This window comes from Bifidobacterium sp. LH_417 (assembly GCF_056357035.1).
Window position 1 is genome coordinate 114986 of sequence record NZ_JBKEVI010000004.1, and the last position, 57671, is coordinate 172656.

The 57671-nt window shown below is 64.7% G+C and carries 42 protein-coding genes and 6 tRNA genes (2 of these 48 running past the window's edge); 35 read left to right on the top strand and 13 right to left on the bottom strand.

All coding sequences use genetic code 11. The features are described from left to right. Positions 1–1311: the 5' portion of a 1,4-alpha-glucan branching protein GlgB gene (gene glgB, locus AC1AYR_RS04340; protein WP_476511532.1), read on the bottom strand. 921 nt of this gene lie to the left of the window's left edge; only the first 1311 of its 2232 coding nucleotides appear in the window; its start codon is at positions 1309–1311; the stop codon falls past the left edge of the window. Positions 1312–1452: 141 nt separating this feature from the next. On the opposite strand from glgB, the gene AC1AYR_RS04345 reads away from it, so the two are divergent. Then, on the top strand, positions 1453–2049 hold the full coding sequence (locus AC1AYR_RS04345; RefSeq protein WP_476511531.1) for a CarD family transcriptional regulator: 597 nt from the start codon (positions 1453–1455) through the stop codon (positions 2047–2049). Between the two features lie 110 nt (positions 2050–2159). Further along, entirely contained in the window at positions 2160–2645 is a 486-nt protein-coding gene (gene ispF, locus AC1AYR_RS04350) for a 2-C-methyl-D-erythritol 2,4-cyclodiphosphate synthase (protein ID WP_476511530.1), read from the top strand. A gap of 29 nt (positions 2646–2674) precedes the next feature. On the opposite strand, the gene AC1AYR_RS04355 is transcribed toward ispF, so the two are convergent. From AC1AYR_RS04355 to AC1AYR_RS04365, 3 genes are all read right to left on the bottom strand, one after another. Further along, positions 2675–3511, bottom strand: coding sequence for a metal ABC transporter permease (locus AC1AYR_RS04355; RefSeq protein WP_476511529.1), 837 nt, complete (start codon positions 3509–3511; stop codon positions 2675–2677). Further along, positions 3508–4422 (bottom strand): ABC transporter ATP-binding protein, encoded by a 915-nt coding sequence (locus AC1AYR_RS04360; RefSeq protein WP_476511528.1) that lies wholly within the window; start codon positions 4420–4422, stop codon positions 3508–3510. Before AC1AYR_RS04360 ends, AC1AYR_RS04355 begins: the two co-directional genes overlap by 4 nt. A gap of 181 nt (positions 4423–4603) precedes the next feature. Then, the gene (locus AC1AYR_RS04365) at positions 4604–5791 is read right to left on the bottom strand and encodes a metal ABC transporter solute-binding protein, Zn/Mn family (protein ID WP_476511609.1); all 1188 of its coding nucleotides are present in this window, start codon (positions 5789–5791) and stop codon (positions 4604–4606) included. A 121-nt stretch (positions 5792–5912) separates the two neighbouring features. Between AC1AYR_RS04365 and AC1AYR_RS04370 the strand changes: the two genes are divergently transcribed. The 6 genes from AC1AYR_RS04370 to pyk all read left to right on the top strand — a co-directional run bounded on the left by AC1AYR_RS04370 (position 5913) and on the right by pyk (position 14255). Next, complete coding sequence (locus tag AC1AYR_RS04370) at positions 5913–6800, top strand: bifunctional methylenetetrahydrofolate dehydrogenase/methenyltetrahydrofolate cyclohydrolase (protein ID WP_476511527.1); 888 nt, start codon at positions 5913–5915, stop codon at positions 6798–6800. Between the two features lie 209 nt (positions 6801–7009). Continuing rightward, positions 7010–8482 (top strand): 30S ribosomal protein S1, encoded by a 1473-nt coding sequence (gene rpsA, locus AC1AYR_RS04375; RefSeq protein ID WP_476502164.1) that lies wholly within the window; start codon positions 7010–7012, stop codon positions 8480–8482. A gap of 189 nt (positions 8483–8671) precedes the next feature. Further along, positions 8672–9349, top strand: coding sequence for a dephospho-CoA kinase (gene coaE / locus AC1AYR_RS04380; RefSeq protein ID WP_476511608.1), 678 nt, complete (start codon positions 8672–8674; stop codon positions 9347–9349). Next, on the top strand, positions 9349–11460 hold the full coding sequence (gene uvrB, locus AC1AYR_RS04385) for an excinuclease ABC subunit UvrB (protein WP_476511526.1): 2112 nt from the start codon (positions 9349–9351) through the stop codon (positions 11458–11460). Before coaE ends, uvrB begins: the two co-directional genes overlap by 1 nt. Before the next feature lie 48 nt (positions 11461–11508). Next, the gene (locus tag AC1AYR_RS04390) at positions 11509–12537 is read left to right on the top strand and encodes a TerC family protein (RefSeq protein WP_476511525.1); all 1029 of its coding nucleotides are present in this window, start codon (positions 11509–11511) and stop codon (positions 12535–12537) included. A 275-nt stretch (positions 12538–12812) separates the two neighbouring features. Further along, entirely contained in the window at positions 12813–14255 is a 1443-nt protein-coding gene (pyk, locus tag AC1AYR_RS04395) for a pyruvate kinase (RefSeq protein WP_476511524.1), read from the top strand. Between the two features lie 250 nt (positions 14256–14505). Here the strand turns inward: pyk and AC1AYR_RS04400 are convergent. Beyond that, positions 14506–14579: transfer RNA gene (locus AC1AYR_RS04400), tRNA-Leu, on the bottom strand. A 190-nt stretch (positions 14580–14769) separates the two neighbouring features. Between AC1AYR_RS04400 and AC1AYR_RS04405 the strand changes: the two genes are divergently transcribed. The 6 genes from AC1AYR_RS04405 to AC1AYR_RS04430 all read left to right on the top strand — a co-directional run bounded on the left by AC1AYR_RS04405 (position 14770) and on the right by AC1AYR_RS04430 (position 22540). Beyond that, positions 14770–15561 carry an ANTAR domain-containing response regulator gene (locus AC1AYR_RS04405; protein ID WP_476511523.1) on the top strand — a complete coding sequence of 264 codons (792 nt, stop codon included), beginning with the start codon at positions 14770–14772 and terminating at the stop codon, positions 15559–15561. Between the two features lie 33 nt (positions 15562–15594). Continuing rightward, positions 15595–18444: a DNA polymerase I gene (gene polA / locus AC1AYR_RS04410; protein WP_476511522.1), complete on the top strand. Its 2850-nt coding sequence runs from the start codon at positions 15595–15597 to the stop codon at positions 18442–18444. A gap of 50 nt (positions 18445–18494) precedes the next feature. Continuing rightward, positions 18495–19415 carry a Nif3-like dinuclear metal center hexameric protein gene (locus AC1AYR_RS04415; RefSeq protein ID WP_476511521.1) on the top strand — a complete coding sequence of 307 codons (921 nt, stop codon included), beginning with the start codon at positions 18495–18497 and terminating at the stop codon, positions 19413–19415. 4 nt (positions 19416–19419) lie between these two features. Next, entirely contained in the window at positions 19420–20037 is a 618-nt protein-coding gene (locus tag AC1AYR_RS04420; RefSeq protein ID WP_476511520.1) for an NUDIX hydrolase, read from the top strand. A 142-nt stretch (positions 20038–20179) separates the two neighbouring features. Next, positions 20180–22321, top strand: a complete 2142-nt coding sequence (glgX, locus tag AC1AYR_RS04425; protein ID WP_476511519.1) for a glycogen debranching protein GlgX — start codon at positions 20180–20182, stop codon at positions 22319–22321. 131 nt (positions 22322–22452) lie between these two features. Further along, positions 22453–22540 (top strand) — tRNA-Leu (locus tag AC1AYR_RS04430). A 1430-nt stretch (positions 22541–23970) separates the two neighbouring features. Here AC1AYR_RS04430 and AC1AYR_RS04435 read toward each other — a convergent pair. Next, a tRNA-Pro gene (locus AC1AYR_RS04435) sits at positions 23971–24044 on the bottom strand. Positions 24045–24215: 171 nt separating this feature from the next. Between AC1AYR_RS04435 and AC1AYR_RS04440 the strand changes: the two genes are divergently transcribed. The 3 genes from AC1AYR_RS04440 to aroA all read left to right on the top strand — a co-directional run bounded on the left by AC1AYR_RS04440 (position 24216) and on the right by aroA (position 28299). After that, positions 24216–25382: an ABC transporter permease gene (locus tag AC1AYR_RS04440; protein WP_476511518.1), complete on the top strand. Its 1167-nt coding sequence runs from the start codon at positions 24216–24218 to the stop codon at positions 25380–25382. Positions 25383–25609: 227 nt separating this feature from the next. Continuing rightward, complete coding sequence (locus AC1AYR_RS04445; RefSeq protein WP_476511517.1) at positions 25610–26818, top strand: hypothetical protein; 1209 nt, start codon at positions 25610–25612, stop codon at positions 26816–26818. Between the two features lie 131 nt (positions 26819–26949). Further along, positions 26950–28299 (top strand): 3-phosphoshikimate 1-carboxyvinyltransferase, encoded by a 1350-nt coding sequence (gene aroA / locus AC1AYR_RS04450; RefSeq protein ID WP_476511516.1) that lies wholly within the window; start codon positions 26950–26952, stop codon positions 28297–28299. A 142-nt stretch (positions 28300–28441) separates the two neighbouring features. On the opposite strand, the gene AC1AYR_RS04455 is transcribed toward aroA, so the two are convergent. The 3 genes from AC1AYR_RS04455 to AC1AYR_RS04465 form a co-directional block, all read right to left on the bottom strand. Beyond that, positions 28442–29671, bottom strand: a complete 1230-nt coding sequence (locus AC1AYR_RS04455) for an acetate/propionate family kinase (protein ID WP_476511515.1) — start codon at positions 29669–29671, stop codon at positions 28442–28444. A gap of 122 nt (positions 29672–29793) precedes the next feature. After that, complete coding sequence (gene pta / locus AC1AYR_RS04460; RefSeq protein WP_476511514.1) at positions 29794–31464, bottom strand: phosphate acetyltransferase; 1671 nt, start codon at positions 31462–31464, stop codon at positions 29794–29796. A 230-nt stretch (positions 31465–31694) separates the two neighbouring features. Continuing rightward, positions 31695–34172 carry a phosphoketolase gene (locus AC1AYR_RS04465; RefSeq protein ID WP_476511513.1) on the bottom strand — a complete coding sequence of 826 codons (2478 nt, stop codon included), beginning with the start codon at positions 34170–34172 and terminating at the stop codon, positions 31695–31697. A gap of 458 nt (positions 34173–34630) precedes the next feature. Here AC1AYR_RS04465 and guaA point away from each other — a divergent pair, with 458 nt between their 5' ends. The 9 genes from guaA (at position 34631) to AC1AYR_RS04510 (ending at position 42510) form a co-directional block, all read left to right on the top strand. Next, complete coding sequence (guaA, locus tag AC1AYR_RS04470) at positions 34631–36193, top strand: glutamine-hydrolyzing GMP synthase (protein ID WP_476511512.1); 1563 nt, start codon at positions 34631–34633, stop codon at positions 36191–36193. A 221-nt stretch (positions 36194–36414) separates the two neighbouring features. Continuing rightward, on the top strand, positions 36415–38211 hold the full coding sequence (locus AC1AYR_RS04475) for an acyltransferase family protein (RefSeq protein ID WP_476511511.1): 1797 nt from the start codon (positions 36415–36417) through the stop codon (positions 38209–38211). Between the two features lie 125 nt (positions 38212–38336). After that, on the top strand, positions 38337–39356 hold the full coding sequence (locus tag AC1AYR_RS04480) for a ribose-phosphate diphosphokinase (RefSeq protein WP_476511510.1): 1020 nt from the start codon (positions 38337–38339) through the stop codon (positions 39354–39356). Positions 39357–39397: 41 nt separating this feature from the next. Then, positions 39398–39468 (top strand) — tRNA-Gln (locus tag AC1AYR_RS04485). 100 nt (positions 39469–39568) lie between these two features. After that, complete coding sequence (gene glmU, locus AC1AYR_RS04490; RefSeq protein ID WP_476511509.1) at positions 39569–40960, top strand: bifunctional UDP-N-acetylglucosamine diphosphorylase/glucosamine-1-phosphate N-acetyltransferase GlmU; 1392 nt, start codon at positions 39569–39571, stop codon at positions 40958–40960. A 62-nt stretch (positions 40961–41022) separates the two neighbouring features. Next, positions 41023–41406 (top strand): ribosome silencing factor, encoded by a 384-nt coding sequence (gene rsfS, locus AC1AYR_RS04495; protein WP_476511508.1) that lies wholly within the window; start codon positions 41023–41025, stop codon positions 41404–41406. Next, a complete protein-coding gene (locus AC1AYR_RS04500; protein WP_476511507.1) occupies positions 41406–42116 on the top strand; it encodes a histidine phosphatase family protein in 711 nt (236 codons plus the stop codon). Before rsfS ends, AC1AYR_RS04500 begins: the two co-directional genes overlap by 1 nt. Before the next feature lie 183 nt (positions 42117–42299). Then, positions 42300–42372: transfer RNA gene (locus AC1AYR_RS04505), tRNA-Ala, on the top strand. Positions 42373–42437: 65 nt separating this feature from the next. Then, positions 42438–42510: transfer RNA gene (locus AC1AYR_RS04510), tRNA-Ala, on the top strand. Between the two features lie 128 nt (positions 42511–42638). On the opposite strand, the gene AC1AYR_RS04515 is transcribed toward AC1AYR_RS04510, so the two are convergent. Further along, positions 42639–43748, bottom strand: a complete 1110-nt coding sequence (locus AC1AYR_RS04515) for a hypothetical protein (protein WP_476511506.1) — start codon at positions 43746–43748, stop codon at positions 42639–42641. Positions 43749–43914: 166 nt separating this feature from the next. Continuing rightward, positions 43915–44844, bottom strand: a complete 930-nt coding sequence (locus tag AC1AYR_RS04520) for a DMT family transporter (RefSeq protein ID WP_476511505.1) — start codon at positions 44842–44844, stop codon at positions 43915–43917. Positions 44845–45059: 215 nt separating this feature from the next. Here AC1AYR_RS04520 and AC1AYR_RS04525 point away from each other — a divergent pair, with 215 nt between their 5' ends. After that, positions 45060–45464, top strand: a complete 405-nt coding sequence (locus tag AC1AYR_RS04525; protein ID WP_476511504.1) for a pyridoxamine 5'-phosphate oxidase family protein — start codon at positions 45060–45062, stop codon at positions 45462–45464. Between the two features lie 181 nt (positions 45465–45645). Here AC1AYR_RS04525 and AC1AYR_RS04530 read toward each other — a convergent pair whose 3' ends face one another. Continuing rightward, a complete protein-coding gene (locus AC1AYR_RS04530; RefSeq protein ID WP_476511503.1) occupies positions 45646–46932 on the bottom strand; it encodes a THUMP-like domain-containing protein in 1287 nt (428 codons plus the stop codon). A gap of 135 nt (positions 46933–47067) precedes the next feature. Here AC1AYR_RS04530 and AC1AYR_RS04535 point away from each other — a divergent pair, with 135 nt between their 5' ends. From AC1AYR_RS04535 to metF, 7 genes are all read left to right on the top strand, one after another. Further along, a complete protein-coding gene (locus AC1AYR_RS04535) occupies positions 47068–47913 on the top strand; it encodes a histidine phosphatase family protein (RefSeq protein WP_476511607.1) in 846 nt (281 codons plus the stop codon). Between the two features lie 174 nt (positions 47914–48087). Next, entirely contained in the window at positions 48088–49038 is a 951-nt protein-coding gene (locus AC1AYR_RS04540; protein WP_476511502.1) for a magnesium transporter CorA family protein, read from the top strand. 10 nt (positions 49039–49048) lie between these two features. Next, positions 49049–49978: a transporter substrate-binding domain-containing protein gene (locus AC1AYR_RS04545; RefSeq protein ID WP_476511501.1), complete on the top strand. Its 930-nt coding sequence runs from the start codon at positions 49049–49051 to the stop codon at positions 49976–49978. Positions 49979–50101: 123 nt separating this feature from the next. Then, positions 50102–51157 carry a tRNA (adenine-N1)-methyltransferase gene (locus AC1AYR_RS04550; protein ID WP_476511500.1) on the top strand — a complete coding sequence of 352 codons (1056 nt, stop codon included), beginning with the start codon at positions 50102–50104 and terminating at the stop codon, positions 51155–51157. A 139-nt stretch (positions 51158–51296) separates the two neighbouring features. Beyond that, on the top strand, positions 51297–51854 hold the full coding sequence (locus AC1AYR_RS04555) for a SixA phosphatase family protein (RefSeq protein ID WP_476511499.1): 558 nt from the start codon (positions 51297–51299) through the stop codon (positions 51852–51854). 247 nt (positions 51855–52101) lie between these two features. Beyond that, the gene (gene metE / locus AC1AYR_RS04560) at positions 52102–54408 is read left to right on the top strand and encodes a 5-methyltetrahydropteroyltriglutamate--homocysteine S-methyltransferase (protein ID WP_476511498.1); all 2307 of its coding nucleotides are present in this window, start codon (positions 52102–52104) and stop codon (positions 54406–54408) included. Positions 54409–54491: 83 nt separating this feature from the next. Then, positions 54492–55346: a methylenetetrahydrofolate reductase [NAD(P)H] gene (gene metF / locus AC1AYR_RS04565; RefSeq protein WP_476511497.1), complete on the top strand. Its 855-nt coding sequence runs from the start codon at positions 54492–54494 to the stop codon at positions 55344–55346. 97 nt (positions 55347–55443) lie between these two features. On the opposite strand, the gene AC1AYR_RS04570 is transcribed toward metF, so the two are convergent. Beyond that, positions 55444–55806, bottom strand: coding sequence for a hypothetical protein (locus AC1AYR_RS04570; protein WP_476511496.1), 363 nt, complete (start codon positions 55804–55806; stop codon positions 55444–55446). Positions 55807–55951: 145 nt separating this feature from the next. Between AC1AYR_RS04570 and AC1AYR_RS04575 the strand changes: the two genes are divergently transcribed. Next, positions 55952–57671 carry the 5' portion of a bifunctional [glutamine synthetase] adenylyltransferase/[glutamine synthetase]-adenylyl-L-tyrosine phosphorylase gene (locus AC1AYR_RS04575; protein ID WP_476511495.1) on the top strand. 1406 nt of this gene lie beyond the right edge of the window, so 1720 of the gene's 3126 nt are visible here — the first part of the coding sequence; its start codon is at positions 55952–55954; the stop codon falls past the right edge of the window.

Below are 57671 nucleotides of genomic sequence, written 5' to 3' on the forward strand. Positions count from 1 at the left end.
TTCGCGGCTGTAGTCGAGGTACAGCATCGAGCTGACCGCGTCGACGCGCAGGCCGTCGATGTGGTATTCACCGAGCCAGAAGCAGGCGTTGGCGACGAGGAAGTTGCGCACCTCGTGACGACCGAAGTTGAAGATGTAGGTGCCCCAGTCCGGATGCTCGCCGCGCGTCGGATCCGGATCCTCGTACAGCGGCGTGCCGTCGAAGCGGCCCAAGGCGAACGCGTCCTTCGGGAAGTGCGCGGGCACCCAGTCCATGATCACGCCGATGCCGGCCTCGTGCAGACGGTCGACGAGGTATTTGAAGTCATCCGGGCCGCCCAGACGGGAGTCGACCGCGTAGTAGCCGGTGACCTGATAGCCCCAGGAGCCGGTGAACGGGTATTCGGCGAGCGGCATGAACTCGACGTGCGTGAAGCCCATCTTCTCGATGTACGGCACGAGCTTGTCGGCGAGCTCGCGGTAGTTGTTCACGTCCTTGCGCCAGCTGAGCGCGTTCATCTCGTAGATGGCGACCGGCTTGTTCATCGGATCGGTCTTGGCGCGGTTCTCCATCCACGCGTCGTCCTGCCACTCGTGCGTCGAATCGACGACGATCGAGCCGGTGGCCGGCGGCACCTCATGGGAGCGCTCCATCGGATCGGCCTTGTCGACCCACTCGTAGTTGGCGTTGAGGATCTGGTACTTGTACACCTCACCGGCGCCGATGCCCGGGATGAAGATCTCCCACACGCCGGAGGAGCCGAGCGCGCGCATCGCGTGGCGGCGGCCGTCCCACGAGTTGAAGTTGCCGATCACGCGCACGGCGTGGGCGTTCGGCGCCCACACGGCGAAGGACACGCCGGACACGTCGCCCATCGGGTCGGAGTAGTGGCGCACGTGCGCGCCGAGCGCCTCCCACAGACGCTCGTGGCGGCCCTCGCCGAACAGGTAGGTGTCCATCTCGCCGACGGTGGGCAGGTAGCGGTACGGGTCGTCTTCGACGAACGGCTCGCCGCCCTCGTAGGAGACCTTCACGCGGTAGTCGGGCACGCTGTAGCCGTGCTCGGTCGTCGCGGAGGGCACCACGGCGATGAACACGCCGTTGTACTCGTGACGGGCCGGGTATTCGCCGTCCTGCGTGACGACGGCGACGGTCTTCGCCATCGGGCGCAGCACGCGAATCGTGGTCTGGTCGGCATGCGGGTAGTTCGCCATATGCGCGCCGAGGATGGCGTGTGGATTGTAGAACTCGGCGTTGCTGACCTTGTCGAGGTCGCCCTGGTTGACGGGCACGGCGACGGTATCGTCATTGATGTTCGTGTTTGTAGCCATGTGCATAGTGTACGGCTACAAACGTTCTCATCGGCGCTTTTGGCGCGTCGCGCGAGCCGCGTTCGGTGACGTGCCGGCGCGTCCATGGGTGGTGGCATACTTGTTCAGGTTTTTTGTGGGTCTGCTTTCAGCGGAGGTTTCATGGGTTACAAGGTCGGCGATATGGTCGTCTATCCGCGTCATGGCGCGGCGAGGGTCGAGGCGGTCACCGAGCGGACCGTGAGGGGGGTCACCCGCGAGTACCTGCAGCTGTCGGTGCTGTCTTCCGACGGCCTGGTGATCAACGTCCCGGTCGACAATGCGAAGAAGGTCGGCGTGCGTGACATCGTCGACGCGAACGAGGTGGCGAAGGTGTTCGAGATCCTGCGCACCCCGATCGTCGAGAAGGAGATGAACTGGTCGCGGCGCTACAAGCTGAACGTCGAGAAGATCGCGACCGGCGACGTCAACAAGATCGCCGAGGTCGTGCGAGACCTCGCGCAGCGCGACGTCGACGAGCACGGCCTGTCCGCCGGCGAGAAGCGCATGCTCACCAAGGCGCGTTCCATCCTCACTTCCGAAATCGCTCTGTCCGAGAAGATCGACGAGGAGGAGGCGCAGCGCCTGCTCGATGTGAACCTCGGTTACAGCGAGCCGAAGCCCGGCGACGAGAAGCATCACACCGAGGCTCCCGAAGAGGCCGCCTCCGACACGATGGCGCGTCTCGACGCCGCGAAGAAGAAGAGCCGCAAGCGCTGAAACGGCGTGTGTCGATTGCCTGATTGGTCGGTGATCGCGCGGCGTTCAATTGTGTGTATGAGACCCCCGTCAACGGGGGTCTTTCTTGTTCTTGTATCGGAAGGAACACCATGCGTGTAGGTCAGGGATTCGACGCCCATCGTTTCGCATCCGAGGAGTCGCCGCGGGAGCTGTGGCTCGCCGGACTGCGATGGGACGATGAAGGCAACGGCATCGAGGGCGACTCCGACGGCGATGTGGCGGCGCACGCGCTGATCGACGCACTGCTTTCCGCCGCCGGGCTCGGGGACATCGGTTCGCTGTTCGGCGTCGGAGCCGATGCGCACGGCGCCGGCATGCATGGGACGGACATGCTGCGCGAGACCGTCGCATATGTGAAGCGGCACGGCTGCACACCGGTCTCCGCCTCGGTCGTCATCGTCGGCAACCGTCCGAAGATCGGCAGGCGGCGCGACGAAGCCGCCGCCGTCCTCTCCGCTGCCGTGGGATGCCCGGTATCCGTCACGGCCACGACCACCGACCATATGGGATTCACCGGTCGTGGGGAAGGGCTCGCGGCCATCGCCTCCGCCTTGATCGAAGACGATGGCCGCTGACCAGTGCGGAGATGATGGCCGCCGGAGACTCAGCGGCGCCGCAGGGTCTCCACGATCTTGGCGACGGCCCAGAACAGGGTGGAGATCGTCACGATGATGAAGCTCGGGGGAGCGGGGAACATCGCGGAGAGCACGAGTCCGCCCCAGATCGACATGAGGCAGATCGCGCCGGCTGCGGCCATCGCCTTCAACGGTGAGGAGGCGAGGATGTTCGCCGCGGCGGCGGGCGTGATGACCAGCGCGAAGATGAGCAGCGTGCCCACCGCGGGCACGGCGATCGTGATCACGCCGGCCATGATCGCCATGAACGCGACGTTCATCCATCCGATCGGCACGCCCTTGGCCTGAGCCACCTGCTCGTCGAGCGAACTGAACAGCAGCGGCCGGTAGATGACGGCGAGCACGCCGAGCAACGCCACGTCGAAGATCGCGAATCCGATGATCTGTGCGGTGGTGATCGTCAGGATCGAGCCGAACAGGATCGACTGCATCTGCTGTGAGGCGGAGCTGGACAGGCGCGCGAAGAACAGGCCGAGACCGGTCGCGAAGGCGAGCACGGTGCCGGTGGCGATCTCCCGTTCGGAGACGCGCTTGCCGAGCGCGCCGATCACGAGCGCGCCGCCGAGCGCGAAGGCGCCAAGGCCCAGTGAGACGGGCAAGCCGAGCAGCACCGCGCCGGTCGCGCCGGGCAGGCCGATGTGGGCGAGTGCGTGCGCGGCGAACGTGGAGTGGCGTGCGATGGTGAAGTAGCCCATCACGCCGGCCGCGAATGCGATGCACAGTCCGGCGAGGAACGCGTTCGCCATGAACGGCGCGGTCAGTGTGTCCATCCAGTTGGGGTCGAAGCTGAAGTCGATGTGGCTCATTTCGTCGCTCCTTGGGTGTCGTCCGGGCCGGTCGCGTCGGTGTCGTGCGTGTGCATGTCGTCGGTGTGCGCATGATGGTGGAGTTCCGCCACTTCGGCGGCCGTGTGCATGTCCATCGGCTGGTCCTTCGGCTCGTCGGATGAGGGGGTGACGAACATGTCGCCCTGCGGCGTGGTCACGACCTGCACGTTCGTGCCGTACAGGTGGGTGAGGAGCTTCGAGTCGAGCACCTTGCGCATGTCGGCGTAGTGCGGGTGTCCGTCGAGCAGGTAGACGGCGCCGGTGAGGATCGGCAGCAGCATGTTGAGGTCGTGCGCGACGATCTGGATCGTCATGCCGAGTTCCTGGTTGAGACGCGCGAGCAGATGCGCGACGGCGCGCTGGGATGCGAGGTCGAGGTTGGCGAGAGGCTCGTCGAGCATGAGCAGCTTCGGATCGGAGACGATCGCCTGCGCGATGGCGACGCGTTGGCGCAGACCTCCGGACAGTTCGGACAGGCGGTAGCGCGCCTTGTCGTCGATGCCGACGAACGCCATCGCTTCTCGCGCTTTGGCTCGTTGCGCGCGCGTCACCGGATGGATGCCGAAGCGCGTGCCGGTCAGTCCGAGCAGCACGGATTGCTCGGCGGTGAGGTTCGAATCGATGTCCGACGTGTAGCTTTGCGGTACGTAACCGATGATTCCGTTCGCCTCGCCCGCCGGTTTGCCGAAGACGGTGACCGAGCCTTGCGAGAGCGGCAGCAATCCCAATTCGGCCTTCATCATCGTGGTTTTGCCGGCGCCGTTGGTGCCAACGATCGCGGTGACCGAGCCGGCGGGGACGGTGAAGTCGCCATGCTGCCAGATGACGCGGTCGCCGCGTCTGATCGCCGCGTCGTGGAACACGATCGCGTCCTGAAGCCGTTCGGCCATATCGAGCCTTCCTTCTGCCACATCGTTACGTCGTGCCGGGGCAGGGAATGCTCTCCGTTCCGGCACGACGTATTATCGCAAATGATGCTGACAACCGTTCTCAATTACATATGATGCCGAACCGATGGGGCGACTGCAGGCGTCACAGCATCGATATGTGGTCTCGACGCCTCGGTGTCGTCTACTTTCCGGGGTCGGGCTGGCTGCCTCCGGCATCGGAACCGGTGGTATCCGAACCATCGGTTCCTTCCGTGTTGTCGGAGGCGGAGCCTCCGTCCGCGCCGTTGGAGGAGTCGCATGCCGTTCCGTCCGCGTCGGTGCCGTTGCCGCCATCGGAGGTATCGTCGTTGTCGTCCGGCGAATCGCCGTCGGACGAGGTGTCGGCGGCGCATCCGTTGCCCGCATCGTCCTTGCCGTAGTCGGGATCGACCGCGGTGAAGATCTCGTCGGCCAACGCGCCGATCCAATCGACGAGCGTGTCGTACTTCTTCGGCATCTGCTCGCTCACGTCCACGACGGGCACGTCGGATCGCCCGGCGGTGCCGATGAGCATGTTCGTCGCGTCGGACGACTCCTGCGTGTTGTTGACCAGTATGTCGACGTTCTTCTTCTCGATGATGTCCTGGAAGGTCTGCAGGTCGGCCGGCGCGACCTCGCCGCCGTTGGCGACCGCCTGTGCGTAGCCTTTCGGCGTGGCGTCGTCGAACGACATATCGCTCATCAGGTAGTAGACCACCGCCTCGGTCGCACCATAGGTGAGGTCCTTGTGCGTGTCGGCGAAGTCGTCCATGCGTTTGTCGAGCGCCTGCTCGCGCGACTGCCATGCCTTGAGGTTCGCGGCGAAGCGCTTGCGTTGCTTCGGCCTCGCCTTCGAGAACGCGTCGGCCAGTTCCTTGGCCATGCCGGCGCGGGCGTCCTTCGAGAACCACAGATGCGGGTTGTCGCCGTCCATGGCGCCGACGATCTGCGCGGCGGAGACGAGCGTCGAGTCGGCTCCGCGCGACTTCGTGGCCCACGTGTCGTATCCGGCGCCGTTCGCGACGACGATCTCCGCACGGCTCAGCTTCGCCAGGTCGGACGTCTTCGGCTCGAAGTCATGCGCGTCCACACCCGTGGAAGAGAGGATCGACGTGACGTCGACCGCGTCACCGCCGATCTCCTTGGCGAGCGATCCCCACTGGTTCACCGAGGAGACCACCGTGATGATGCCGGTCTTCGTCTGTTCCGACGACTGCGCGTCTTCGGACGTTCCGCCGTCGCCTGTCGCCGTGCCGCAGGCGGCGCAGGCGAGGACGATCGCGGCGGTGACGGCCGCCACGGCCGCACGCCGCATGTTCCCGAACCGTTGCCCCAGCTGTCCCGTCATCATCATGCGACCCCTTCCGCTTCTCGCCGTGTCCAAATCCGTCTTCGGTGAAACCGACATGTTACCTAATCGTAGTAGCGTCCACCGCATCCCACGACACGTGAATGAACGAGAAGGAGTCGACATGCCCACGAAACTCGATGGCAAGGCCGTGGCCGCGCAGATCAAGCAGGATTTGAAGGAGCGCGTGGAGCGGCTCAAGGCCGCCGGCATCGAACCCGGTCTTGGCACGCTGCTGGTCGGCAGCGACCCGGGTTCGGTCAAATACGTGGCCGGCAAGCATGCGGACTGCGCCGAGGTCGGCATCCGCTCCATCAAACACGAACTGCCCGCCGACGCGACTTTCGACGACATCGCCGCCGTGGTGCGCGACATGAACGAGGATCCGGCGTGCACCGGCTACATCGTGCAGCTGCCGTTGCCGAAGGGCATCGATCAGAACGCGATCATCGACCTCATCGACCCCGCCAAGGACGCCGACGGCATGCACCCGTACAACCTCGGCGAGCTCGTGCTGCATGTGAAGGGCGATATCGACACGCCGCTGCCGTGCACGCCGCGCGGCTGCATCGAACTGCTCGACGCCTACGACATCGATCTGGACGGCAAGGAGGTGTGCGTGCTCGGTCGCGGCATCACGATCGGCCGCACCATCGGCCTCATGCTCACCCGCCGCGCCGTCAACGCGACCGTTACGTTGTGCCACACCGGCACGCGCGACGTCGTCGACCACATCCGCCGCGCCGACGTGGTCGTCGCCGCGATGGGGTCCGCCGGATTCGTCAAGCCCGATATGGTCAAGGACGGCGCCGTACTGCTCGACGTGGGCGTCTCGCGCGTCTACGACGAGGAGGCTGGGCGCTGGCGCGTCAAGGGCGACGTCGACAAGGCCGCCCACGAGAAGACGTTGGCATATTCGCCGAACCCGGGCGGCGTCGGCCCGATGACCCGCGCCATGCTCCTCGCCAACGTCGTGGAGATGGCGGAACGTCAGGCGAAGGCCAAGGGCTGAGGATCGGCCTGATCGTCGTGTCAATCGACATGAGAGGGGAATCCGGGAATCTGCGGCGCCATGCGTGGTCCCCGGATTCCCCTCGCTGCGACACGCCCGGGATTTTGGGCATGGCTGACTGTATTGTGGAAAGTCGCGTGCCCGATGGGCACATCCATAACTGAATATCGAGTAATTATCCATCCAACTATTGAGAAACCATTACCTACATGGCAGAGAACAACACTGAGGTCACCAAGGTCGCCATCAACGACATCGGCACCGAAGAGGACTTCATCAAGGCAGTCGATTCCACCATCAAGAACTTCGACGATGGTGATCTGGTCGAGGGTACCGTCGTCAAGATCGATCACGACGAGGTCCTCCTGGATATCGGCTACAAGACCGAGGGTGTGATCCCCTCCCGCGAGCTTTCCATCAAGAAGGACGTCGATCCGGACGAGGTCGTCGAGGTCGGCGACACCGTCGAGGCCCTTGTCGTCACCAAGGAAGACAAGGAAGGCCGTCTGATTCTGTCCAAGAAGCGCGCCCAGTACGAGCGCGCCTGGGGCGACATCGAGAAGATCAAGGAAGCGGACGGCGTCGTCGAGGGCACCGTCATCGAAGCCGTCAAGGGCGGCCTCATCGTGGACATCGGCCTGCGTGGCTTCCTGCCGGCCTCCCTGGTCGAGATGCGTCGCGTCCGCGACCTCACCCCGTACATCGGCCAGAAGATTCAGGCCAAGATCCTCGAGCTCGACAAGAACCGCAACAACGTGGTCCTGTCCCGTCGCCAGTACCTCGAGGAGACCCAGTCCGAAGTGCGCGAGACCTTCCTCTCGCAGCTCAAGAAGGGCCAGATCCGCGAGGGCGTCGTCTCCTCCATCGTCAACTTCGGCGCGTTCGTCGACCTCGGCGGTGTGGACGGCCTCATCCACGTCTCCGAGCTGTCCTGGAAGCACATCGACCACCCGTCCGAGGTCGTCAAGGTCGGCGACAAGGTCACCGTCGAGGTGCTGGACGTCGATCTGGACCGCGAGCGCATCTCCCTGTCGCTCAAGGCCACTCAGGAGGATCCGTGGCAGCGCTTCGCCCGCACCCACGTCCCCGGCCAGATCGTCAAGGGCAAGGTCACCAAGATCGTGCAGTTCGGCGTGTTCATCTCCGTCGAGGACGGCATCGAGGGCCTGGTGCACATCTCCGAGCTCGCCAACCGTCACGTCGAGAACCCGGAGACCGTGGTCAAGCCGGGCGAGACCGTGTTCGTCAAGGTGATCGACGTCGACCTCGATCGTCGCCGCATCTCCCTGTCCCTCAAGCAGGCCAACGACTCCGTCGACCCGGCCTCCGAGGACTTCGATCCGGCCATCTACGGCATGCCGGCCGAGTACGACGAGCAGGGCAACTACAAGTACCCCGAAGGCTTCGACCCGAACACCAACGAGTGGATCGCCGGTTACGAGAAGCAGCGCGAGGAGTGGGAGTCCCAGTACGCGGCCGCCCACCAGCTGTGGGAGGAGCACAAGGAGTTCGTGGCCAAGGAGCTCGAGCACGCGGAGGAGTCCGCTGCCGCCGACGGCCAGGGCCCGAAGGAGGAGAAGGTCGAAGAGGTGTCCAACTACTCTTCCGACAACACCTCCACCGGCACGCTCGCCGATTCCGATCAGCTCGCCGCACTGCGCGACCAGCTGCTCGGCAAGTGAGTTCCGCCTCACGGCATGAGCCCACGGCGTAACGCCTGAAACGAAACCCGGTCCATCAGGGCCGGGTTTCGTCGTATATACACGTAATATATGTCGGACGATTCCCGCGGTATGGCAACGCATATCCTCCTCCATAACCGCGGAATCAAGCCGTTTCCGCATACTGCACCATGTGGATTCTATTGCACCATGGGAGAGGCGAGGAAAGGGGAAGGAATCGTGATTCGTATCGGGTTAACCGGGGGTATTGCGGCGGGCAAGAGCACGGTGGCAGCGCGGATGCGCGCGGATGGCGCGCTGCACATCAACTATGACGCGTTGGCCCGCGAAGTCGTGTCGCCAGGCGGCGCGGCGTTGCCGGCCATCGTGCGTGAGTTCGGCGAGGCGGCCGTCGCGGCCGATGGCACGTTGAACCGCGCGTGGGTCGCCGAGCACGTGTTCGGGCGCAACGCCGGGCCCGGTGCACGCGAGCGGCTGGACGCGATCGAGCATCCGCTGATCTACGCCGCCGCCGAACGTATGGAACGGGAGTATGCGGCCGTTGCGGCAATGCGGGATGGCGGGGACGGAGTGGGGGAGCACGGTCCGATCGTCGTGCATGACGTGCCGCTGCTCGCCGAGGTAATCGACGACATCCCGTTCCGTTTCGATTACATCGTGACGGTCGAGGCTCCCGTCGAGACGCGCATCGCGCGCATGATCGCGACACGCGGCATGACGCGCGAACAGGCCGAGGCGCGCATACGTCACCAATCGACGCGCGGGCAGCGCGAGGCGATCGCCGACATCGTCATCGACTCGACGCAACCACTCGAACGCATGTTCGAGCAGGTTGATAGACTGGTCGACGGATGGAAGGAGCAGTGATGGGATTCAACATCCAACGCGAGAACAGGCCGTTCGTCGTCAAATCGCCGTACAAGCCGAGCGGCGACCAGCCGCAGGCCATCGAGGAGCTCGCCGCGCGCATCGAGGACGGCGAGAACGACGTCGTGCTCATGGGCGCGACCGGTACCGGCAAGACGGCCACCACCGCCTGGCTCATCGAACGGCTGCAACGTCCGACGCTCATCATCGAGCCGAACAAGACGCTCGCCGCGCAGCTGTGCGCCGAATTCCGCGAGCTCATGCCCGACAACGCGGTGAGCTACTTCGTCTCCTACTACGACTACTACCAGCCGGAGGCGTACATCCCGCAGACCGACACGTACATCGAGAAGGACTCCAACATCAACGACGATGTGGAGCGTCTGCGCCACCAGGCCACCGCCAACCTGCTCACCCGACGCGACTGCGTGGTCGTCGCCACTGTGTCATGCATCTACGGCCTCGGCACCCCCGAAGAATACGCGGGGCGCATGCTGCTGCTCAAGGTCGGCCAGCAGATCGACCGTGACCAGCTGCTGCGGCAATTCGTCGCCATGCAGTACAAGCGCAACGACATCGCGTTCACGCGAGGCACGTTCCGCGTGCGCGGCGATACGGTGGAGATCATCCCCGTATACGAGGAGCTCGCCGTGCGCATCGAGTTCTTCGGCGACGAGATCGACCGCATCTCCACCCTCCATCCGTTGACCGGCGACGAGATCGCCGAGGAGAACGAGGTGCACATCTTCCCCGCCTCGCACTACGTGGCCGGTCCGGAACGCATGGAGCGCGCGCTGAAGACCATCCGCGAGGAACTCGACGAGCGTGTCGCGGAACTGAAGAAGCAAGGCAAGGAACTCGAGGCGCAGCGTCTCACCATGCGCACCACCTACGATCTGGAGATGCTCACCCAGGTGGGCGTGTGCTCCGGCGTCGAGAACTATTCGCGGCACTTCGACGGGCGTGCGCCCGGCACGCCGCCGCACACGCTGCTCGACTTCTTCCCCGACGACTTCCTGCTCGTCATCGACGAGTCGCATGTGACCGTCCCGCAGATCGGCGCCATGTACGAGGGTGACGCATCGCGCAAGCGCACGCTCGTCGAACACGGCTTCCGTCTGCCTTCCGCGATGGACAACCGGCCGCTCAAATGGCCGGAATTCCTCCAGCGCGTCGGCCAGACCGTCTACCTGTCCGCCACGCCGGGCGACTACGAGCTGGGATTGTCGGACGGGGTGGTCGAGCAGATCATCCGCCCGACCGGGCTGCTCGACCCGAAGGTCGAGGTGCGTCCCACCGAAGGACAGATCGACGACCTGCTCGCCGAGATCAAGGACCGTGTGGCGAAGGGGGAGCGGGCCCTCGTCACCACGCTCACCAAGAAGATGGCCGAGGACCTGACCGATTATCTGCTCGAACGGGGCATCAAGGTCGAATACCTGCATTCCGACGTGGACACGCTGCGCCGTGTCGAGCTGCTGCGCATGCTGCGCGAAGGCAAGATCGACGTGATCGTCGGCATCAACCTGCTCAGGGAGGGCCTCGACCTGCCCGAAGTGTCGCTCGTCGCGATCCTCGACGCCGACAAGGAGGGCTTCCTGCGCTCCTACCGTTCGCTCATCCAGACGATCGGCCGCGCGGCGCGCAACGTGTCCGGCACGGTCATCATGTACGCGGACGAGGTCACCGAGGCGATGCATCAGGCCATCGACGAGACCGAACGCCGTCGTGCCCGGCAGATCGCGTACAACGAGGAGCACGGCATCGACCCCAAGCCGCTCATCAAGAAGATCAGCGACGTCAACGACATGCTGGCCAAGGAGGATGTGGACACAGCCACACTGCTCGAAGGCGGCTACCGCAACGCCGGCAAGGCGGGAAACACGCATCTGGGCGTGCCCGCATTCGACGCCGCGGAGGCGGACAGGCGACACGAGGAGATCCTCAAGGCCGGGCTGCTCGCGCAGGACCTCGCCGGTCTCATCCGCCAGCTGAGCGAGCAGATGCACACCGCCGCCGAGCAGCTCCAGTTCGAACTCGCCGCCCGTCTGCGCGACGAGATCCGTGACCTCAAGAAGGAACTGCGCCAAATGACGGAGGCGAACAAGTGAGCAGAAGTGAGCGGAAGCGGTCATAGAGATGCGTTAGGGTAGGGAATCATGGCCGAAACCCCTCTTGCATTTGAAATCGCCACGTTCGTGGTGCTTGCGTTGTTCTTCATCGTCGACCTGTTCGTCATCGGACGCAGGCCGCACGTGCCCTCCACGAAGGAATGCGTCCAGCACATCGCGTTCTTTGTGGTCATGGCGCTGATCTTCGGCGGCTGCATCTGGTATTTCGCCGGTTCCAAGCCCGCCATCGAGTTCTATTCCGGATGGCTCACCGAGTATTCGCTGTCCATCGACAACCTGTTCGTGTTCGTCATCATCATGTCGAACTTCGCCGTGCCGAAGCAGATTCAGAAATACGTGCTGTCCGTCGGCATCACGATCGCGCTGATCTTCCGCGGCGTGTTCATCCTCATCGGCGCCGCGCTCATCAGCCGGTTCACGTGGGTGTTCTTCATCTTCGGTGCGTTCCTCATCTACACCGCCGTCAAGCTGGTCCTCGGCGGGGATGACGACGAGGAGTATCAGGAGAACGGACTCATCCGCACGCTGCGCAAGGTGATCCGCATCACCGACGAATACGACGGCGAGAAGCTCAGGACCACCCGCAACGGCGTGCGCTACTGGACGCCGATGCTCATCGTGTTCCTCACGATCGGCACCACCGACGTGATGTTCGCATTCGATTCGATTCCGGCCATTTTCGGCCTGACGAAGGATCCGTTCCTCGTGTTCACGTCGAACGTGTTCGCGCTGCTGGGCCTCCAGCAGCTCTACTTCCTGTTGGGCGCCCTGCTCGACAAGCTCGTCTACCTGCCGGTGGGACTGTCGATCGTGCTGGGCTTCATCGGCGTGAAACTGGTGATGGAGGCCCTGCATGGCAACACGCTGCCGTTCATCAACGGCGGCGAGGGTGTCCACTGGGTGCCTGAAGTGCCGACGTGGTTGTCTCTCGCCGTGATCGTCGTGGCGATCGGCGGCGCCGCGATCGCCTCCGTCGTCAAGATGAAGGCGATGGATGCCGGCAAGGGCGCGCAGCCTGCCGTCGGATCCAAGGCGGATACCGAGGTCTCCGAGTGACCGGGAAATGATCGATAAGGGCCTTTCTCGGTTTTCGTCGCGTAAGGTGCCTGTCCGACCCCGTGCATCGGGTCGGTGAATTCCATGAGAACGCTCACGGAATTCCCTGAGAGGGGAACTTCCGTGGGCGCTTCTTATATTGTGGCCATTATGTTGTGAGCGTTAACAACACACCGGGCGAAAAATTGGAAGGAATGGGTGAAAGCTAGTAGACTGTTCCGTGGAAAACGTAGGCCATCCGGCCTGCGTCCCTTGCAATAGTTAGGAATAGGCACATGCGCAAAGCCAAGATCGTCGACACCATCGGCCCCGCCACCGAATCCCTCGAAGGCATCACCAGCCTCGTCGAGGCCGGCATGGACGTGGCCCGTCTGAACCGCTCCCACGGCACTCCGGAGGACCACCTCAAGGTCTACAACAACGTGCGTCAGGCCTCGAAGGCCGCCGGCCGCAACGTGGCCGTGCTGGTCGACCTCCAGGGCCCGAAGATTCGCTGCGGCTGGTTCAAGAAGAACGCCGAGGGCGAAGACAAGGTCGAGCTCAAGGAAGGCCAGGAGTTCGTCATCACCACCGACGACGTCGAGGGTGACGAGCACATCACCTCCACCACCTTCAAGGGCCTGCCGGGCGACTGCCACCCGGGTGACCCGATTCTCATCGACGACGGCAAGGTCCGTCTTGAGGTCACCAAGGTCGAGGGCAACAACGTGCACACCAAGGTCGTCGTGGCCGGTCCGGTGTCCTCCCACAAGGGCATCAACCTGCCGGGCGTCGCCGTCTCCCTGCCGGCCCTGACCGAGAAGGACGAAGAGGATCTGCGTTGGGCCATCCGCACCGGCGCCGACATCATCGCCATGTCCTTCGTTCGTTTCGCCACCGACATCGACCGCGCCCACGAGATCATGGACGAGGAAGGCCGCCGCATCCCGATCGTCGCCAAGATTGAGAAGCCGCAGGCTCTTGAGAACCTCGAGGACATCGTCAAGGCCTTCGACGGCATCATGGCCGCCCGTGGCGACATGGCCGTCGAGTGCCCGCTTGAGGAGGTCCCGCTGGCCACCAAGCGCATCATCGAGCTGTCCCGTCACTACGCCAAGCCGGTCATCGTGGCCACCGAGGTCCTGGGCTCCATGGTCCACTCCCCGGTTCCGTCCCGCGCCGAGGCCTCCGACTGCGCCAACGCCGTGCTCGACGGCGCCGACGCCACCATGACCTCCAACGAGACCGCCGTCGGCGAGTACCCGGCTGTCACCGTCTCCACCATGTCCCGCATCTCCGGCTTCGCCACCGAGCACGGCTTCGACCGCATCCCGGCCCTGAAGAACCTGGACATGTCCTCCACCGGCGCCGTCTCCTCCGCCGCCGTCGACCTGGCCGACAAGCTTAACGCCAAGGCCATCGTCGCCTACACCCAGACCGGCAACACCGTGCACCGCGTCTCCCGCGAGCGTCCGGCCGCCCCGATCTACGGCATCACCAACAACGAGCACACCTACCACTGGCTGGCCCTCTCCTGGGGCACCGAGGCCTTCCTGCTCGACGAGGACTACCACGACAAGTCCCGCAAGGACCTCATGATCTTCACCGACAAGCTGCTGCGCGACGCCGGCAAGGTCGTCGATGGCGACAAGATCGTCATCCTGAGCTCCGCCCAGGGCGAACACCAGCCGGGCAGCACCGACTCCATCTACGTCCACACCGTGGGCGCCTGCGACTGATTCCGTCAGCGCACGATGAGCTGGTAGACCGATCGGGAATCCAGCGGATGCCCGATTCGGCATGAGAAACCCCCTATCCATGATTTCCATGGGTAGGGGGTTTCTCATGCATGCGCATCGTCCGACATGCGACGGTTCGATGAGGGGGATCGGGATATGGGCGAATGCCGGCAGCCGGCACGTTCGGCTGATCACGGTAACGAAAAATCCCCGCAATCGGGACGATCGCGGGGATTACCATTCGCAACAGTGCCCCCGGTGGGACTCGAACCCACACTGCGCAGATTTTGAGGCTGCTTCCTCTACCAATTGGGATACAGGGGCTTTTCATATATACGACCCGAAGGCACTCGTGACAAGATACCACACGTTCGCGACCCATGCACGTCGTCGGTGTCGCGCGCGTGGCGATTTCGTTCAGGCGAGGGCACGTCGCATGCACGGAGCCAGTGATTATGCGTTAAAATCACCAAAGGATATGTACATACACGTCGATCGCACAGGAAGGAACGGCATGGTTGCCAAGAAGAACGATGAAGAGACTCCGACGATGGAGCCGGTGCTGACCGCGGAGGAGCTGGAGGCTGTCGCGCATGAGGCCGCCGCCCCCGAGGAGAAGGCCACTCCCTCCGAATCCGACGAGAACCGCAAGCGCACCGTCGTCGTCGCCGAGGATGAATCCGTGAACCGCATGGATCTCGTCGGCATGCTCGAAGACAACGGCTACGAGGTCGTCGGCGAAGCCGCCAACGGCGAGGAGGCTGTCGAACTGACCCGTGCCAAGCGCCCGGACGTGGTGTGCATGGACGTCAAGATGCCGCGTATGGACGGCATCACCGCCGCCGGCCTGATTTGCGACGAGAACATCGCCCCCGTGGTCATGCTCACCGCCTTCTCCCAGCCGGACCTCGTCAAGAAGTCCACGGGCGCGGGTGCCATGGCTTATGTGACCAAGCCGTACGAGGAGTCCAAGCTCATCCCGGCCCTTGAGGTCGCCATGGGCCGTTTCGCCGAAATCAACGACCTGCTCGACAATGTCGAGCGCAGTGAGGCGAAGCTCAAGGAGACCAAGGAGGAGCTCGCCAAGGCGCAGGCCGACCTCCAGAAGGCGCAGGACACGCTCGAGGAGCGCAAGCTCGTCGACCGTGCGAAGGGCCTGCTCATGGACAAGGCCGACTTCTCCGAGCAGGGCGCGTTCCGTTGGATCCAGAAGACCTCGATGGACCAGCGCATCCCGAAGAAGCGCCTCGCCATGGCCATCATCGCCAAGTACGGCGATCCGAAGCCGGAACGCAACGAGCGCTGAGTCGGACCGGACGGAACGGACCTTCACGGATACATGGCGCAACAAGGATCCACGCCGACGCGCGGAACGCTGCTGGTCGTTGACGGCCATTCGCTGGCGTTCCGCGCGTTCTTCGCTCTGCCGGTCGACAACTTCTCCACATCCTCCGGACAGGCCACGAACGCCGTCTGGGGATTCGCCTCGATGCTCTCCCAAGTCATCGACTCGGAGCAACCCGACCATCTCGCCGTCGCCTTCGATGTGAAGGGCGGCACCTTCCGCAACGAGCTGCTGCCCCAGTACAAGGGCACACGCGACGCGGCCCCCGAGGAACTGCTCACCCAGCTGCCGCTCATCCAGGAGATGCTTGCCGCGCTCGGCGTTACCTACATCGAGAAACCCGGTTACGAGGGCGACGACGTGATCGGCACGCTCGCCACGATGGGCGAGAAGGCCGGCTACCATACGCTCGTCCTGTCCGGCGACCGCGACGCGTTCCAGCTCATCGACGACAACATCACCGTGCTGTACCCAGGGCATCATTTCAAGGACCTCAAGCACATGACGCCGGAGGCGGTCGTCGCCAAATACAAGGTGACGCCGCAGCAGTACCCGGATCTCGCAGCCCTGCGCGGCGAAACCGCGGACAACATCCCCGGCGTGCCGGGAGTAGGCGACGGCTTCGCCGCCAAATGGATCAACCAGTACGGTTCGCTGGACGCCATCCGCGAGCACGCGGACGAGATCGGCGGCAAGAAGGGCGAGGCGCTGCGCGCCAACATCGACCAGGTGATGCTCAACCGCAAGGTCAACGCGCTCGTGCGCGACGTCGACCTCGGCGTGACCGTCGACGATCTCACGTTCTCCGGCATCGACGCGGCCCGTCTCGACGCGCTGTTCACGAAGCTCGAATTCGGCGTGCGCACCAAAAGCCGTCTGATGAAGACGTTCAACAACGGCGTCACGCCCAAGCTCTCGACCGGCGTGACTGGCACGGCCGACGACTCCGCCGCGCTCGACCTGCCGCATGCGGAGCATGTGACGGACGCCGCCTCCCTGCGCTCATGGGCGGAACGCCATCTGCCCGTGCAAGGCGGTGGGGCAGGCGGCGAGACGTCCGATTCAGGCACGTCCGACGCGGACGCGTCCGGCTGGGTGCTGCACGCGTCCGGCGACGACCGCCCGGGCCGTGCCGCGATTGACGCCGTGATCCTGCTCGCTGGCGGCGCGGCCGTCATCATCGACAAGCCGGCATCGGCGGACGAGACGATCATCGACGCCCTGCGCGACGTAGTCGACGCCCACGCGAGTACGATGACGGTCCACGGCTACAAGGAGCATCTGCACTTGCTCGCCGCCGCCGGCGTCGCGCTGCCGGCCCCGGCGTTCGACACGAAACTCGCCGGCTATCTCATCAAGCCCGACTTCCACGCGGACACACTCGAACAGGCGGCCGCCCAGTTCCTCGACCTGCATCTCGAAGAGCAGGAGGAGGCGACGCAGGGTCTGCTCGACCTCGACGCCGGCGACGGCACCACGACCGACGGCGCGGACGCCGCCTCCAACGGGGCGGAACCCGACCAAAGCGTGCTGCGCGACGCGGCCATCGTCGCCGCGCTCGCCCGCGAACTCAGACCGCGCATAGCCGCCGACGAGCAGTCGAAGCTCCTGACGGACATCGAGCTGCCCGTCTCTCGCGTCCTGTACGGGCTGGAGGCGGAAGGCGCGAAGGTCGACGAACGCCGTCTGGAGGACATGCGCGCCGGTTTCGCGGCCGACGCCGAGCAGGCGCAGCGCATCGCCTGGGAGAACGCCGGATCGCGCGTCAACCTGCAGAGCCCCAAGCAGCTCGCCAAGGTCCTGTTCGAGGACATGGGCCTGAAGCCGACGAAACGCACCAAATCCGGTTCGTACACCACCAACGCGGACGCGCTGCAGACCCTGTACGTGCGCAACGCGGACGACGAGCGCGCCAGCGGGTTCCTCGGCGCGCTCCTGCGTCACCGCGAGACCAACAAGTTGAAGCAGATCGTCGCCACGCTGATCGACGCGGTCAACCCGGCCGACGGACGCATCCACACCACATTCGAGCAGACCGTGGCCGCCACCGGGCGTCTGAGCTCCGTCGACCCGAACCTGCAGAACATCCCCAACCGCAACGCGGCCGGGCGGGAGATCCGCTCCGCGTTCGTGCCGGGGGAGGGCTACGAGTCGCTGATGAGCTGCGACTACTCGCAGGTCGAGTTGCGCATCATGGCGCACCTGTCCGGCGACGAGGCGCTCATCGAGGCGTTCCGGAGCGGTGCCGACTTCCACCGCTATGTGGCGAGCCTCGTCTACCAGCTGCCCGTCGACGAGATCAGCGCCGACCAGCGCAGCCACGTGAAGGCCATGAGCTACGGCCTCGCCTACGGGCTGAGCACGTACGGCCTCTCGCAGCAGCTCAAGATCAGCCCCGGCGAGGCGGAGGGACTCAAGAACAAGTACTTCGCCACGTTCGGCAAGGTGCACGACTATCTCGAATCATGCGTCGCCGAGGCCCGCCGCAAGGGCTACACGGAGACTATGTTCGGCCGCCGCCGCTACTTCCCGGGCTTGAAGTCGACCAGCCGCAACGTGCGCGACGCCGCCGAACGCGCCGCGCTCAACGCGCCCATCCAGGGGACGGCCGCCGACATCATGAAGATCGCGATGATCCATGCCGATTCGGCGTTGCGGGACAGTGGGCTCAAGAGCCGCATCATCCTGCAGATCCACGACGAACTCGTCGTCGAGATCGCGCCCGGCGAGGCCGACCGCGCGACCGCGCTCGTCAGGGACGCGATGGAGCACGCCGTCGAACTCGACGTGCCGTTGGACGTGTCCACCGGCATCGGCGACGACTGGCAGCTCGCCGCGCACTGATCCGCGTCGGCCGCGCCGGCCCGCCGTCGGCGGAAGGAAAGGAGAGAAGAATGACGAACCTCAATCAGGTCGTCGGGACGCTCGAAACGTTGTATCCGCTCAAATACGCGGAAAGCTGGGACGCACCTGGCCTCATCGTCGGCGACCTCACGGCACCGGTGACGCGCATCGCGTTCGCCTGCGACCCGACCATGGCCGTGATCGACGAGGCGCTGGCGTGGGGCGCGGACCTGCTCGTCACGCATCATCCGCTGTTCTTCCGCTCCGTGCACCAGGTGTCCGGCTTGGGCGCACGCGGCATGATCGTGAACCGTCTCAGCCGTGCCGGATGTGCGCTGTGGGTGGGACACACGAACGCGGATTGCGCGGTGCGCGGCGTCGGCGAGGCCGCAGCCGACGGCTTCGGTCTCGTCGATCAGCGCGCGCTCGTGCCGATCGACGATTCGGACGCGGCCGGTCCCGTCGGACTGGGGCGCGTCGGACGTTTGCCGGAACCCGTCACGCTGCGTGAGTTCGCGCAGCGTGTATGCGATGCGCTGCCCATCGACACCGCGCTCGGCGTGCAGGCGTGCGGCGACCCGGACACGCCCGTCGAGACCGTCGCCGTGCTGCCCGGCTCCGGCGACTCCCTGTTCGACGAGGTGCGCGCCGCCGGCGTGGACGTGTACGTGACCAGCGACCTGCGCCATCATCCGGCCACCGACGCCATCGAACAGGCGCGGTACGAGGCTTCGATGCGCGCCGCAGGCGTCACGCTTGGCACGGGCGACGCGCACGCGCGCCCATGCCTCGTCAACACGCCGCACTCGGCCATCGAATCGATGTGGTTCCGTTACGCCGTCGGCGACATCGCCGACGCGCTCGAACGACGGTTCGGCGAGCGGCTTGCGACGAACTGGATCCGCCGCGACACGGATCCGTGGACGCTGTCGCTCCACCGGAGCGCGGATGCGACGGCGGAAAGGAAGTGAGACGATGACGGATGAACGAGCCGTGCTCGACGCCAGCTCCGACGGCATCGACATGAACGTGCCGGCGAAGGTGCTGGAACGCCGCGAAGTCTATCGCGGTGCTATCTTCCACGTGGAGGACATGACCATCGGATTGACCGCGAACGGCGGCGGCATCGTGCCGATCCGCCGACAGGTGCTGCGCCACGCGCCCTGCGTCGTCATGCTCGTGCACGACACGGCCGCGGACCGCTATCTCATCGAACGCGAATACCGCGCGGGCAGCGACATCTTCGCATACGGGTTGCCGGCCGGACTCATGGACGACGGCGAAAACGTGCGGCAGGCGGCGTTGCGCGAACTCGCCGAAGAGACCGGTGTCGCGCCCGCGAGCGACGCCGGGTTGCACATTGACCATGTCGGTGACTATTATTCGTCGGAAGGGATGACCGACGAGCTCGCGCACATCATGGTCATCCATCTGGACGCGTGGAAACGCGTGCCCCGGCACTTCGACCCGGACGAGCACGTGGAATCCGCTTGGGTGAGCTGGGACGAACTGCTCGCCACACGCGTCACCGCATCCAATTCGATCATCGCCATCCAGCACGAGACGATACGGCGATTGACCGAACACGATTGACTTCCGGCGGTTTCGACCGCCATCGGTCGGATTCCGAAGAATCCGTGAGATTCGTGTGATTCGACAGACCCGACCCAGACCATCACCGACTGTTCATACACGGTGACCATTCACCACACATGGAGGTGCGATACTGGTGAATATGCAGATACGACCAGGTTTGACTTATCCGTACGGCGCAAGCTACGACGGAGCCGGCGTGAACTTCGCGTTGTTCTCCCAAGTGGCCGACAGCGTCGAACTGTGCCTGTTCGACGAGGACGACAACGAGACGTGCATCGAGATGTCCGAGCAGAACTCGTACATCTGGCACAACTACATCCCGGGTATCCAGCCGGGGCAGCGCTATGGCTATCGCGTGCACGGTCCCTACGATCCGTCGCGGGGACTCAGATGCAATCCGTCCAAGCTGCTGCTCGACCCCTACGCGAAAGCCATCGAAGGCAACATCGACGGTGACGAGAGCCTGTTCTCCTACCGGTTCTCCGATCCGGACAATGACGGCCTGCTCAACGACATGGACTCGGCCGGGCACACCATGAAGTCCGTGGTCGTCAACCCGTACTTCGACTGGGGCGCCGACCGTCACCCGCGCATCCCGTACCACGATTCCGTGATCTACGAGGCGCATGTGCGCGGCATGACCAATCTCAACAGGGACGTGCCGCCGGACATCCGCGGCACCTATGCGGGCCTCGCATACCCGACCGTCATCGAATATCTCAAGAAGCTCGGCGTGACCACCATCGAGCTCATGCCGATCCACCAGTTCGTCAACGATTCCTTCCTTCAGGAGAAGGGGCTGTCGAACTACTGGGGCTATAACACGATTGGATTCTTCGCCCCGCATAACGCGTATTCGTCGGCGGGGGAGCGCGGCCAGCAGGTCAACGAGTTCAAGTCGATGGTCAAGGCGTACCATCAGGCCGGCATGGAGGTCATCCTCGACGTGGTGTACAACCACACCGCCGAAGGCAACCACATGGGCCCCACGCTGAGCTTCAAGGGCATCGACAACCGTGCCTACTACCGTCTCGTCGACAATGACCAGCGGCACTACTTCGACACCACCGGCACCGGCAACTCGCTGCTCATGCGCTCGCCGCACGCCCTGCAGCTCATCACCGACTCGCTGCGCTACTGGGTGTCCGAAATGCACGTCGACGGCTTCCGCTTCGATCTGGCCGCCACGTTGGCCCGCCAGTTCCAGGAGGTCGACAAGCTCTCCGCGTTCTTCGATATCGTCGAACAGGATCCGATCATCAGCCGCGTCAAGCTCATCGCCGAACCGTGGGATCTCGGCTCCGGCGGCTACCAGGTGGGCGGCTTCCCGTCCAGCTGGTCCGAATGGAACGGTCGTTATCGTGATACTGTGCGCGACTTCTGGCGCTCGCAGCCGTCCACTCTACCCGAGTTCGCCTCGCGACTCATGGGATCGTCCGACCTGTACCAGATGAACGGCCGACGCCCGGTCGCCTCGGTGAACTTCATCACCGCGCACGACGGCTTCACTCTCAACGACCTCGTCTCGTACAACGGCAAGCACAATGAGGCGAACGGCGAGGGCAACCGCGACGGCGAAAGCAACAACCGTTCGTGGAACTGCGGCGTCGAAGGCCCGACCACCATCCGCGACGTCAACGAGCTGCGCCAACGCCAGATCCGCAACATGCTCTCCACGCTGCTCGTCAGTCAGGGCATTCCGATGATCTGCGGCGGCGACGAGGTCGAACGCACGCAGCAGGGCAACAACAACGCCTACTGTCAGGACAACGAAATCTCGTGGACCGACTGGGATCTCGACGAGACCCGCAAGGACATGTTCGAGTTCGTCTCGAAGCTCATCCACCTGCGTCTCGAGCATCCGGTGCTCCACCGGCGCCGCTTCTTCTCCGGGCGCGAGCCGGGGGAGGACACGGAGACCATCCCGCAGGTCGAATGGTTCGACCACACCGGTTCCATCATGGACATGGAGGATTGGTCGAACACGCACGCGTTCTCGATGATGGTGTACCTCAACGGCTCCAACATCCCCGAACTCGACTACTACGGCAATCCGATGGTCGACAACGACTTCATCCTCATCTTCAACGCCCACTACGAGCCCATCCAGTTCACGTTGCCGGACGAGCGCTACGGGCGTAAGTGGAAGCTCGTCGTCGACACGCACAACCCGAAGGGCCCCGTGCTCAACTACGAGGCCGGGTTCGCGATCACCGCGCAGTCGCGCAGCTTCATGCTGCTGATGAGCGCGCAGAAGCCGAAGCAGCCGAGGAACTTCTGATGGCCTGACGCGGCGGGGCATACCGGGGTGATGCGTGTCCATCTCCCGCATCCCCGTCGCATCGGCGTGTCGCGGATTTGACGACTCGTCATGTTCTGGTAAGGTATTCACTCGTTGCCAAGACAACACCTGTCCGGGTGGCGGAATGGTAGACGCGCTAGCTTGAGGTGCTAGTGCCTATTTTATACAGGCGTGTGAGTTCAAGTCTCATCCCGGACACGATAGGAACCCTGCGGAAACGCAGGGTTTTTTCGTATGTGCGCAGGCTGTTTCGCTGACGGCGCCAGTAACACAATTCGGGCTATAGGCCCACAATTCCGGTGTTACTGGAATACCCGAAACCAGTAACATGGCTCTTTGCATTGTGATGTGTATGCCTCATGTGGTTCCGTTCCTCGTATCTCCTCCCGCTGGCGGGAGGTGGCGCGTGAGCGCCGGAGGGTGGCCGCGGCCCGAGGCGACGTAGCGATGGGGCCGAACCCGCATTCGCCTTTGTTGTTCCGTGTTGCCCGCCGTCGAAAAGGTGTCTGGTCGGAAAGGACGTGTCTGAAGGTTCGCATGGCGTTATGCGACGGGGATCCAGGCCGGCGACCGTGGGAACCCAATGTGGTGTTCCGGATTCCGGTTCCGGGCTCGCCAGTCGGACGCGGTGGGCTGAAGCCGGCGTTTCCGCTTCGACGGGGAGCCGTCGTATCCGCCCCGGTAGGACGACATGCGCCGATATCCGATATGTGCCCCGATGTCGCAAATCCCGGAGATCAGCGGCTTCGTCCGGGTTTTCTCAACGCCGGCTTCCTGCCGTTAAGCCTCGGGGGCGTCCCGGATTCGGGAGATGAGCGGCTTCATCCGGGATTCCTGACGCTGAGATGGGCGGCGGTGCGCCACAACGGCGTACGGGGATCGTGTTGTGGCGCAGCGGTGCGCCACAACAGGGTCGTAAGAGGCGGTTCGTGGGAGTCGTGGCGCGATATGAGGGCACGTCTGCTCCACGACTCGCGGTGGGAACGATACCGGCGGCTGTCGTGGAGCAGGCCCGCTCCACAACGCGGGCGGAACCCGGGATTGCGGGGAGTTGTGGCGCACTTTACGGGCCGGGAACGCCGAAAACAGGGGTTTGCACGGGGGTTGCTGCGGAATGCCGCTCCACAACAGGCTCTCCGGCACGTGTTGTGGAGCAGTCCCGCCGGAGACATGGGGATGGGAAGCCGCGCGCCGCACGCGTCCGCCGAACATTCCCCTGAAAACGACCGGCCCCACAATCGAAACGACCGGCCCAACACTGGCTCCCGCCCGAAACGACCGGTCCCTCACCGGCGAACACACCGGATCCCGACCCGCAACCACCCTCCGACGCTACGCGCCACCTCCCGCCAGCGGGAGGAAATACGGGAGGAAATAAGAGAGCTACGGCCGCATGGCCCGGCATCACGGCACCTCCAACCTGCGCCCACCCTCCAACACCACGCGTCCCATCCCGTCAGCGGGAGAGGGGCGGCAACCACAGGCGCGCGATCCATACACACCATAATGCGAAGAGCCAGAATATGTTACCGGTTTCGGTCATCCCGGTAACACCGGAATCGTGTTACCGGAGCCGCCAACGCAAAAAGAAGAAGCCCTACATCCCAAGCGGGAGTAGGGCTTATCGGTCGGGCTGACAGGATTTGAACCTGCGACGTCTTGCTCCCAAAGCAAGCGCGCTACCAAACTGCGCCACAGCCCGTCGTGCCGCCTGTAGCGGGCACAATCAATCATTGTACAATACAGATGGACGTGCGCGCCACTCCGTCCATCGGCGACTGCGGCGTGGACACCGCGAAACGCATGCGGAGGCCGCGTCGGCATCGGGTGCGACAGTCGAACGGAGGAAGACGGAACCATGGAGACGATGCGCATGGGACGGCACCAGCGCGCCGAGACGGGAGGTCTCGTCGCCTTCATCCTGTGCGCATTCGTCGGCGCCGTCGGCATGAATCTGTACTTGGAATACGCGCCGGCCATCTGGCAGGTGACGCAGCGTCGTTTCTCCGTATGCTCCGGCATCGTCGCCGCCTGCGCCGTCCTTTCCTTCTGCTCCGGATATATGAGCCATTCCAAATCGATGACGCTCAAGGCCGGGTGGCTGGTGCCGTTGCGCCGCACCTTCGAGACGCTCGCCCTATCCGTCGTGTACGCGGCCACCACGTTCCTGTCCACGTTCGCGCTGCTCGGCGCCATCAACGAGATGATGGGCACGCTGTTCGTCGGCTACATGTCGTCCGTGTGCGCCGCGTTCGCCGGTGTCGTCGGATACATGACGTTCGTACAGGCGGAGATGATGAGCGCCAAGACGCTCGCCTCGCTGCTGCCGTTCTTCGTGATCTCCGGCGTGTGCGTCGCCGGACTCACCACTGACGATCCGTACTGGTATCACAACAACTTCTCCCAGCTCGGCGACCGCACCACGTTCGCCGCCACCATGTTCAATTCGACGCTCATGCTCGCCGGCGTATGCGTCATCATCGTCAGCTACTTCGCCGTGTCGGAACTCGTCACCACCGAGCGGCTCATGCGTCTGTGGCATGACCGCACGCGCGAGGATCCGAACCACGGTTTCGACATCCCCCATTTCCGGATCCGCATGGCCGTGCTGTCCGCGCTGCTCACCGTCTCCGGTCTCGCGTTCATCGGCATCGGCGCATTCCGCTACACACCCCACAACCTCATGCACAACATCTGCGCGAAGGGCCTGCCGTTCGTCATGCTCGTCCTGTTCCTCATGCTGCCATGGCTGGCTCCACGCATCAGCAGGGTCGTCATGGTCGGCTCCGATCTGGCCGCGCTCCTGTGCGCCGTGTTCTGGGGCAACATGATGCTCGGCCGCAATACCCTCACCAACGTGGAGGCGCTCGCCGGCATGTTGTTCCTCGGCTGGTTTATCGTGTTCTCGCGTCAGATCGCCGCCATCGAGGCGGATCGCGTCTCCATGGAGCTCATACATGCGCAGACGAACGCGCAGACGAACGGACAGGAAGCCGGTCGCGTCGTTATGCCCGAGTCGCGCATCGCCTCCGACCGCTGAAGTCTCCGAGGCCTGCGGCAGGCAGGGGTGTCGGTCGGTGGGGGCTCCGTCGCGTCCGATATACCCGTATGGCCGAGATAACCGAGATGGCCAAGTCGCCCGAAACACCTGAGAAGCCCGATACGTCGCCGTCTTCTCTCGTCGGTACACTGATTGACGCAACCGCGCGGACGCATCGCCGTATTCGTGCTATGTTTCCCGTCACCCGTCATATAGAGGGAGAGGCCATGACCGACGACAAGCAGGGGGAGGGTCCCATCGCGGACGAACTGGAGCATGGCGAGGAAACGACGGTCATTCCGCCTTTGGACGCGTTCGATGCGTCCGTCACGTCCGATGTGTCTTCCGTGCTCGATGCACCCGCTTCGTTTGATGCGCCCGCCACGTCCGATGCAGGATCGTCAATCGGAACGTCCGATACGGGCACATCCGTCAGCATGCCAGACGACGTGTCCGGAGTCATCTCCGATGATGCGCCCGCCGCAACGGGAGACACGGCCGATGACGCCGACGATGTCGACGATGACGCCGTCGTATCGGAAGAGACTCCGCGTAATCCACTTGACGTTCCCGACTTCGATGCGTTGATGGCTCCCGTCGACATTCCTCGGCGTCGTCCGTCGATCGCCGTGGTGGCTGGAGCCGTCGTTGCCGCGCTTGTCGTCATCGCATTGGTCGTCACGCTCGTCGTCATCCGTCCGTTCGGATCGGTGCGTGCGGCCGACTATGCGGCGGGCACGAAACAGACCGTCGCGATGCAGCGGCAGTACGACAAGACATCCTCCGCAATCGATGACGCGCTCGGATTCCTGTACTCACAGGACACCGCCTATGACGCCCAGAAGGTGAGCGTGCTGAAGGTGCAGGCGACGAAACTGCGTGAGTCCGCGGCCTCGTTCGCCGATCTCAAAGCCAACAAAGATGCGAACGTGTCTGCCGCCTATGATTCCTACGCGCGTCAGGCCGACCGGTTCGCGGAACTGTCCACGAACCTCGCCGCATCGGCCGAGGCGTTGTCCACGATGAACGACGCCTGCGGAAACACGCCGAGCGGCACGGTGTACGACAGCGATTTCACCACCCAGTACGAGCAGTACATCGCCTCCTGCCGCACGGCGACGGAACCGTTGGCGAAGGCGAAGGCGAAAGTCGTCTCCGAATTCTCTTCGACGCTCACCCAGTCGCTCGACCAGATGACCGCCGTGATCGACCAGATCAAGGCGCTCGGTGCCCCGTCCTCCATCAGCTCGGGGTCGGATCAGGCACAGCAGCTTCAGACGCTTGCCTCGCAATTGGTCGACCTCGATGCTTCGTCGGGCGCGATCAACGATTTCCAGGACAAGCTGCGTCAGTCGCGTGAGAATGCGAATCCCTCCACGCTGCTACAGAAGCTCAACACGGCGCTCAAAGAAGGATATGCGGAGCAATCCAAGTAGCATGTTGCGTTGTGCGCCGTGCGTCGTGTCCCGCGCGTAGTGTCCCGTACACAGTGTACAGCGAGACGTGGCGCACGTCTTTGGCGGACGATTCCGTCACCATCGGCCATGATGCCGATACGATGGTGGCTATGAGTGAAACGCAGAAGAACCTGTGGGCCGCGCCGATGGCGGACGGCCCGTTGCACGCCACGGTCACCATTCCCGGCAGCAAATCCCTGTCCAATAGGTATCTGATCCTCGCCGCGTTGGGCGGCAAGCCGGTCACCCTCGTCGGCTTGCTGCGCTCGCGCGACACCGAACTGATGATGGGCGCGTTGGAGGCGCTCGGCGTGACCTGCGCCGTCGATCCGGAGAACGAGACGACCGTCACCGTCACGCCGCCCGCCGACGGACGTTTCCATGGCAATGTGGACGTGTACTGCGGTCTCGCCGGTACGGTGATGCGCTTCGTACCGGGGCTTGCCCTGTTCGCCGACGCTCCGGTGCGGTTCGACGGTGACGAGCAGGCGTACGCGCGTCCGATGAAGCCCGTGCTCGACGGTCTGGAACAGTTGGGCGCGACGATCGAATATCACGGTGAGGAAGGATTCCTGCCGTTCACTGTCACGCCGCCCGCCGACGCGGCTTCGGACGCATCCGACAAGCCCGCGCGCGTGTCGATCGACTCGTCCGGATCATCGCAGTTCATCTCCGGCCTGCTGCTCGTCGGCTCCCGTCTGGCGGGAGGTCTCGCGCTCACGCATACGGGGGAGAAGACGCCGAGTCTGCCGCACATCCGCATGACCGTCGCCGACGTGAACGGTGCCGGGGGAGCGGTGTCCGCGGACGAAGCGAGACGGGAATGGACGGTCGCGCCACGTGCGCTGCAGCTGCCGGAACGCGTGGTCGTCGAACCGGATCTGTCGAATGCGGCGCCGTTCCTCGGTGCGGCGCTCATCGCCGGCGGCAGCGTGCGCGTGCCGCACTGGCCGGTCGAGACCACGCAGCCGGGCGGTCTGCTGCCCGGTTACCTGGAACGCATGGGCGCGACGGTCACGTTCCCCGAAGAGGATGGTGTGCGGTACTGCCAGGTCACGTCCGACGGGACGATCCACGGTCTCGGCGATTTCGATCTGACCGCGGCCGGTGAGATCGCGCCGTCACTCGCCGCGATACTCGTGTTCGCCGACGCGCCGACTCGCATGATCGGCATCGGTCATCTGCGCGGGCATGAGACCAACCGTCTGGAGGCCCTCGTCACCGAAATCGAACGCATCGGGGGAACGGCGGAGGAGCTGCCCGACGGCATTGCAATCACGCCCGTGCCGCATGACACGCTGCATGGCGCGGTGATGGAAACGTATGCGGATCACCGTATGGCCACGTTCGCCGCGATGATCGCGCTGGCGGTGTCCGGTGTGCACATCGTCGACGTGCAGACCACGCGCAAGACGCTGCCCGACTTCGTGGGCATGTGGCGCGGCCTACTGGGAGAGTAGCGGCGACGGAATCCGGCATCCTCGGGTCACCGGAACAGCCTGGCGGCATAGGGAAGCCCCCGACCTCCGTGAACGGAGATCGGGGGCTTCCTCATGCTATGCCAGTGCTATGCGACCGGTCGGACGCGTCGGAGCGATGGACTCACTTGGCGAACTTGTTGCCGTAGGTGTCCTCGCCGGCCTCGGCGATGGCGGCGGACTTGCGGGCGATGGCCAGCTCCTCGTTCGTCGGGATGACGGCGATGACCACGGAGGAGTCCGGGGTGGAGATGATGCGCGGCTCCTTGGAACGAGTCGCGTTCTTCTCCTCGTCGAGCTTCACGCCGAACGGGGCGAGCTTGTCGCACACCATCTTGCGCACGATGTCGTCGTTCTCGCCGACGCCGGCGGTGAAGGTGATCACATCGCAGCCGCCCATCTGGTAGGTGTAGTTGCCGATGTAGCTCACGATGCGGTGCACGTAGACGTCAAGGGCGAGCTTGGCGTCCTCGTTGCCCTCGGCCACCAGACGGTGAACCTCACGCAGATCGCCGAAGCCGGTCATGCCCATCATGCCGGAACGCTTGTTGAACAGGGCGTCGAGCTCGTCCACGTTCATGTGGGCGTTGCGGATGAGGTGGAAGACCACGGCCGGGTCGATGTCGCCGGTGCGGCCGCCCATCATCAGACCCTCAAGCGGGGTGAGACCCATGGAGGTCTCGACCGGCTTGCCGGACACTTCGGCGGAGGCGGAGGCGCCGTTGCCGATGTGCAGGACGATCTGCTTGAGGCCCTCGGCCGGCTTGCCGACGACTTCGGGCACCACGGAGGAGATGAACTCGTGGGAGGTGCCGTGGGCGCCGTAGCGGCGGATGTGGTAACGGTCGGCGATCTCCTTGTTCAGCGCGTAGGTGCTGGCGGCCTTCGGCAGCTGGAAGAAGAAGGAGGAATCGAAGACGAAGATCTGCGGCACGTCCGGCAGCAGGGAGCGCATGACTTCGGCGCCCTTGGCCTCCGGGCCGTTGTGCAGCGGGGCGAGGACAGCCAGATCCTTGACCTGGTTGATGGTCTTGTCGGTGACGAGGGCCGGCTTCGGGAAGATGGAGCCGCCCTGGACGACGCGGTGGCCGACGGCGACGATGCCGGCATCGGCCAGCTTCGGGCCGTACTCCTCGAAGAAGCCGAGGACGCGCTTCAGACCCTGCTCGTGATCGTGGATCGGCTCCTCGAGCTCGTGCTTCTCGCCGTTGTACTCGTGCTTGTAGTGGCCGTCGACCGGTTCGCCGATCTTCTCGACGAGGCCGGAAGCGAGACCCTCACCGGTCTCGAGGTCCACCAGCTGGTACTTGATCGAGCTGGAACCGGAATTGATGACAAGGACGGTTTTCGCCATTGTGGGCATCCTCCATTGTGGTTGTCGTACCGTGAAACACGGCTTTCCAAGTGTTTAGAATACTCGTTGCTTGCTACAAAACGCGGGCTTCCCGCCGAATGACGGGAAGCCCGCGTGAACGTTCACTGGGCGGTGACGGCGGTGAGGGCGACGGTGTTGACGATGTCCTGCACCAGCGCGCCGCGGCTCAGGTCGTTGACCGGCTTGTTGAGTCCCTGCAGCACCGGGCCGATGGCGAGGGCGCCGGAGGAGCGCTGCACGGCCTTGTAGGCGATGTTGCCGGCGCACAGATCCGGGAACACGAACACGTTGACATGACCGGCGACGTCGTTGCCCTTCGCCTTGGTGGCGGCGACGGTGGGCGACCATGCGGCGTCGAACTGGATGGAGCCGACGACCGGCAGATCCGGTGCCTTCTCCTTGACGAGCTTCGTCGCTTCCTCGACGATGTCCACGTCCGGGCCCTTGCCGGAGCCGAGCGTGGAGTAGGAGAGCATACCGACCTTCGGCTCGATGCCGAACGCGCGCGCGGTCTCGGCGGACTGGATGGCGATCTCGGAAAGCTGCTCGGCATCCGGGTTCAGGTTGATGGCGCAGTCGGCGAACACGGCCACATGGTCCTTGAAGCACATGAGGAACGCGCCGGAGACGAGCTTCTGGCCGGGCTTGGTCTTGATGACCTGCAGCGCCGGACGCACCGTGTTGGCGGTGGAGTTGACGGAGCCGGAGACCAGACCGTCGGCGTACCCGAGCACGACGAGCATGGTGCCGAAGTAGCTGGCGTCCTTGAGCTGCTTGCGGGCCTGCTCCTCGGTCATGCCCTTCTTGGCGCGCAGCTCGCACAGCTTGGCGACCATCGGCTTGAGGATCTCCTCATCGTCCATGGACTGGAACCGGGCGCGGTCGAGGTACTTCAGGCCGAGCTCTTCGCCACGCGCGAGGATGGCGTCCTTCTCGCCCACGATGATGAGGTTCACCGCCTCGCGTTCGAGCAGGAAGTCGGCCGCCTTGATGATGCGGTCCTCCTCGCCTTCCGGCAGCACAATCGTCTTCTTGTTCGACTTGGCCTTGCCGATGAGCCCGTACTGGAACGCGTAGGGGGTGATCGGGAAGTCGACGTCCACGTCGAGCGCGGCGAGCACCTCCTCGGTGGGAGCGTTCGCTCGGAACGTCTCGAGCGCGAGGTTCTTGTTCGACTCGTCGGTGAACGGCACCTGCGGGATCGTCCACACGGGAAGGCCGTACTTGGCGAGGGTCTGCTTGACGGAGAACGCGTGGCGCGGGTCGCAGCCGGTCACGAAGATGCCGAGCACCCGGTTGCCGGCGGCCTCCATGCCTTCGACGGACAGCTTCACGGTCTCGTCCAGCTCGTCCGGCCAGCGGTCGATGGTGCAGATGGACAGGAACACGCCGGCCTGCAGATCCGCCGCGACGTTCGCGTTGAACTCGTAGGTCGTCGGATCGTTGACATGCGACTTGTCGGTGCCGACGATGAGCGCGGCATCGGAATGGGAGATGGTCCACGCGTCGTTGAAGGCGCCGACGATGTCGCCGCGGGCGGTCTCCTTGTCGGCACGCACTTTGTGGATGTCGAGTCCGGTGGACAGGGCGACGCCGAGGCCGGCGTTCGAGGCGGCGAGCAGGACGGGCGTGAAGTGGTCGTGGTTGGACACGGCGGGGCGGAACACCATCGTCTTGTACTTGGAGGTCAGCGCGTTGAGGACGCCGTATGCGACGACGTTGCGGCCATTGGCGCCCTCGGGGCTTGCGATGTATACACGGGTGACGGTCACTGGGGTCAGTCTCCTTTGATGATTCAGTGGTGGATGTAACCACACATCATTGTAGCGGCGGTTGTTATCGTTCACGTCCGTGTTGCCGGGAAAATCGGGAAAGTTGCATGAAGATGCCTCGATTACGTTCGAAATATCGTCCGAATATACGAAATGAGGGCTCGGGTATGGAACCCGAGCCCTCATTTCAGCCCTTACGGGATGCGATCACCTCATGGAGAGGAGATGCGTCACTCGTTGTCGCCAGCGGTGGCGGCGGTGGCGGTGACGGCGCCCTTCTCCTCGGTGTTCACGCCGGAGTAGATCCAGTCGGTGTAATCCGGGTGATCGTAGCCGTTGTCGACCGCGAACTGGAAGGCTTCCTGACGGAAGTCCTCGAGCTTCTGGATCTCATCGGCGTACTTGTCGGCGTCGATCATGCGCAGAGCCTCGGCGGTCAGCTCGTAGCGATCGATGCGGTTCACGCGAACCATGTCGAACGGCGTGGTGGTGGAGCCTTCCTCCTCGTAGCCGTGGACGTTGAAGTTGTCGTGGTTCGGGCGATCGTAGATCAGGCCACGCACGTCGTGCGCGTAGGAGTGGTACGCGAACAGCACCGGCTTGTCGGCGGTGAAGATGTCGGCGAACTCCTCGTCGGTCAGGGCCTCGTCGTTCTCCTTGGCGGACTGCAGGGAGAGCAGATCAGCCACGTTGACGACCTTGAACTTGATGCCCATGGCCTTGAGCTTGTCGGAAGCGGCCATGATCTCCTGGGTCGGGACATCGCCGGCGGCGGCAAGCACGACCTCGGCCTCATCGTTGGACTTCGCGGTGGAGGCCCAATCCCAAGCGGCGGCACCCTTCTCGAGCTCGGCGCGAGCCTCGTCGAGGGTCAGCCAGGTGGCGGCCGGCTGCTTGCCGGCGATGATGGCGTTGATCTTGTTGGTGGACTTGTAGCACTTCTCGGCGATGGCCAGCAGCATGTTCGCGTCGGTCGCGAAGTAGATGCCGATGACGTGGTCGTTGTGGAAGCACTTGTTCAGCAGCACGGAGGTGACGCCCGGATCCTGGTGCGAGAAGCCGTTGTGGTCCTGACGCCAGACGTGGGAGGAGACCAGGAGGTTCATGGAAGCGATCGGCTTGCGCCACGGGATCTCACGAACGGTGGCCTCGAGCCACTTGGCGTGCTGGTTGAGCATGGAGTCGATCACGTGCACGAAGGACTCGTAGGAGCTCCAGATGCCGTGACGGCCGGTGAGCAGGTAGGCCTCGAGGAAGCCTTCCATCTGGTGCTCGGACAGCTGCTCGACGACCTGGCCGGAGACGTGCATGTGCTCGTCGACCTCGTCGGAGATGTAGCCGGCATCCCACTGCTTGTTGGTGACCTCGTAGGAGGCCTGCAGACGGTTGGAGGCGGTCTCATCCGGTCCGAAGATGCGGAAGTCGTGCATGTTGCGGGCGATGATGTCGCGGGTGTAGGCACCGAGGGTGCGGGTGGCCTCGAGCTGGCCCCAGCCGTGGCCGTACTTCTTGACTTCCTTGACCTCGTAGTCCTCGAGCGCCGGCAGGTCGAGATCCTTGCGGATCACGCCGCCGTTGGCGTTCGGGTTGGCGCCGATGCGCAGCTCGCCCTTCGGCATGAAGGCGAGGACATCGTCCTTGACGGCGCCGTTCTCGTCGAACAGCTCCTCCGGCTTGTAGGACTCGAGCCAGTTCTTGAGGACCTCGAAGTGGGCCTCGGTGTCGCGGGCGGAAGCCAGCGGCACCTGGTGGGAACGCCAGGAGCCCTCGGTCTTCTTGCCGTCGATGTACTTCGGGCAGGTCCAGCCCTTCGGGGTGCGGAAGATCAGCATCGGGTAGAACGGACGGTGCATGTTGTCCGTGTTGGCCGCGGCCTTGATGTCGCAGATCTCGTCCCAGATGGACTCGAAGAGCTCGGCGAAGCGACGGTGGATGGACATGTGGTCCTCATCGTCGAAGCCGGCGACGAACTCGTACGGCTCGTAGCCCATGCCGTGGAAGAACTCGTGGAGCTCCTCGTCGGAGATGCGGGACAGGATGGTCGGGTTGGCGATCTTGTAGCCGTTGAGGTGCAGGATCGGCAGCACGATGCCGTCGGTGCGCGGGTTCACGAGCTTGTTGGACTGCCAGCCGGTGGCCAGCGGGCCGGTCTCGGCCTCACCGTCGCCGACGATGGCCGGGACGAACAGGCTCGGGTTGTCCATGATGGCGCCGTAGGCGTGGGACAGGGCGTAACCCAGCTCGCCACCCTCGTGGATGGAGCCCGGGGTCTCCGGAGCGAAGTGGGACGGGATGCCGCCCGGGTAGGAGAACTGGCGGAAGAACTTCTGCAGACCGGCCTCATCCTTGGTGATCTTCGGGAAGGTCTCGGTGTAGGTGCCGTCCAGGTAGGACTGCGAGGTGCCGGCCGGGCCGCCGTGGCCCGGGCCCATGATGATCACGGTGTTCTGGCCGTGATCGGCGATGAAGCGGTTGATGTGGCCGATCAGGAAGTTCAGGCCCGGGGTGGTGCCCCAGTGGCCGACCAGACGGTGCTTGACGTCCTCGCGGGTGAAGGGCTCCTTCATCAGCGGGTTGCTACGCAGGTAGATCTGGCCGATGGAGAGGTAGTTGGCAACGCGCCAGTACTTGTCAACGCCTTCGAGGGCCTCCTCGGAAACCGGAGCGTTCAGCTTCTTCCAAGGGGTGCCAATAACAGGACTCGTCATGTGTACTCCTGTACTCCTGCGCGCCGATCGTGCGATCGTCGCGCGATTGATTATTTCCACTCGGTCGCGGTGCCCCGCAGCCTTGCGACTACGCGGTTTCCGCTCCCAATCACTCGTTATGGTACGAGGACAACACGACTTTTGAACGATTTCTTGCGGGTGTGTTCGGGATTGTTGCGTTTTTTGCTGGTTTTGTGTGAATTGCCCGTGTGATTGTGCACATCGAAAATCCGTGTCGATGAAATGAAAACGTTGGAATATCAATGAAAACAATGTTTGTTGTGAGGTATGGCACGTTCGTTTCGTTATGTTCACTCCCGGCGTGTTGACGGGACGGCCATGTGAAGGAAGTGCGTTTTCCGCACAGGAAAACGGCCATTTCCCCTTGTCTTGTTCGGCGGGGATAATGATTCGGCAAGTCATCAAGTTACATCCCGATAAACGTTAGGGGAACATCCATGGCAACAGGTCCTGTGCTCGTCGTCGACTTCGGCGCCCAGTACGCCCAGCTCATCGCTCGCCGCGTCCGTGAGGCCAACGTCTATTCCGAACTCGTGCCCCATTCGATGCCCGTCGACGAGATGCTGGCCAAGGATCCGAAGGCGATCATCCTCTCCGGCGGCCCCGCCTCCGTGTTCGAGCCCGGCGCCCCGCGCGTCGACAAGAAGCTGTTCGAGGCGGGCGTCCCCGTGCTCGGCATCTGCTATGGCTTCCAGGCCATGGCCTACGCCCTCGGCGCCGACGTCGACAAGGCCGCGCTCGGCGAGTACGGCAAGACCGAGACCGTCATCGACCACGCCGACGCCATCCTCGCAGGCTCCCCGGTCGAGCAGAGCACGTGGATGAGCCACGGCGTCGCCGTCAAGACCGCCCCCGAAGGCTTCGAGGTGCTCGCCCACACCGAAGGCGCTCCCGTCGCCGCCATGGCCGACGAGTCCCGCAAGCTGTACGGCGTGCAGTGGCACCCCGAGGTCAAGCACACGCCGCTCGGCCAGAAGCTCATCGAAACGTTCCTGCACGACTGCGCCGGTCTCGGCTCCGATTGGGACGCGTCCTCCATCATCGAGGACCAGGTCGCGAAGATCCGCGAGCAGGTCGGCGACGCCGAAGTGATCTGCGGCCTGTCCGGCGGCGTTGATTCCGCCGTCGCCGCGGCTCTCGTCCACAAGGCCATCGGCGACCAGCTCACCTGCGTCTTCGTCGACCACGGCCTGCTCAGGAAGGGCGAGGTCGAGCAGGTCAAGCACGACTTCGTCGAAGCCACCGGCATCCGCCTCATCACCGTCGACGCGGCCGACGACTTCCTCGACGCGCTCAAGGGCGTCTCCGAGCCGGAGCGCAAGCGCAAGATCATCGGCGAGAAGTTCATCCGCACCTTCGAGAAGGCCCAGCTGCAGGTCCTCGAGGAGGCCGGCGCCCGCGGCAAGGAAGTGAAGTTCCTCGTGCAGGGCACCCTCTACCCGGACGTCGTCGAATCCGGCGGCGGCGACGGCGCGGCCAACATCAAGAGCCACCACAACGTCGGCGGCCTGCCCAAGGACATCAAGTTCCAGCTCGTCGAACCGCTGCGCACCCTCTTCAAGGACGAGGTGCGCGCCATCGGCACCGAGCTCGGCCTGCCCGACGAGATCGTCTGGCGCCAGCCGTTCCCCGGTCCGGGCCTCGGCATCCGCATCGTCGGCGAGATCACCCGCGAACGCCTCGACGTCCTGCGTGAGGCCGACGCCATCGCCCGCGAGGAGCTCACCAAGGCCGGTCTCGACCGCGACATCTGGCAGTGCCCCGTCGTGCTCCTCGCCGACGTCCACTCCGTCGGAGTCCAGGGCGACGAACGCACCTACGGCTCGCCCATCGTCCTGCGCCCCGTCTCCTCCGAAGACGCCATGACCGCCGACTGGTCGCGCGTGCCTTATGACGTGCTCGCGGCGATCTCCACCCGCATCACCAACGAATGCCGTCAGATCAACCGCGTCGTGCTGGACTGCACCTCCAAGCCGCCGGCGACCATCGAATGGGAGTGATCGCGGGATGAGGCGCACGCCCCCGTATCCCGCCTGCCGGTGAACGGCATGGCCCGGAACGTTGTGAACGTTCCGGGCCTTTTTTGAACGACACGTGTGCGTCCGCGGCCATAGGGCGTGTTGGTGGGGGTGTGTCACTAGTCTGTCATTGGCTGCGGCTCGACGCCGTACGCCGGAGAGCAACAGGGAAAACAACGACAACGAGAAGTAGAGAAGAAACAGTGGCACGTCGGCATTTCGTCGGATTGGACGGCATCAAGGGGCTCGCCCTCATCGCCATCATCCTGTATCACTGCGAGCAGTCGTGGCTGCCGGGAGGATTCTACGGTGTGGACGTGTTCCTCACCGTCTCCGGCTTCCTCGCCGCGACGGGGATGTTCACGCGTCTCGCGGAAGGCGCGGGAATCGGACTGGAACAGTACTGGCCCAGAAGATTCGTCAGGCTCTACCCGGCGCTGGTGCTCATGGTGCCCGCCGTCGGCTTCGCCGCATGGTGCCTCGACCGCGATCTGCTCGTCCATATCCGCGACCAGATCGTCACCGTGGCGCTCGGCTGCTACAACTGGTATGCGGTCGCCAGCGGCAACAGCTACTTCGCCCAGATGAGCCCGCAGCTGTTGCGGCACCTGTGGTTCGTCTCCGTGCTCATGCAGCTCTACCTCGTCGTGCCGCTCGTCGCATGGGTCATGCATCGCATACGACGCACCCATTGCGCCGTCCTCGTGCCGATCGCGCTCGCCGCCGGCAGCGCCTTGTCGATGAACCTCCTCTACGAGCCGGGGAAGGACCCCACCCGCGTCTACTTCGGTACCGATACGCATGCCACGGGCTTCATGCTCGGCGTCGCGCTCGCATGGGTCGCCACCCATCACCGCGTCGTCACGGGCGAACGGCTCCCGTGGACCACGCGCATGCGGCGCGTCCTCGCGCCGGCGGTCGCGTTCGTCGCCGTCATCGCGCTCATCGACATGGCCGTGCGCGGCGACCAGGACGCCGACGCGTTCCAATGGGGGATTCCGTTGGCGAGCGTCCTGTCCGTGCTGCTCATCGGCGGCACCGTCCAGACCGACTCGTGGATGCAATCCCAGTTCGTATTCCGCCCGCTCGCCCTGATCGGACGGTATTCATACGGCCTGTACCTGTGGCATTGGCCCGTGTGGCTCATCATCTCCGCCACGCTGCCGCGTCTCCTACCCGGGATGGATGTGGGTCTGTGGGTGCTGCCCGTGACCTTGGTCATCGCCGTGGCGGCCACTGCGGTCTCGTGGATCCTCATCGAGCGTCCCGCGGCCAGGGGCGGCATCAGTTCGATCATCGTGCCCGGTCCCGGATCGACGTGGAAGGACGTCGTGCGCGCCGTCGCCTCGGTCGTCACGCTGCTGCTCGTCGTGGGCGGAGGCGTCTACGCGGTCAAGGACGCTCCGGAGCAGACCTCCGTCGAGATCGCGCTGGAACAACAGAGCGCGCGCCTGACCGCCGAACGGGCGCTCGGGCGCTCGCAGGTGCCCACGCCGCGCAAGCCGCCGCACACCATGCCCGCCGGAGACCAGATCACCGCCGTCGGCGATTCCGTCATGCTCGCCGGTTCCAAAGGACTTGAGGGCATGTTCCCCGGCATCGACCTCGACGCGCAGGTGTCCCGCTCCAGCTTCGCCGGATTCGGCATCCTCTCCGCCAAGGGGGCCGGATTGCGCCAATGGGTCGTCCTCGGACTCGCCACCAACGGGCCCGTGCCGCCCGAGCAGCTCGACCAGTATCTGAACATGGTCGGCTCCGACCGCGTGCTCGTGCTCGTCAACGCGCACGGCGACCGTACGTGGATCCCGCAGAACAACCAGCTGCTCGCCGACTTCGCCGCCGCCCACCCCGACAACGTCGTGGTCGCCGACTGGAACGCGATGGCGACCGCGCACGCCGACGTCCTCGCCGCCGACGGCATCCATCCCAGCGCGAGCAGCGACATCTACGCGCAGGCGGTCAGACAGTCCATCCAGGCGTGGATCGACGCCGGCCACTGACCGGCGCCCCGTCGCGAGCCGTACCCCGATCGCAAGGGGCGGCGCGCGGCGGGGAGCCGGTCGGCAACGGCCATTACACTTGAATTTCGTCCATTGATAACTGCAAACAACGTTTGGGAGATACGGTGAGCGCAATCCTCGAAGGGAAGCCCGACAAGAACCTTATTCTCGTCACGGGAAGGATTCATCCGAAACTCGCGCAGGACGTCGCCGATCAGCTCGGCATCGACGTGCTGGAAACCACCGCATACGACTTCGCGAACGGCGAGATGTACGTGCGCTACACCGAATCGGTCCGTGGTGCCGACGTGTTCGTGCTGCAAAGCCACTACAAGCCGATCAACAAGGCGATCATGGAGCAGCTCATCATGATCGACGCGCTCAAGCGCGCCTCCGCCCGCTCCATCACCGCGGTCTGCCCGCTGCTCGGTTACTCGCGTCAGGACAAGAAGCACCGCGGCCGTGAGCCCATCTCCTGCCGTCTCATCTTCGACCTGCTCAAGACCGCCGGCGCCGACCGCATCATGTCCGTCGATCTGCATGCGGCGCAGTCCCAGGGCTTCTTCGACGGCCCGGTCGACCACCTCATCGCCATGCCGGTGCTCGTCGACTACATCCGCGACCGTTTCCAAGATCATCTCGACAACGTCGCCGTCGTCTCCCCGGACGCCGGCCGCATCCGCGTGGCCGAGCAGTGGGCGCAGCGTCTCGGCGGCGGTCCGCTCGCCTTCGTCCACAAGACGCGTGACATCACCCGCCCGAACCAGGCCGTCGCCAACCGCGTCGTCGGCGACGTCAAGGGCAAGGACTGCGTGCTCGTCGACGACCTCATCGACACGGCCGGCACCATCGCCGGCGCATGCAAGGTGCTGCGCGAGGCGGGGGCCAACTCCGTCACCGTCGTCGCCACGCACGGCGTGCTGTCCGGCCCTGCGGTCGACCGCCTCAAAGAGAGCGGCGCGCGCGAGGTCGTCCTCACCGACACCGTGCCGATCCCCGAGGAGAAGCGTTGGGACGGGCTGACCGTCCTGTCCATCGCCCCGCTGCTCGCCGGCGCCATCCGCGCCGTGTTCGAGGACGGTTCCGTGGCCGAATTGTTCGACACATATCCCGAACACCACGGTCAGGGTTTCCTTTTCGCCTGACCTTATGGTATAAATAAACACTTGGCGGCGAACGCCGCCGGTCCCCCATGGTGTAATGGCAGCACACGGGCCTTTGGAACCCTTTGTCTTGGTTCGAATCCAGGTGGGGGAACGCCTACACCGCAGCAGACGGCCGTCCGGCTCATCCGGGCGGCCGTCTATCGTTAGTGCTGGAAACAGATGACACGCCAAGTGAAGGGAACGACACGCTTATGGCATCCTCGGCAGTGACCGCCGCAATCATCCTCGCCGCGGGAGAAGGCACCCGCATGCGATCCAAGAAGCCGAAGGTGCTGCACACCTTCGCCGGCAAGACCTTCCTCAACCGTGTAATGGACTCCGTCAGGGCGCTCGACCCCGCCACGCTCGCCGTGGTCGTCCACTTCCAGGCCGAGCGCGTCACCGCCGCCGCGCGCTCCTACGACGAGAACGTCACCATCGTCAACCAGGACGACATTCCCGGCACCGGCCGCGCCGTGCAGTGCGCGATGGCGCAGCTCGCCGCGGACGGGCCGCTGACCGGCCCCGTGCTCATCGCCGCGTCCGACATGCCGCTGCTCGACGCCGACACGTTGCGCCGCCTCGTCGAATTCCACAACGAGTCGGGCGACGGTGCCACCGTGCTGACCACCGTGCTTGACGATCCGACCGGCTATGGCCGCATCATCCGCGACCGTGAGGGCAACGTGCTGCGCATCGTCGAACAGAAGGACGCCAACCGCAGCGAACTCGCCGTACAGGAGGTGAACACCTCCGTGTACGTGTTCGATGCGGAACTGCTCGCCCGCGCCATCGCCGACCTCAAGTCCAACAACGCGCAGGGCGAGTTCTACCTCACCGACGCGCTGGAGACCGCCCGTGAGGCGGGCAAGGTCGGCGCGTTCACCGCCCCCGACCCCTTAAGCGTCGAAGGCGTCAACGACCGCGTGCAGCTCGCCGCGCTCGCCAAGGCGCACAACCGTCGCGTATGCGAGGCTTGGATGCGTGACGGCGTCACCATCCTCGACCCGGAGACCACGTGGATCGAGGACGACGTCGAGATCGGGCGCGACGCTACCATCCTGCCCGGCACGTTCCTGCAAGGGCATACGGTCATCGGCGAGGAAGCGGTCGTCGGACCGTACTCGACGCTCATCGACGCGACCGTCGACGCCGAGGCGGTCGTCGAACGCTCCCGCGTGCAGGAATCGCACATCGGCCGCGCCACCAACATCGGCCCGTGGACGTACCTGCGTCAAGGCAACGACTTCGGCGAGGAAGCGAAGGCCGGCGCGTTCGTCGAGATGAAGAAGGCGCACATCGGCAACGGCACCAAGGTGCCGCATCTGAGCTATGTGGGCGATGCCGAACTCGGCGACCACACGAACGTCGGCGGCGGCACCATCACCGCCAACTACGACGGCGTGCACAAGAACCGCACGACAATCGGCGCGGGATGCCATATCGGTGCCGGCAACCTGCTCGTCGCGCCCGTCGAGGTCGGCGACAATGTCACCTCCGGCGCGGGCTCCGTCATCCGCCACGCCGTTCCCGACGACACCATGGTGTACTCGGAGAACACGCAACACAACGTCGAAGGCTGGAAGCCCGCCTGGGAGCGCTGACCGGCGCGCTCGACGAAACCTGCCGGACCAATCAGAACAACGCAACAGACACGAGGAGATTCATGACCGCACTGCAGTCATCCATCGACGACATCCGCATCGCCGCCGAAGCGGCCGACCGCGTCAAGGCTACCGACATCGTCGCCTTCGACGTGACCGGTCCGCTCGGCATCACCGACGTGATGATGATCGCCGGAGCATCCAACGAGCGTCAGGTGCTCGCCGTCGCCGAGGAGATCGAAAAGGACCTCTACCTCAAGTGCGACGGCCGCAAGCCGCGTGACCGCGAAGGCCTCACCGAAGGCCAGTGGGTGCTGCTCGACTACGGCGACTACGTGATCCACGTCATGCACGAGGAATCCCGCGAATTCTACGGACTGGAACGCCTGTGGCGCGACTGCCCGCAGATCGACCTGGAGCTCGCGCATCCGGAAAGTGCGGAATGATGGTCCGTCACGTCAGGAACGTCTTCCTGGTGCGGCACGGGCGCACCTCCTATAATGCGGCGCACAAGCTGCAGGGGCAGGTGGACATCCCGCTCGACGCCGTCGGTCGATGGCAGGTCGTCCAGACGGCGGCCGCATTGAAGTCGCTGTACGTCGACCGGCTGCCGAACGTCACCGGGCGGCTCATCGTCTCCTCGGATCTCTCCCGCGCGCACGCCACCGCGCAGGCGTTCGCCGATGCGCTCGGCGGCATCGAGGCGGGGGTCGAGGTGCATGACGACGAACGCGTGCGCGAACGCAGCTTCGGCGACTGGGACGGCCATGCCGTCGCGGAGCTCGCCGAACGCTACCCCGAGGATGTCGCATCATGGCGCATGCACGGCGGCGGCGAACTCAAATACGGCGCCGAACCCAAAAGCCATGTGGGGGAGCGCGGTGCCGAAGCGTTGAACGACTGGGCCACGCGGGCCGGTTCGGACACCGACCTGTTCGTGTTCTCCCATGGCGCATGGATCGCACAGACCCTGCAGACACTGCTCGGATTGGACAACGTGGATCCCACGTTCGCGACGGTCGTCTCGATGCGCAATGCGCACTGGGTGCGGCTCACGCTGATGAACATGCCCGACGGCACGTTCCGCTGGCGTCTCGCCGACTATAACCACGGTCCCGCCATCGCGGACACTCCCGAATGGGAAAGGGAGCGCTGAGCAGGCGTAGCCGGTGAAGGGCTACGACGGACTATGACGGGTTCGGTCGATCAGATCGGTCGGACCCGTCTCCGTCGCTGGCATGGACGTGGGCGACACGCGGGCGACACGCGATATTTGCCGAATCGCGTTTGCCGTCGTAATGTATACGAGGTTCGTTTGAGCGGGCTGCTCATCGAATACGGGGCTATGGCGCAGCTGGTAGCGCATCTCCATGGCATGGAGAGGGTCAGGGGTTCGAATCCCCTTAGCTCCACGAAGCGAGAGCCGGTGATTATCGGGTTTTGCTGTGATTGGGTTTTCCAGTCGATAATCGAATACGGGGCTATGGCGCAGCTGGTAGCGCATCTCCATGGCATGGAGAGGGTCAGGGGTTCGAATCCCCTTAGCTCCACGGATATGCTGAGGGCTCGTAGGAATTCCTACGAGCCCTCGTTGCATTTGTTCCCCCAGATGGCCGATGCCTGTGCTGGCGGAGTTGGTAGCGTAGCCGGGCCCGGGAGCCGGCTACGCCACCAACGGTCAGTTCGTGGTGCCGGAGGATTCGGTGCCGGTGCCGCTGGAAGAGCTGGAATCCGTGCCGCTGGAGTCGGTCGTTCCCGATCCGGATCCGCTTTCCGTGGTGCTGGATGATCCGGAGCTGCTGCTGGAACCGGAGCTGCTGCCGGAGGATTCCGAGCCCGTCGTGCCGGAGCTGGACGAGCCCGTCGTGCCGGAACCGGAGGACGACGAGCCGGAACCGCTTGTGCCTGAGCCTGAGGTTCCGGACGAAGAGTCCGTGCCCGTCGACCCGGTCTTGCTGTCGGTCTTGCTATTGGTCTTGCCGTCCGTGGTGCTGTCCGTGGTCTCGCCGGTCGTATCGTATCCGCTCTGGTCGTTCGGCTGTTCCGGCGTCGACGGCGTGTTCTGCGTGGACGAATCGTTCGTCGTCGTCTTGGATGTGGACGAGGGGCTCACGATGTCGCGCACCACGGTGTCGGTGCCGTTGCCGTTGGTGATGAGCATGACCACGCCGGCCGTGATCGCCACGCCCAGCAGGCCGCTGACCACGGAGACGATGATGGCCATACGCTTCGGATCGATCTTGCGCTTGCCGCGCAGCTCGGACACGGTGTAGGTGCTCGTGTTCGTCGAAGGGACGTCGCCGAATCCGTTCGAGCCGGCAACACGCCCGATTCGTCCGTTGGCGTTGCCGTTGGTCGCGTTCGCGGCAGCGGGGGGCAGCGGCACGTCGCCGATACCGAGTCGGCGTCCCTTCGCGCCGGCGGTGCCCGCCGCAAGCACTTCGGTGCCGTTGAACCGTCCGACGACGGTCTCTTCGCCATCGTCGGACGGCTCGGACTCGGCATCGGACTTCGCGTCCGTTGCATCCTTCGTTGCGTCCTTCTCGGCGTCCTTCGCGTCGGTCTTGGACTCCTCGTCGTCCGCATCGGACCCGGAGTTGCCGCTCAGCGGATTGACCTCCTGGAGTTTCTCTCCGGAGGCCCTGAGAATCGTGCCGTAGATGTTCGCCGCCAGAGTGGAGATCACGTAACTGGCCGCCGCGCCGATGACCGAACCCGCGATGCCGATCTTCGCGGACAACAGGAACGAGGTGACGGCGGCAAGCGATCCCGCGATGATCTGCGACATCGATATGCCTTGGAAAAACTTCTTCACGAAGATAGAACGTACCGAAAACTGCTTGGAATAGTCTGAGGCGTCCACGAAAGATTCAGAATGCTTACATGTGTGTGCGAATCTCCACAGAAGCGACATATCGGCGTCACATGGGCGGCCGTCGGTGCGCGCGCCGGCGTTAGTTGCGATGCAGCGAATGGCGCGTCGGGCGGATGACGGACAACAGCACGGCCGTGAAGATCAGCGCGAACCCGACCAGTGAGCTCCACATGATTCTTTCGCCCCAGAATAGTGCGGAGAACGAGACGGCGAACAGGCTTTCCGTGCACATGATGATCGATGCCTGCGAGGCGGGTACGTGCGCGAGCCCGATGTTCTGCATAATTTGTGCGCTCATCGTCGCTCCGAGGAACAGGTACAGGACGCTCGCCACCACCGGCGGGGCCAGCCATGCCGCGCTCGGAGCGGATTCGGTGGCCGCGGCGCCCACGAGGAACAGCGCGCCGGCGACCGCGAACTGCACGAAGGTGACGGCGATCGGGTCGAAGCGTTTCGTATACACGCCGAGACAGGTGAGATTGAACGAGAAGATGATCGCCGTGCCGATCGTCAGCCAATCGCCGATGGACAGCGAAAGCGTCATGCCGTCCTTGAGCGAGACGAACCCGACGCCGATGAGACAGATCACACCGGCCACCAGATTGATGGCCTGCGGGCGGACGCGTGAGACGAGCCACGTGGCGAACGGGGTCAGCACGCAGTACGCGGCGGTCAGGAACGCGCTGCGCCCCGGGTCGATGGTCTTCAGACCGATGGTCTGCGTGACCATCGTGCCCCAGTAGGTGAGCCCGACGACCAGCGTCGGCACGATGATCGCACGATTGAGGGACGGCAGGATGCGACGGTGGAACAGGACGAGCATGCACGCGCAGGCGCCCGCCATGCGCAGCGTCATCAGCCATTGCGGAGGAATCGCCGCCATCGCCACCTTGGCGAGCAGATAGCTGCCGCCCCACAACGCCGCGCACGCCAATAGCATGAGACGCGCCAGATTCGGCGGGAACGAACGGGACCAGCGACTGCGCAGGGCGTCGAACCGTTGGGTCATGCGCACACCCACCTTGACATCCTTTCTCGAATGGTGCCGTCCGCCGGCTCATGTCGATTACGGCGGACGGCGGTATGCCGCTCATACGATACGGCGGGCGCGGGCGTGACATGCCCATGTGTGCATGCTCACAGCGGATACCGGCCGGGCGCGTCGGGGAAGTGGGTAATGTGGTTGGCGGATATACCCGTCCGTTGCAACGAAAGGACACTGCCATGGCAACGATCACCGCCGAGATGAAGACCTTCATCGAGAACAATCTGGGCTGGGTCGCCACCGTCTCCAAGGACGGCCAGCTCGACCTCGGTCCGAAGATGAGCCTGTTCGTGCTCGACGACAACCACATCGCCTACCACGAGCGCACCGCCGGCCAGGCCTACGAGAACCTCAAGGACGGTTCCCCGCTGGTCATCGCGTTCGCGAACCTCGCCGAGAAGAAGGGCTACCGCTTCCGTGGCACCGTGACCCTGCACTCCGATGACGCCATCTACGAGGAGCAGGTCAAGGTCGCCGAGGAGAAGGGCACGAAGAAGCCCGCCGTCATCCCGGTGCTCGAAGTCACCGAGATCCAGAACCTCGCCTCCGGCCCCACCGCCGGCAAGACCATCGAGAAGGACTGAATCTCCCGGCACCCATCCCGTTGTCGTGTGAGGGTCCCGATTCGGTGATCGCCTTCGATGCACCGGGCCGGGACCCTCATCGTATTCGTACGGGTGCCGGGCGTGGCTGACGGCAGGAGCTCCGCGATGCGTTCGTCACGATTGTCCGGGCCGACGCGGACGGACATGGCCGGACAAGGCGTCATCGGACCTTGTGCGAACGGATGACGATGTGGCGTCCTCGCGCGTCGGTGGTGGCGAAGAGGTAGGCGTCGCCACCGTCCTTGAGTTTGAGCTTGCGGCGCAGCACGACGACCGGCATCGGGAAGTTGCGCGTCGCGATGTTCGCGTGCGTGAGACCATCCGTCACACGCCTGAGGTCCTTCTTGTTCATCGTCGCGATCGCGTCGATCGCGAACGCTCGGCCGGGGAATTCCATGACCGGGGCCGTGGAGACGAACAGGTGGCTGTCGCGTGCGACCGGCGTCACGGCGAACCGACGCGCGAGCAGTCGGAAGCAACCCGCCTTCATGACCGATGCGTTCGGCTCGTACAGGTATCGCCACGTGGCGGCGTCGTCGGCATCGGCGGATGGCAGGGGGACGGTCGCCGGTAGGAGGGCCGGGTCGTTCTCATCGTTGTCGCGGACGTCCTCTCGTGCATCGAATTCCAGTACCTGGCCGTCGTTCACGCACATGACCCGTGGCGCGTCGCACGCGTCGCGGCCGACGACGAGCAGCAGCTCCTTGCACTCGTTGCCCGTGGACACGATATGCACCTCGCGCACGTGTCCCGCGAAATCGGCGACCGTCTTGTGCCAGTCGAGCATCGGGGAGAGCTTGACCATCACGTGCGGGGCGATGGCGAGCAGACGGTCGAGCATACCGAGCACGTCCGGCGTGCAGTCGGCGATCGCGTAGGTGCGCGCGCCGTGCGCGTCGCGCCGGGCAGGGTCGAGGAACGCCACCGTCGCCGCATCATCGGCAAGCGTCTCCAGATACGCCGCCGCGTCGTCGTTCACGATGCGCGCGTGCGTGAGCCCCAACGCGGGCATGTTGTGCGCGGCCAGTTCACACAGATGCTCCTGTCGCTCCACGTAGACCGCATGGTCGAACGCGCGCGCCATATACGAGAAATCCACGCCGAAGCCGCCGGTGAAGTCGATGAGCGTCGTCGGCGCGTTGGACGAGTCGGCGACGTCCGTCGCGTCCGCCACGCCGGACGTGATGATGCGCCGCGCGACGTCCGCCTTGTAGCGGGCCGTCGCCTCGGACGAACACTGTTCCATCGACAGGTGCGGCGGGTAGACGACACCCTCGCACGCCGCCCATTCCGGCAGCTTCACCCGGGCCGTGTTCCAGCCGGCGATCTGGTTCAGCGCCATCGTCATATCCACGCCGGGGGACGGTTTCGCATGCAGCGCCAGATCGCGCACGTCGTCGCCCCGGTGCGCCACCACGAAGGCGCGCGTCTCATCGTTCATCAGCACCGTTTCATTGTATCGGTGCCGATGCGGGCCCACGCGGCGCGCATGCGGGATCGACGCGTCGGGATGGGCATGTGGGAAGCTGGAAGACGGACGACCGTGAGTGAAGGAACGGCCGGTATGCGGAAAGGACCGATGATGATCGACGAAGTGGTGATGCTCAGGCACGGACGCACGAACTACAACCTCCAACGCCGATTGCAGGGGCAGATCGACGTGCCGCTCGACATCGTCGGCCAATGGCAGGCAGACCAGGCGGGACTCGCGCTCGCCTCCCGCTACTACTGGGCGAAAGTGAGCCGGCTCGCCGACGACCCGGCGGCCATCCCGCAGCCGGGGCCGGACGCGAGGGAACGGGCCAGCACGCTCGAATACGAGGAGGCCCCCGACGCCCGCCGACGCATGGTCGTCGTGAGCTCCGACCTGTTCCGCGCCCTCAGGACCGCACATGCCTTCGCCGACATCCTCGGCCTTCCCGTCACACCCGACCCGCGCCTGCGCGAACGGTCCTTCGGGCAGTGGGAGGGAATGACACGCGACGAGGTCAAGGCGATGGACGCCGAAGCCTACGCCTCGTGGAAACGGCACGAGGGCGGCGAAACCGCCTACGGCGTCGAAAGCCGCCGGGCCGTGGGGGAGCGCGGCGCGAAAGCCGTGCGCGACATCATCGCCGACCCCGAGTATGCCGACGAACGACCCACCACGTTGATGCTCGTCGGCCACGGCTCGTGGATCGTCGCGACAATCGGCGAACTGCTGGGGCTCGACCCGGACGGCATGAACGCGATCGGCTCGATGCGCAACGCCTGCTGGAGCCGTCTCACCGTACGTCACACCGTCAACGGCCGCCACGCGGACGAGCCGATGTTCGACCTCGTCGAACACAACCAGTGCCCGCCCGTCGCGAACCTCGCCGACTGGGAGAACGGCCCCGCCGGTCTGCGCGGCCCGCACATGGCCGCATGGAAGCCGATCAACTGGTGACGGACATGCGAATTCGCCGTGAATTCGCGCACCCGTGTGACATCCGATGGCGCACGTCCCGCACATGGGACTAGACTTGTCGAGGTTTTCGGGGTGGATGCCCCGAATCGCGCATCGCATGGATGACGATATGGACGCGGCAAGCGGATACGGCGAAAGGCGGGTGAGAAGACGATGTTGAGGATGTTCAGCACCATTAACGGCCAAGTGGAGCGGGTCGACAAACCGGAGAACGGTTCATGGCTGTGCCTGACCGAACCCACCGACGTGGAGCTCGCCACCGTCGCCTCCGAAACCGGCGTCGACCTCGCCGACCTGCGCGCGCCGCTCGATGACGAGGAACGCTCCCGCGTCGACGTCGAGGACGACTACACGATGGTCATCGTCGACATCCCGACCGTCGAGGAACGCGGCGGACGCGACTGGTACGAGACCATCCCGTTGTCGATCATCGTCACCGAGCATCTCATCATCACCGTGTGCATGCAGGACACCCCCGTGCTCCACCCGTTCATGGAAGGCACGATTCGCGGGTTCAACACGTACATGCGCTCGAGGTTCATCCTGCAGATCCTCTACCGCAACGCCACCATGTACCTGCGCTACCTGCGCATCATCGACCGCGAAAGCGACAAGCTCGAACTCAAACTGCGCCACTCCATGCAGAACCGCGAAATCATGATGCTCATGGAGCTGAGCAAGACCTTGGTGTACTTCACCACCTCCCTCAAATCGAACGAGATCGTGATGGAGAAGCTCACCACCCTGCAGCGCATCAAGCAGTACCCGGACGACGAGGACCTGCTCGACGACGTCATCACCGAGAACAAGCAGGCCATCGAGATGGCCAACATCTACAGCGGCGTCCTCGCGAACATGACCGACGCGTTCGCCTCGATCGTGTCCAACAACCTGAACAACGTGATGCGCATCTTCACGATCATCTCCATCACGCTGTCCATCCCCACGCTCATCTTCTCCATGTACGGCATGAACTTCCAGGAAGGCATGCTCGGCATGCCGCTGACCGGCAAGCCGTGGGGCTTCGCCGTCATCATCCTCATCTCCGTGGCGCTCTCCGCTGCCGTCACCTGGTTCCTCACCCGCTCGCGCATGTTCAAGTGAGACGGTGCCCATGGCAGCCATCCGCAATCGAACCGCCCGTCCGCGTCGGCGGTCCCGCGCGCGTACGCACGTCGCGCGGGGCCTCACCGCGGCGCTGACGACGCTCGCGCTCGCCGTGACGGCGGGCTGCGGCGGCGCGCCCTCCACGGTGCGGCAGCCGGAAGGCCCCACCATCGCGATCGGCGTCGCCGCCGACGAACCGGGACTGTCACGCTGGCACGACGGCGGCTACGGCGGATTCGAGGTCGAGATCGCCCGGTACGTCGCCAAGAAACTCGGATACGCGAACAAACAGATCGTCTTCAAACAGGTCGAACCCGCCAACCGTCTCGACCTGCTCGCCGACGGCACTATCGACATGGTCGTCGCCGGCATGCCGATGCCCGCCGACGATACGGCGGATACGGCGGATGCGGCGGACGCGACGGATGCGACGCGTGGCGAGAACGCACAGGGCATCGCCGCCGACGATGACGCCGCCTATGCCGGACCGTATCTCACCACCCGTCAGGGACTGCTCGCCAGACCGGATGACGCCGGAACCATCCGTTCCACGTCCGCGCTCGCGGGACGCGCCGTGTGCGCGGTCGCCGGAAGCGGCGCGAAGGAGACGCTGCTCGGCGTGCAGCCGCATGCTCGCGTGCGGGAACGCGACACCTACCCGCAATGCGTCACCGACCTCATGGTCGGCACCGCCGACGCGATCGCCGGCGACGCCGCCATTCTCGCCGGCTTCGCGCGCACCGAAGGCGGCACGCTCGTCACACGCGTGAAGGGCGTGCGCTACGGGAGTATCCGTTATGGCATCGCGGTTCCCGCCGGCGCGGTCACGCTCGCCGAGGACGTCGCCGAAGCGTTGGACGGCATGCGTGACGACGGCTCGTACGACGCCGCACTGGACGCGCTCGCCGACGCGACCGGTTGGCGCCCGGCGCGGTAGCGGGGCCGCGGGCCTCGATAGTCCGTGCGGTAGGGCACGATGACCGTATTCCGTCGACGTTCCGTCGACTGTTCCAGGACGACAGCACAGACAGTACAACACAGACAGTTAAGGAGACCGTTCATGCGACGTGGACCGCTTCAGGCGGGCGAGAAGGTGCAGTTCACCGACCGCAAAGGCAAGAAGATCACCGATCAGATCGTCGCGGGAGGCAGCACGCAGACCGAACACGGGCTGATTCTGCACGACGACGTGATCGGACGGACCGAAGGCGTGGTCGTCACCACCGTCACCGCGAAACGTGAGGCGCAGGTCAACGCCCTGCATCCCGAACGCGACGCCGGCAAGCCGTGGAAGGCGGCGCGCGCGATCGGCGGATGGCAGTACGCGGTGATGCGCCCACGCCTCGCCGACTACGTGCTGTCCATGCCGCGCGGCGCGCAGATCATGTACCCGAAGGACATCGCGCAGGTCATCCAGCTCGGCGACATCCGCTCCGGGCATCGCGTGCTCGAATCCGGCGCTGGCTCGGGCGCGATGAGCGTCAACCTGCTCGACGCGGTGGGGGAGTCGGGCGAGCTCACCACCATCGAGCTGCGTCCCGACTTCGCGCGCGTGGCCGAAGCGAACGCCACGCTCTACTACGGTACGAAACCCGCATGGTGGGATCTTCGGACCGGCGACTTCGACTCGGTGGCCGCGGGACTGCCCGAACACCATTACGACCGGATCATGCTCGACATGCTTGATCCGTGGAACCGTCTCGACCAGGCGTGGCGGGTCATCGCGCCCGGCGGCGTGCTCATCGCCTACATCACGACGACCACGCAGATGAGCCGTATGGTCGAGGCGCTGCGCGAATCCGGGCGTTGGACCGAGCCGGCCGTGCAGGAGACGCTCGAACGCAGCTGGAAGGTCGCCGGCCTCGCCGTGCGCCCCGACCATCAGATGATCGGCCACACCGGGTTCCTCGTGGTCGCGCGCGCCATGGCCGACGGCTTCACGGCGTTGAAGAAGCGGGAACGCCCCGCCAAGGACACCGTCACCGACGTGGACGAGATGACCGCCGAGGAGCGCGAGGCCCAGTTGGAGGACCTCGAACTGCGTGACATCTCCGACCGCAAGCTGCGCAAGGTGCTGCGCGACCTCGACCGTCAGGTGGGGTCCCTCGACGTCTGACGGCGGGGCGGCTGATGGCGGAGCGCTGATGGTGGAACGCATGGGCATGTGTGCGGACGTATAATCGGACAATGTATCCGTGAACGTTCACCGGAGCCCGCAACGCGGGGCGGTGGACATCAAGGCTGGGAGGCCCAACGTGGGAGTCAATCCGAACAAGGTCGCGAAGCGGGCCAAGGGCTACGAGCATATCCTGATCGTCATGCGGCATGCGAAGGCGGAGCCGTTCGGGGCCGAAGGCGACTACGGGCGCGAGCTGACGCCCAAGGGGCTCAAGCAGGCGAAGAAGGTCGCCAAGGGCCTCGCCGAGATGAAGCTCGTGCCCGACGCCATCGCCTGCTCGGCCGCCACGCGCGCCCGCCAGACCTTGGGCAAGATGCTCAAGACCTTCGGCGACAAGCCCAAGGTCGACTACCATCAGAGCCTCTACGACGGCGGCATGCAGGCCGTGTTCGACGAGCTCACGCACGTCAAGGACAAGGCGCGCGTGCTCATGGTGCTCGGCCACGAGCCCACCGTGTCGATCGCCAGCCAGTGGCTCGCCTCCTCCGAATCCGATCCGGAACGCCTCGACCTGCTCAACCTTGGGTTGCAGACCGCCGGCGTCGTGATCTTCGGCTCCGACAAGCCGTTCAAGCAGTGGCAGGTGCATTCCGGCGATCTGCTCGCCGTGATGAGCTCCAGCGATTTCGACTGAGACGGTCGTGCCGGTCCGCCGGCCGGTATATGGGCACGGCCGCGCGATGGCGGCACGGGCGGCGTATACTCGTCGCTCGTGTATTCGTCCGGTTGCCAAGCGTTCGTTCGTCAAGGTCGCAAAACGGCGCTATAAAGCCGATTGATAGCGACACTTAAGTGTCGCTGATGACCCTGTTTGCGGATGTGTTTGATAGGCTGGGCGGGTTGAAAAGCCGTTTCGTCTACGACAGCAGTATGGAGGATTCATGACTGCACTCACGTCCGTGTCCGGATTCCCGCGCATCGGTCAGAACCGAGAGCTGAAGAAGATCATCGAGGCCTACTGGAAGGGCAACGCCACGCTCGACGAGGTGCGTGCCACCGCCAAGGAGCTTCGTGCCAAGCACTGGGAGCTCCAGTCCAAGGCCGGCGTCGACCTCATCCCGAGCAACGACTTCAGCTACTACGACCAGATGCTCGACACGGCGATTCTGCTCAACGTGATTCCGGAACGCTACCAGCGCCTCGGCTTCGCCGAGCCCGAGGAGACGCTGTTCGCCATGGCGCGCGGCTACCAGGGCGAGAAGGGCGATGTGACCGCCCTGCCGATGAAGAAGTGGTTCACCACGAACTACCACTACCTCGTGCCGGAGATCGAGCCCTCCACCGAGATCAAGCTCAATGGCACCAAGCCGTTCGACGAGTACCTCGAAGCCAAGGAGCAGGGCGTCGAGACCAAGCCGGTGCTCATCGGCCCCTACACGTTCCTCAAGCTCGCCCGTGACGACGACGCCCAGGAGCTCGCCTTCGACAAGGGCCTCGTGAACGCGGTCGCCGCCGTGTACGCCCAGGTGCTCGCCAAGTTCATCGAGCTCGGCGCGGCGTGGGTGCAGATCGACGAGCCGTACCTCGTGCTCGACAAGGAGCCCGGCGACGTCGAACTGTTCAAGAGCCTGTATGCGAAGATCCTGCCAGCACGCGACGGCAAGATCAAGGTGCTGCTCAACACGTACTTCGGCCACATCGCCGACGTGTACGAGACCGTCAACCTGCTCGGCTTCGACGGCATCGGCCTCGACCTCAACGAAGGCAAGGACGAGAACCTCGCCGCCGTCTCCAAGCACGGCGTGGCCGAGAACACCACGATCTTCGCCGGTGTCGTCAACGGCCGCAACATCTGGCGCAACGATTACGCCGTGAGCCTCGGCCTCGTCGACGCCCTCAAGCAGGTCACGCCGAACGTCGCCGTCTCCACCGCCAGCTCCCTGCTGCACGTGCCGTTCAGCACCGAAGGCGAGACCGCCCTCGACCCGGCCGTCCTCAAGCACTTCGCGTTCGCCGTCGAGAAGCTCGGCGAAGTCAAGGAGCTCGCCGAACTCGCCGACGCCGACGACGAGACCCGCAAGGCCGACAAGGCCCTCGCCGCCAACCAGGAACTGTTCGACGGTACCCGCGTGGCTGCCGACCCGAAGGTCGCCGAGCGTCTCGCCGCCCTCACCGACGCCGACTACACGCGCCAGCCGGCCCGCGCCGAACGTCAGCAGCTGCAGCGCGAGGCCCTCGGTCTGCCGCTGCTGCCGACCACCACGATCGGCTCCTTCCCGCAGACGCGTGAGGTGCGTGCCGAGCGCGCGAAGCTGCGCAAGGGCGAGATCACCAAGGAAGCGTACGACGAGTTCATCAAGGGTCAGATTGACGCGTGCATCAAGCATCAGGAGGAGATCGGCCTCGACGTGCTCGTCCATGGCGAGTTCGAGCGCAACGACATGGTCGAGTACTTCGGTCAGAACCTCAACGGCTTCCTGTTCACCAAGAACGCGTGGGTCCAGTCCTACGGCACCCGCTGCGTCAAGCCTCCGATCGTGTGGGGCGACGTGTCCCGCGCCAAGCCGATCACCGTCGAATGGTCCGCGTACGCGCAGTCCAAGACCGATCATGTGATGAAGGGCATGCTCACCGGCCCGGTCACCATCCTCAACTGGTCCTGGCCGCGTGAGGACATCACGCACGAGCAGCAGACCCAGCAGCTGGCCCTCGCCATCCGCGACGAGGTGCTCGACCTGGAGGCCGCCGGCATCAAGGTCATCCAGATCGACGAGGCCGCGCTGCGTGAGAAGCTGCCGCTGCGCAAGACCGACTGGCACGTCAAGTACCTCGACTGGGCCGTGCCCGCGTTCCGTCTCGTGCACTCCGGCGTCAAGCCCACCACGCAGATCCACACGCACATGTGCTACTCGGAGTTCAACGACATCATCCGCGACATCGACGCGATGGATGCCGACGTGATCTCCTTCGAAGCGTCCCGCGGCGACCTCGTCGTGCTCGACGCCATCCACGAGGCCAACTTCGAGACCGAGGCCGGCCCGGGCGTCTACGACATCCACTCCCCGCGCATCCCCTCCGAGGCGGAGATCGAGGAGCGCATCGGCGAGATTCTCAAGAAGATGGACATCGAGAAGGTCTGGATCAACCCGGACTGCGGCCTGAAGACCCGCGGCAACGCGGAGACCTGGCCGAGCCTCGAGCATCTCGTCGCCGCCGCCAAGGCCGTGCGCGCCCAGCTCGCCAAGTAGCGACGTTCCGACAACGCAATGAATGAGTGAGGCTCCCTCCCCAAGAGGGAGCCTCACGTCGCCAAAGGAAGGTTGTTCCGATCATGCATCAGCCGATGTTCTCGCTGGAAGTGTTCCCGCCCAAAAGGGACGCCCCCGTCGGCACCATCTACGACACGCTCGACGGGCTGCAGGGCATGCACCCCGACTTCATCTCCGTGACCTACGGCCACGGCACGCACGCCGACCGCACCGCCACCGCGCGCATCGCCAACACGATCCGCAAGGAGTACCGCATCCCCACCGTCGCACACCTGACCGCCCTCTATTCCGACAAGGCGAAGGTCGACGAGGCGTTGGAGATGTTCGACCATGCGGGTGTCGACGCCGTGCTCGCCCTGCGCGGCGACTACATCGAAGGGGAGGAGCCGGTGGGGGTGTTCGAGCACGCCGTCGACCTCGTGCGGTACATCCGCGAGCGCAGGCCCGAGCTCAAGGTGTTCGGCGCATGCTATCCGGAAGGCCACATCCAGGCCGACTCGCTCGACCAGGACATCGATTATCTCAAGGCGAAGGTCGACGCGGGCGCCACGCACCTCATCTCCCAGTTGTTCTACGACAACGAGGACTTCTACCGGTTCCTCGACAAGGCGCGCGCGGCGGGCATCGACGTGCCGATCGAGGCGGGCATCATGCCGATCAGCGGCGCGAAATCCCTGCGTTCGATGGCCGCGAAGAACAACACGCGCGTCCCCGCCGTCGTCGAGGCGCTGCTCGACAAGTGGGGGAACGATGTGCCCACGTTGCGTGAGGCGGGCATCAACTATGCGTCCGCGCAGATCACCGATCTCGTCGCGCACGGCGTCGACGGCGTGCACTTGTACACGATGAACCGTCCCGCCGGTACGCGCCGCATCTGGCGCAACGTGCGTCCCCTGTTTACCAAGACGGAGGAATAGCGGCTACGCGACCGATGACGATCGGCCGGTTCCCGATGAGGGGAACCGGCCGATCGATTGTATACGGGGCTGTATGCACCGCGGCAGGTCCGTCGCGTCAGCGGTGTCGCTTCGAGGAATTCCTCGAAGCGGTCTTCTCTTTCCTGACGCGCTTCGCCGGGGTCTTCCTCTTCGGCTGAAGCTGAGGGAAACGGCGCAACGCCCACGCGTGCAGCGGCGGAATCTTCGCGATGGCGACGCCGGCGAGCATCGCGAAGGTCGCCGCCCACGATGCGGCATCCTGCTTCATGAAGATCAGCACGACGATCAGGCCCACGCCGATGACGCCGAGAATCTGCGACAGGCGGTTCTGCTCGTCGGTGAGCTCGTCCTTCCTGAACGGGATGAAACCGAAGAACATGCCGATCGGCACGCCGACCACGCAGGATGCGATGATGCCCGCAATGTCAACAGTGCTCATGAGAATTCCTTCCCGGACCTCCGTGGCCCGCGTGCGCGGCGGGGTCCGACATGCGGCGACGGCCACCGCGCACCGGGGCTTCGCCGCGAAACGATTGCGACTATCGACCCAGTCTAACGCAGGGCGCGGTGTACATTAGCTAGGTATGAACGCAAATGACGCATTCCGACCCTCCGCGATGGACCTGATCCGTGCGGGACTACAGAACCTCGACGACGCGCGCGGCCAGTTCGCCAGGCTCAAAGCCGACGGGGTGCCGGATGAACGTCTGCGGTTCATCCTCAAGGCGCTCGCCGAGGCATGCGACCCGGACGCCGCGCTCGCCAACCTCGTCGGCATCACCAACGCCGTGCAGAGTCAAGGACGTGACTTCGAGACGATGGTGCCCGACCAAGCCGCGTTCGAACGTCTCGTCACCGTGCTCGGCGTATCCGACGCACTCGGCAAGCTCATGCGGTTCCGTCCCGAACTCGTCGAAGCCGCGTCCAAGGACAGCTGCAACAGCCACCTGTACGACCATGCGCAACGACGCGCGCACATCCTCAAAGCGGTCGGCGCCGACCCGGATGAGACCGCCGCACCGGTCGCCACACTGCCGCTCGCCGAATCCGCAACCGCGTTGCGCGGCACCTACCGGCGACAGCTCGCCGCCATCATGGCGCAGGACGCCACCGCCGCAGACCCGTGCGCCATCCAGCCGACCATCAGCCGTGAACTGTCCGATCTGGCCGATGCGGCGCTTGAAGGAGCGCTCGCCATCGCCCGCCACGAGGTACCCGGCAGCGAGCATGTACGTTTCGTCATCATCGGCATGGGCAAGCTCGGCGCGCAGGAGCTCAACTACGTGTCCGACGTGGACCTCATCTATGCGGTCGAACCGGCCGACAACGAGATCGGCCGGCAGGAGCTCGTCCGTGTCGGCACGAAGATGGGCACCACGCTGCAGCGCGTATGCCAGTCGGTGATCATGGGTGTCGCCGAGCCGACCCTGTGGCAGATCGACGGGGGCCTGCGTCCCGAAGGCAAGGACGGTCCGCTGGTGCGCACCATTGAATCGCACCGCGGCTACTACGAGCAATGGGCGGAGAACTGGGAGTTCCAGGCGTTGCTCAAGGCACGTCCCGTCGCGGGAGACCCGGAGCTCGGGCGTGCGTACATGGACATGACTCGTCCGTTCGTCTGGTCGGCATCCAAGCGCGACAACTTCGTCTACGACTGCCAGAAGATGCGCAAACGCGTCGAGGATCTCATCCCCGCACCACTCAAAGACCGCGAGATCAAACTCGGCAAAGGCGGCCTGCGCGACGTCGAATTCACCGTGCAGATGCTCCAGCTCGTGCACGGCCGATCCGACGAGACGCTGCGCACCCGCTCCACGCTCGAATCGCTGGCACGGCTCGCCGAAGGCGGCTACGTCTCACGCAAACAGGCCGCACGGCTCTCCGCCGACTACCGGTTCGAACGCGTGCTCGAACACCGCCAGCAGATGTGGGCGCTGAAACGCACCCACCTGTTCCCAGACCTTGGGGCGGGCTCCAATCTCGGCGGCCTCGAACGCAAACGTGATGTGGACGTGGACGCGTTGAATCAGAATCAGGAGCTGCGGCGCATGGCCCGCACCTTCCGCATCCATCCCGAGGAACTCGTCGAACGCTACGACGAGACGCGCCGCGAAGTGCGCCACCTCCACCTCGACATCTACTACCGGCCGATGCTGCCGGTCTCCGCCCAACTGGACGACGACCAGATCGATCTGAGCCAGGACGCGGCGCGCGAACGCTTCAGCTCCATCGGCTTCGGCGACCCGGACGCCGCCATGCGCCACGTCGCCGCCCTCACCAATGGCATCGGACGAGCAGCCAAGA

Coding starts and splice junctions, on each gene's coding strand:
- AC1AYR_RS04345 (WP_476511531.1), top strand. CDS start 1,453: ATGGGTTACAAGGTCGGCGATATGGTCGTCTATCCGCGTCATGGCGCG.
- ispF (WP_476511530.1), top strand. CDS start 2,160: ATGCGTGTAGGTCAGGGATTCGACGCCCATCGTTTCGCATCCGAGGAG.
- AC1AYR_RS04355 (WP_476511529.1), bottom strand. CDS start 3,511: ATGAGCCACATCGACTTCAGCTTCGACCCCAACTGGATGGACACACTG.
- AC1AYR_RS04360 (WP_476511528.1), bottom strand. CDS start 4,422: ATGGCCGAACGGCTTCAGGACGCGATCGTGTTCCACGACGCGGCGATC.
- AC1AYR_RS04365 (WP_476511609.1), bottom strand. CDS start 5,791: ATGATGACGGGACAGCTGGGGCAACGGTTCGGGAACATGCGGCGTGCG.
- AC1AYR_RS04370 (WP_476511527.1), top strand. CDS start 5,913: ATGCCCACGAAACTCGATGGCAAGGCCGTGGCCGCGCAGATCAAGCAG.
- rpsA (WP_476502164.1), top strand. CDS start 7,010: ATGGCAGAGAACAACACTGAGGTCACCAAGGTCGCCATCAACGACATC.
- coaE (WP_476511608.1), top strand. CDS start 8,672: ATGGGAGAGGCGAGGAAAGGGGAAGGAATCGTGATTCGTATCGGGTTA.
- uvrB (WP_476511526.1), top strand. CDS start 9,349: ATGGGATTCAACATCCAACGCGAGAACAGGCCGTTCGTCGTCAAATCG.
- AC1AYR_RS04390 (WP_476511525.1), top strand. CDS start 11,509: ATGGCCGAAACCCCTCTTGCATTTGAAATCGCCACGTTCGTGGTGCTT.
- pyk (WP_476511524.1), top strand. CDS start 12,813: ATGCGCAAAGCCAAGATCGTCGACACCATCGGCCCCGCCACCGAATCC.
- AC1AYR_RS04405 (WP_476511523.1), top strand. CDS start 14,770: ATGGTTGCCAAGAAGAACGATGAAGAGACTCCGACGATGGAGCCGGTG.
- polA (WP_476511522.1), top strand. CDS start 15,595: ATGGCGCAACAAGGATCCACGCCGACGCGCGGAACGCTGCTGGTCGTT.
- AC1AYR_RS04415 (WP_476511521.1), top strand. CDS start 18,495: ATGACGAACCTCAATCAGGTCGTCGGGACGCTCGAAACGTTGTATCCG.
- AC1AYR_RS04420 (WP_476511520.1), top strand. CDS start 19,420: ATGACGGATGAACGAGCCGTGCTCGACGCCAGCTCCGACGGCATCGAC.
- glgX (WP_476511519.1), top strand. CDS start 20,180: ATGCAGATACGACCAGGTTTGACTTATCCGTACGGCGCAAGCTACGAC.
- AC1AYR_RS04440 (WP_476511518.1), top strand. CDS start 24,216: ATGGGACGGCACCAGCGCGCCGAGACGGGAGGTCTCGTCGCCTTCATC.
- AC1AYR_RS04445 (WP_476511517.1), top strand. CDS start 25,610: ATGACCGACGACAAGCAGGGGGAGGGTCCCATCGCGGACGAACTGGAG.
- aroA (WP_476511516.1), top strand. CDS start 26,950: ATGAGTGAAACGCAGAAGAACCTGTGGGCCGCGCCGATGGCGGACGGC.
- AC1AYR_RS04455 (WP_476511515.1), bottom strand. CDS start 29,671: ATGGCGAAAACCGTCCTTGTCATCAATTCCGGTTCCAGCTCGATCAAG.
- AC1AYR_RS04465 (WP_476511513.1), bottom strand. CDS start 34,172: ATGACGAGTCCTGTTATTGGCACCCCTTGGAAGAAGCTGAACGCTCCG.
- guaA (WP_476511512.1), top strand. CDS start 34,631: ATGGCAACAGGTCCTGTGCTCGTCGTCGACTTCGGCGCCCAGTACGCC.
- glmU (WP_476511509.1), top strand. CDS start 39,569: ATGGCATCCTCGGCAGTGACCGCCGCAATCATCCTCGCCGCGGGAGAA.
- rsfS (WP_476511508.1), top strand. CDS start 41,023: ATGACCGCACTGCAGTCATCCATCGACGACATCCGCATCGCCGCCGAA.
- AC1AYR_RS04500 (WP_476511507.1), top strand. CDS start 41,406: ATGGTCCGTCACGTCAGGAACGTCTTCCTGGTGCGGCACGGGCGCACC.
- AC1AYR_RS04515 (WP_476511506.1), bottom strand. CDS start 43,748: ATGTCGCAGATCATCGCGGGATCGCTTGCCGCCGTCACCTCGTTCCTG.
- AC1AYR_RS04520 (WP_476511505.1), bottom strand. CDS start 44,844: ATGACCCAACGGTTCGACGCCCTGCGCAGTCGCTGGTCCCGTTCGTTC.
- AC1AYR_RS04525 (WP_476511504.1), top strand. CDS start 45,060: ATGGCAACGATCACCGCCGAGATGAAGACCTTCATCGAGAACAATCTG.
- AC1AYR_RS04535 (WP_476511607.1), top strand. CDS start 47,068: ATGATCGACGAAGTGGTGATGCTCAGGCACGGACGCACGAACTACAAC.
- AC1AYR_RS04540 (WP_476511502.1), top strand. CDS start 48,088: ATGTTGAGGATGTTCAGCACCATTAACGGCCAAGTGGAGCGGGTCGAC.
- AC1AYR_RS04545 (WP_476511501.1), top strand. CDS start 49,049: ATGGCAGCCATCCGCAATCGAACCGCCCGTCCGCGTCGGCGGTCCCGC.
- AC1AYR_RS04550 (WP_476511500.1), top strand. CDS start 50,102: ATGCGACGTGGACCGCTTCAGGCGGGCGAGAAGGTGCAGTTCACCGAC.
- metE (WP_476511498.1), top strand. CDS start 52,102: ATGACTGCACTCACGTCCGTGTCCGGATTCCCGCGCATCGGTCAGAAC.
- metF (WP_476511497.1), top strand. CDS start 54,492: ATGCATCAGCCGATGTTCTCGCTGGAAGTGTTCCCGCCCAAAAGGGAC.
- AC1AYR_RS04570 (WP_476511496.1), bottom strand. CDS start 55,806: ATGAGCACTGTTGACATTGCGGGCATCATCGCATCCTGCGTGGTCGGC.